This is a genomic window from Escherichia sp. B1147 (assembly GCF_001660175.1).
Lineage (GTDB): Bacteria > Pseudomonadota > Gammaproteobacteria > Enterobacterales > Enterobacteriaceae > Escherichia > Escherichia whittamii.
Window position 1 is genome coordinate 57,672 of the sequence record NZ_LFHY01000010.1, and the last position, 57,671, is coordinate 115,342.

Sequence of the window (57,671 nt, forward strand, 5' to 3'; positions counted from 1 at the left end):
GGAACTTATGCAGCGCGACGGCTTCTTCCGGCGGTTCCCCTTCCCCTTGTGTTGAAGTCACCACGATAAGCAGTTTTTCACTGGCGATTTGTTTGAATTTATAGTCGCCCGCGTTCACCAGCTTAACGTTCAGTTTTACCGCTAATAAGTCATCGCGTAATGCTTCAGCGATCCGACGCGCATTGCCGGTTTGCGAAGCAGAGATAATAGTTATACCCGGCATTTCTGCACCAGAAGCTGGCGTCGCCGCAAGTGCAGCAGGTTGCTGGTTGAGCACTCCCCAGAAATAGCCAGATACCCAGGCAAGCTGGGTGGGCGTTAAATCGGTAGTGGCCGCCTGGAGGCGTGCCAGTTGCTCCGGGTTCAGCGGAAGCAAAGCGGAAGGTGAGACCTGTGTCGTCATGCGTCGTTATGTTCCAGTAAGCAAAGCTGTTTATCGGCCCTGTCAGCGCCCATAAAACAGAAGAGAAGGTAAGGTTAACGGCGCGAAGGGGGTGGATTAAAGACGGGATAGCGATAACTAATAACCAAATCGACTAACCTGTTTTAGCAATAGTCTTTAACAACAAAATAGATTTATTAACTCAATGAAAAATAGATAAATGTCGACCGCAATTAAGTTAAATCGGTCATTTTGCGCAACAAACCTGTTTTTAGTAATGCGAAAAAACAGGCTTTCCGGTACTCTACGGCGGTTTTATCGTCCTGTAGAGAAATTATGATGTCCACCACGTTATTTAAAGATTTCACCTTCGAAGCCGCTCACCGTCTGCCGCACGTCCCACAGGGACATAAGTGCGGGCGCTTACACGGGCATTCTTTTATGGTGCGCCTGGAAATTACTGGGGAAGTCGATCCACATACGGGCTGGATTATCGATTTCGCTGAACTGAAAGCGGCGTTTAAACCGACCTACGATCGCCTGGACCACTATTATCTCAATGATATACCCGGTCTGGAAAACCCGACCAGCGAAGTTTTAGCAAAATGGATTTGGGATCAAGTTAAACCTGTTGTGCCGCTATTAAGTGCGGTGATGGTGAAAGAAACCTGCACTGCGGGCTGTATCTATCGCGGCGAATGATAAGAGTGTGTCGGCGGTCAATTTCCCTTAAGTAACGCCATGTTAGGGTGTTGCGTTCAGGATATCTGGAGCACACCATGGAAGATGACTGCGACATTATTATTATCGGTGCCGGCATTGCGGGCACCGCTTGTGCATTACGCTGCGCGCGAGCGGGTTTGTCTGTTCTGTTACTGGAACGAGCTGAAATTCCCGGCAGTAAAAATCTTTCCGGCGGACGGCTATATACCCATGCACTCGCGGAACTCCTCCCCCAATTTCATCTGACCGCGCCCCTTGAGCGTCGCATCACTCACGAAAGCCTTTCCCTGTTAACGCCGGATGGCGCAACGACATTTTCCAGCTTACTGCCCAGCGGCGAATCATGGAGCGTGTTACGCGCGCGGTTCGATCCGTGGCTGGTTGCAGAAGCCGAAAAAGAAGGTGTCGAGTGTATCCCTGGTGCGACGGTAGATGCGCTGTATGAAGAAAACGGCAGAGTGTGTGGCGTTATCTGTGGCGATGATATTCTCCGCGCCCGTTATATCGTCCTGGCAGAAGGTGCCAATAGCCTCCTGGCGGAACGACACGGATTAGTTACCCGCCCTGCTGGCGAATCTATGGCGTTGGGTATCAAAGAAGTGCTGGCACTGGAGAGGTCCGTTATCGAAGAGCGTTTTCATCTGGAAAGCAACGAAGGTGCGGCAATGCTGTTCAGCGGCGAAATCTGTGATGACCTGCCCGGCGGTGCATTTCTTTATACCAATCAACAAACGCTTTCGTTAGGGGTTGTTTGCCCGCTTCCTTCCCTCACGCAAAGTCGTGTCCCGGCGAGCGAACTGCTGGCCCGCTTTAAAACACATCCGGCAGTGCGCCCGCTTATCAAAAACACGCAATCTCTGGAGTATGGCGCGCATCTGGTGCCGGAAGGTGGTCTGCACAGTATGCCGGTACAATACGCTGGTAACGGCTGGCTGCTGGTGGGTGATGCATTGCGCAGTTGCGTCAATACCGGAATTTCCGTGCGCGGTATGGATATGGCGTTGACTGGCGCACATGCGGCGGCACAAACCCTGATAAGCGCCTGTCAGCAACGCGAGCCGCAGAGTCTGTTTCCGCTTTATCATCAAAACATAGAGTGCAGCCTACTGTGGGATGTTCTACAGCGTTATCAGCATGTTCCTGCGCTTTTGCAACGCCCAGGCTGGTATCGGATGTGGCCTGCGTTAATGCAGGATATTTCCCGTGATTTATGGGATCAGGGGGATAAACCTGTTCCGCCGCTGCGCCAGTTACTCTGGCGCCATTTACGTCGTCATGGCCTGTGGCATCTGGCGGGCGATGTTATCAGGAGTATCCGATGTCTGTAGCCCGTAATTTCTGGCGCGCTGCTGATGCGCCGCATATTGTTCCCGCTAAATACGTTGAGCGCCAAACGGCAGAACGATTGATTAACGCCTGTCCGGCAGGGCTTTTTGCACTCACGCCGGAAGGGGACTTGCGCGTTGATTATCGCGGTTGCCTTGAGTGCGGAACCTGCCGTTTGCTGTGCGACGAAAAAACACTACAACAGTGGCGCTATCCGCCTTCCGGATTCGGCATCACCTACCGCTTTGGATAAATAATAAGGATAATTTATGCCCCTCTTACACCTGCTCCGTCAGAATCCGGTGATTGCTGCCGTTAAAGACAATGCCAGCCTGCAACTGGCAATCGACTCTGAATGCCGGTTTATTTCCGTGTTGTACGGCAATATCTGCACCATCAGTCATATCGTTAAAAAGATTAAAAATGCCGGGAAATATGCCTTTATCCATGTCGATTTGCTGGAAGGCGCATCGAACAAGGAAGTGGTGATTCAGTTTCTGAAACTGGTGACCGAAGCGGACGGTATAATCAGTACCAAAGCCTCAATGTTGAAAGCCGCCAGAGCAGAAGGTTTTTTCTGTATTCATCGCTTGTTTATTGTCGATTCGATTTCGTTTCACAACATTGATAAACAAGTTGCGCAATCGAATCCGGATTGTATTGAGATCCTGCCAGGCTGTATGCCCAAAGTGCTGGGCTGGGTGACGGAGAAAATCCGCCAGCCGCTGATTGCAGGCGGGCTGGTGTGCGATGAAGAAGATGCGCGTAATGCAATTAACGCGGGTGTCGTGGCGCTTTCCACCACGAATACCGGGGTCTGGACGTTAGCGAAAAAATTGCTTTGACGGGATAATCGTAACGAATTGAATTTGTGTTATTTATAGGCCGCACGCAACATCCGACATTCAGCGCCTGATGCGACGCTAACGCGTCTTATCAGGCCTACCTGTCCCGAGCTCACAACCGTTGGTCGGATAAGGCGTCCACGCCGCATCCGGCTGTATGTTATTGGCAATCTGAGTGAATATTTGCCACCAATGCCTCCAGCACGGCTTTCCAGTCATCCACCACACCAACATCTGCCTGTGAAAATACCGCCGCGCTGACGTCATGATTAATAGCCACCACAAACTTGCTATTGCGTACTCCCGCCATTAACGCTGCCGCACCGGATGCGCCCGCCACAATGCAAACATCTGGCACCAGCAGATGCCCGGAAATACCAATGACCTTTTCGGCATCAAAACCACCGTTCATCACTCGCGCCCGACTGTAGCCCACTTCTGCTCCCAGCTTTTCAGCCAGCATAGCGATTTCCTGGCTATCTGCCTCGCCGCCCTGCCCCACCACCAGTACTCGTCTGGCCTCAGCTAATGGGTCACGGGTAACATTTTTCAGGTTTTCTATACCCACCAGCCAGTCGGGAAGCGCTCCGGGAACAATATTCAGTTGTTGCATACCTGATGGCAACGCGACGTTTTTCGCCGCGCCAACCTGGCGCGACAGGGAAAGGCATAGCGGGCGTTTTTCTGTTTGCAGCGTCGCCGTTAGCGCATTTCCCCAGTGGGATTTGCGCACGCTTGCGGTCGGTATATCTAATGAAACCGCCTGGCAGACACTGGCCCCATGTAAACGCCAGGCCAGCCGGGTCGACAGTTCATCACCAAACGATCCCGGAGGAAAGAGGACAACTTCAGCAGGCGTTCGCTGCCACTGTTCCACCAGCGCATCCAGCACCTGTTCCGCAACCATCGGCTGCGGCTCGATTTGCCAGTGGATTAGTGTGCTGTCGCTGAAATCCTGCTCCGCCAGCCAGCCCACCATTGCGGCATAATCCTGATTTATGGTCACTATTGCGATATTCATGGCTGCATCCTCTGGCACAAATAATCCCGCCATAGTTTTTGCGCTTTTTCTGCTACCGTTTGCCCATCAAGAAGCGTTGCACCGCGTCGTTGTTCTGGCCTTTCCAGTTGCAGGCACTGCATCGCTGGCGATTCAGCAGCAACAGTTTTGCGGATAATTTCCGCTTTCCCCGCAGCCATTCGCTGTCGCATTCCCGGTACTGGCAAGGCCACTTCACCGCACTGACGTACAGCAATCACCGCAGGTAAGCGGACACGGCAACAGCGCAGCCCGTTTTCAGTACGCTGTTCGAGGGTGATAAACGGTGCGTCGAGTGTAAAACGCTCCACCTGGGTGAAACAGGGCCAGCCCAGTATTTCCGCCAACAAAAACGGCGTTTGCCCGTTCTGCCCTTCGCTGCTTTGACAGCCGGTAATGATCAGATCCAGCGGATTCTGGCGCTGCCATTCGGCAATATGCCGGGCGACATATTCCGGCGCAAAACGCAGATCTGCCGCCGTCTCCAGCAATACAGCTTCCTCAAACCCAAGAGCCGTAAGATAACGCAGCCAGTGCAACGCCCGTTCATCGCCTATGCTTAACGCGGTTAAAGACATTGGCGTACCGTTTTTTCTCTGCGCTAACAGCAGCGCGGCAGCGGCCTGTTCATCAGCACCGAGTAAACTTCGCAGCAGCGAAACATCCGGTCCGCTATTCCCCTGAGCCGCCGTCTGCCACTCTTTTTCCGCCAACATCCCGGCATCCGGTTCGGCTTTAAACGCTAACAGAATGTTCATTTACACCTCCCTGTCGTTGCTCTACATTTCCCGCCGCCACCAGCGGGAGAGCTTTAGTTTCTGGCGCCCATAGCCAGGTCACAACAAAACCAACCAACAACACTGCCGCCAGGAGCAATAAGGTGACTTGCATTCCCCACTGCGCCAGCACCCACGGCAGCAGGCCAGTACTTACCGCCGCCCCCAACCGACTCATGGCGGTGGCAAAACCTACGCCTAACGAGCGAATGTCTGTAGGAAAACTCTCCGCAGGCAAAATGCCCACCAGATTACTGACCGCCGAAATGGTGGTACTGAAGAGAACAAAGAGCAGCAATGTTACCGAACTGCCGGAAGGCAAACAGGCCATCACCATCAGCGTTGCCGCCAGTAGCAAAAAACTTCCCAGCAAAAATTTGCGATGGGCCAGCAGGTGCGTCAGAACTAACCCCAGTAGCGCGCCAACAATCAACAACGCATTAAGCATCAGGCTGGCAGTCAGCGCATCATCCAGACCAATAGTCTGGGCGATGGTCGGCAGCCAGGTATAAATAACAAACCACGGGATCACCAGGCAGACAAAGAACACGCTGTTAAACGCCGTGCGTCGCCAGTAGCGCGAAGAGAACAAAGTTTTGATGTGTTTATGGGTCGCCGTTGCGACTTCATCGCCCAATAAAACATGGGGACCAAAATAGCGATGCACGATAGCGTGAGCTTCTGCAAAACGTCCCTGGCGTAGCAGCCAGCGTGGCGATTCTGGCGTTCCCCAGCGTAATAACGTAATCAACAATGCGGGCAGAGCTGCCGATGCCAGCAGCCAGCGCCAGGCCTCCGGGTTTTCGGAAATAAAGTGATGTCCGGCAATACTTGCCAGCACATAGCCTACGGTCCACACCACGCTGAATGCACCCAGCAAAATACCGCGATGGCGGCGCGGGGAAAATTCAGCCAGCAAGGTGTGACCTACTGAGTAATCGCCTCCCAGACCAATACCGATCAAAATGCGCAGCACAATCAGCTGTTCTGGCGTAGTGGCGAAATATTGCAAAAACGAGGCGAGCGTAATCAGCATAAAGCTGAAGGTGAAGATTTTTTGCCGACCAATATGGTCGGAGATCCATCCCAGAACCAGGCTGCCGATAAACAGGCCAAGGAGCGCCGAGCCCCCTATCATTCCCGCCATAAACGGCGTCAGTTGCATGGCTGGAGTAAGCTGAATAATGGCGTAACCAATGACGCCAAGAACATAACCGTCTGTCAGGTGCGCGCCGAAAGTGAGCGCAGCAATTCGACAGTGAAAACGGTTAAGCGGTAAATCATCCATTCGCACCGGTGAAGTGTTCATCTTTACCCCTTCATTGTCCGGTAATAAGAACGGCTTCCCGGTTGAGAAGCCGAAAAGGCAACGCCCCGTCATCGCGGGACACTGCCTGGCACATTATTTTTCAATCGGATAGATAGTACCCGTGTTCATAATGCCGTTAGGATCAAACTGTTTTTTCAGCCCTTCCAGCAACGCCCATGCGCTACCATGTTCCAGCTTGCTCCAGTGAACGCGATGTTTACCAATGCCGTGGTGGTGCACCATCGAACCGCCGAGGCGAATGGTTTCTTCGCAGATAATTTTGTTGAGCGGATTGTGGTACTTGTCGATTTCCTCTTCCGGCTTGCAGTCAACAACGTTGTAGTCGTAGACGAAATACATGTTGGTGCCGTTCTGGTAGCTGTGAGAGGAGTGACCGCCCAACATAGTGATGTCGTCGGCGTGGGGGAATTCAGTACGAATACGGTTTATAACGCTTTCGTAGATTTCGTGGATGCAGCTCCAGCAGCCGGAGACTTCGGTGGTAAAGCCCATGTTGCCGGTTTTGAGGATCTGCACACGTTCGGCAGCCACTTTATCTGGTCCCCAGTTCAGATGATTAAACCAGGTTTCGATAAGTTTGCTGTCCACGCGCTGGCATTGCGGGTAGCGGGCAACGATTTCTGCAATCCCTTCGCCCGTGGCCTGTGCGATGCGCGGATTGCCTTCAGCCATAAAGATCAGCACGCATTTACCATCGGCAAAATGGGTGAAGTGTTGTGTGCCATCTTCAGCGTCATACAAACGGGCAATCGACGGACGATACCCTTCCACCATGATTTCACGCAGGATGTTGAAGCCGGTTTTCATGTCTTCCAGGATATAGCCGTAGAAGAGGTTGTTTTCCGGGGTGAATTTAAAGATTTTCACTGTTACTTCAGTGATATAGCACAGTGCGCCTTCATTGCCGATGATGATGTGACGAATGTCGGGGCCAGCCGCGCGACGCGGCACGTTTTTAATGCGTGTTACGGTGCCATCTGCCAGTACCGCTTCCAGGCCAACGACCATATCCTCAATTGCGCCGTAGAGTGTGGAGAATTGCCCGATACTGCGGGTCGCCACCAGACCGCCCATCTGCGCCAGCGGTTTTGACTGCGGAGAATGCCCCGTGGTGTAGCCTTTTTCACGCAACGCGTTTTCCAGCACTTCCAACGGAACACCGCATTGCGCCGTGGCCTGCATATTCTCAATATCAATATTAATGATTTGATTCATTGCAGAGCCGTCAAGCACTACCGAGTTTTCCACGACGGTTTCCAGCCCACCTTCGGTCGCGGAAGCGCCGGTACGCGGCACACCGTTAATCTTGTGCGCATTCATAAAATTCAGCACACGGGACACTTGCTCTGTAGAGCCGAGTTTTACGACTGCTGCCGGAATAGGCAAAGTATAAATGCCATGAATATCCGGAAATTTGCGAAAGCGGTCAATACTGTTTTTCTTTAATACCGTTTCATCGGTAATTACGCGATCTGCACCAACAATTTCCTTTAGCTGGTCGACAATCGCTGCACGAGATAAAGACATAGTAATTCCTTCCTGATAATAAAAATGGAATAGTCATTAATAAAAGAAAGCAGAAACCACCGTTATGGATTAGCGCACTAAATAACCGCCATCAACTACTAACAAATGTCCGTTGACATAATTCGATGCCGGACTTGCGAGAAACACGGCTGCGCCCATTAAATCCTGAGTATCACCCCAACGGTTTGCCGGAATATGATCAAGAACGCGCTGATTGGTTTCTGGATTACTGCGTGTCGCCAGCGTAATATCTGTTGCATAATAGCCCGGGGCAATACCATTCACCTGAATATTATATTGGCCTAATTCATCGCAATAGGCTTTGGTGAATCCAGCAAGGGCGTGTTTAGTTGCAGAATATGCAGGTGACCATTGTCCACCTAAGTAAGAGAACAATGAACAGATATTAATGATTTTACTGCTTTTTTGCGGGATCATAATTTTTGCCGCTTCATAACTCAGCTCAAAAGCGGCGGTCAGATTCACATCAATCATTGGATCCCAGTCGGCACGACCGAAGTCCAGCACCTTATTCAGCTTACAAATACCGGCATTGTTAACCAGAATATCGACTGTACCAAAACGCTCACAGCAGGCAGCGATAATCTTCTGCGGTGCGCCTTCTGCAGTGATATCCACCTGCATGAAGTCCACTTCAACACCCTGTTTTTCAATCATTTCCTTTGTTTCTCCGTTATCTTTGACGAAACTTGGAATAAAAATATTTGCACCAGCTTTAGCCAGCGCCATTGCAAATGCCTGGCCTAAACCGCTATTCCCGCCGGTAACAATTGCTGTTTTACCTTTCAGGGAGAAAAAATCCATTGAGAACGCATTGAGAGATTCGATTGACATAGTTAGCTCCAATTTCCGTAAGGCAAAAAAAAAGAAAGGTAACTTCCCCCGCGAGAGGGAAGTTACCTTTCTCATTATCTCTGGTAACTGGAGATAATTTTTAGCATAAGGGCATAACTGCTAATGTGATCGTAATCACAGAGTGTTGTTCGTATTATCAAATAGTTTTAAAAAGCAGAAGCGTGATTACTCTCACACAACACCTTTTCTTTCCATGTTATTTCTTATTGCAATTACTAGAGAGCTGAGAAAAGTAATCCACCTGAAAGGGCGGCTTACTTTTCTCTTTTTTTTGTCTATTATAAATGGGAATACGATATGCAACACAACTCATATCGCCGTTGGATAACCCTCGCGATAATTAGTTTTAGCGGCGGAGTTAGTTTTGACCTGGCTTATTTACGTTATATTTATCAAATTCCCATGGCGAAATTTATGGGATTCAGCAATACCGAGATAGGTTTAATAATGAGTACCTTTGGTATTGCGGCTATTATTCTTTATGCCCCCAGCGGGGTTATTGCCGATAAATTTTCACACCGCAAAATGATTACTTCCGCGATGATCATTACCGGATTGCTGGGTCTGCTAATGGCAACGTATCCACCACTATGGGTAATGCTCTGTATTCAAGTCGCCTTTGCGATAACGACGATTTTAATGCTGTGGTCGGTGTCGATAAAAGCCGCCTCATTGCTGGGCGATCATAGCGAGCAAGGGAAGATCATGGGCTGGATGGAAGGGCTACGTGGCGTTGGTGTAATGTCGCTGGCGGTGTTTACCATGTGGGTCTTTTCTCGCTTCGCTCCGGATGACAGCGCCAGCCTGAAAACGGTCATCATCATCTACAGTGTGGTATACATGCTGCTGGGGGTTTTGTGCTGGTTTTTTGTGAGCGATAACAACCAGTTGCGCAATACCAACAACGAAGATAAACAGTCATTCCAACTTAGCGACATCCTGGCCGTGTTGCGTATCAGCACCACCTGGTATTGCAGTATGGTCATTTTTGGCGTCTTCACTATCTACGCCATCCTGAGTTACTCCACTAACTATCTCACCGAGATGTACGGCATGTCGCTGGTGGCGGCAAGCTATATGGGGATTGTGATCAACAAAATCTTCCGCGCCCTGTGCGGCCCACTTGGCGGCATCATCACCACCTACAGCAAAGTGAAATCCCCTACCCGTGTGATCCAAATCCTTTCCGTGGTCGGTTTGCTGGCATTGATTGCCCTGCTGGCGACTAACTCTAATCCGCAATCTGTCGCGATGGGGATTGGCCTGATTTTACTGCTGGGATTCACCTGCTACGCCTCACGCGGGCTTTACTGGGCCTGCCCCGGCGAAGCGAGGACACCGTCTTACATTATGGGAACCACTGTGGGAATTTGTTCGGTGATTGGTTTCCTGCCAGATGTCTTCGTTTACCCGATTATCGGCCACTGGCAGGACACCCTGCCCGCAGCAGAAGCCTACCGTAACATGTGGCTGATGGGCATGGTGGCGCTCGGCATGGTGATCGTCTTTACCTTTTTGCTGTTCCAAAAAATTCGTACTGCTGATAGCGCCCCCGCAATGGCTAACAGCAAGTAAGCCCCAAAAATTACAGGAGAAAAATCATGTCGAAAAAATACATCATAGGGATTGATGGCGGAAGTCAGAGCACAAAAGTGGTGATGTACGATCTGGAAGGTAACGTGGTTTGCGAAGGCAAAGGCTTATTACAACCGATGCACACGCCAGATGCCGATACCGCAGAGCATCCTGACGACGATTTGTGGGCATCATTATGTTTTGCCGGTCACGATTTAATGAGCCAGTTTGCCGGGAATAAAGAAGATATTGTCGGCATCGGACTGGGATCAATCCGTTGCTGCCGCGCGTTATTGAAAGCCGATGGCACGCCTGCCGCACCGTTGATTAGCTGGCAGGATGCTCGTGTCACCCGCCCTTACGAACATACTAATCCTGACGTGGCGTATGTCACCTCTTTTTCAGGTTACCTGACGCATCGCTTAACGGGCGAATTTAAGGACAATATCGCTAACTATTTTGGCCAGTGGCCGGTGGATTATAAGACCTGGGCATGGAGTGAAGATGCTGCGGTAATGGAGAAGTTTAATATCCCCCGCCAGATGCTTTTTGATGTGCAAATGCCTGGCACCGTCCTTGGGCATATCACACCGCAAGCCGCGCTCGCGACGCATTTCCCGGCTGGACTGCCCGTAGTTTGTACCACCAGCGATAAACCAGTAGAAGCACTGGGAGCCGGGTTACTGGATGATGAAACGGCGGTGATTTCTCTTGGCACCTACATCGCGCTGATGATGAACGGTAAAGCACTGCCGAAAGATCCGCTGGCGTACTGGCCGATTATGTCTTCTATTCCGCAAACGTTGCTGTATGAAGGTTATGGTATCCGCAAAGGCATGTGGACAGTGAGTTGGCTGCGCGACATGTTGGGCGAGTCGTTAATTCAGGATGCCAAAGCCCAGGATCTTTCACCGGAAGATTTACTCAACAACAAGGCATCTTACGTGCCACCAGGTTGTAATGGGCTGATGACGGTGCTGGACTGGCTGACCAATCCGTGGGAACCGTATAAACGCGGGATTATGATCGGTTTTGATTCCAGCATGGATTACGCATGGATTTATCGTTCGATTCTGGAAAGCGTGGCGCTGACGCTGAAGAACAACTACGACAATATGTGTCATGAAATGAATCACTTTGCGAAGCATGTGATCATTACTGGCGGCGGTTCGAACAGCGATCTGTTTATGCAAATTTTTGCCGATGTGTTCAACCTTCCTGCACGACGTAATGCTATTAACGGCTGTGCAAGCCTGGGAGCAGCGATCAACACGGCTGTAGGGCTTGGTCTGTATCCGGATTACGCAACGGCTGTCGACAAAATGGTTCGCGTGAAAGATATCTTTATGCCGATTGAGAGCAATGCCAAACGCTACGATGCGATGAATAAAGGCATTTTCAAAGAGTTAACCAAACACACTGATGTGATCCTGAAAAAATCGTATGAAGTGATGCATGGTGAGCTGGGGAAAACGGACGCTATTCAAAGCTGGTCGAATGCATAAGTGGAGAGAACGGGCGGGAAACTGCCCTGAACATACCTGAATGGTTATCCCCGCTGACGCGGGGAACTCTCTAAACATAATCTATTATTAATTAATGATTTTTTAAGCCAGTCACAATCAACCAAACTCCAACGTAATAATTTTCACTCCTACGAAAATTAACGCCACAGAATTTGTAGAGAATGACAATGATTAGTCCAGGATGGGCAAAATGGATGAGTTTTTAGAGGTGACAAACAATATAAATGAGTGGAGTTCTTTACAGGTTCCACCCATTTATAACGCTTATAAATGTTTAATCAGGCAATATTTAAATATTTATGCGTTTGCATAGACAAACGCCAGTTGCGCGCAATGCAGGTATCGATACATAAACGCGTAGCATCTTCCTTCTGGCTAATTGGCTGAAGTGCAATGACTCGCGGTTTATCATCGGTCAGCGTCGCCAGCAATTCATCCAGTGCTTCGATATCACGTACGCGTCCAACGGGGTGTTTGATTTCGTTAGCTCGCTCCAGTGCTTGCGATAACACCTCATAGCCGCCACGCATGTTCAGCTTTGGCGACACGGTGACCCAGGTATTCGGCGTACAACGCACTTCATGAGTACCGCTGGTTTCTATCTGGCAACTAAAACCGTTCTTTTCGAGCAGGTCTGTCAGTGGCAGCAAATCATGAATACAAGGTTCACCCCCCGTAATCACCACGTGACGCGCGGTGTATCCCTGACGACCAATGACTGCGAGCAAGTCTTCACTGCTTGCTGCTCCCCACTTATCACTCTCTTTCGTTTTACCCAGAATGCTGAAAAGTGAGACTTCCCGATCCTCAAGCTTTTCCCATGTGTGTTTGGTGTCGCACCAGGCACAGCCGACCGGGCATCCCTGTAAACGAATAAAAATAGCGGGGACGCCGGTAAAGTAACCCTCACCTTGCAGGGTCTGGAACATCTCGTTAATCGGGTACTGCATAGCATTCTCTGTAAAGTGGATAATTGTTAATTATTGCAGATCTCGCCGCAATATTCATGCTTTATTAACATTCTGTTACAGGCAGGTTTAACGTAAAAAGTGGCTCAGATCATTAAGAATAAAGTGAAACGGCGTATTATGTTTTAAAGGATTAAATAAAAGGAATTTAAACATGTTTAGAATATTCATCGTATTTATATTTATTTTCAATTTATCAGGTTGCGGTTATAACGATATTCAAACCTATGATGAACAGGTCAATGCCTCCTGGTCAGAAGTATTGAATCAGTATCAACGCCGTGCCGATCTTATTCCTAATCTTGTCGCCAGCATTAAAGGTTATTCCAGCCATGAAAAAGAGGTGCTGGAGGCCGTTACGTTAGCTCGTAGTCAGGCTAATCGTGCCAGCAGCGATCTTCAACAAACGCCAGAAGATGAGCAAAAATTACAAGCCTGGCAACAAGCTCAGGCCCAGGTGACTCGCACTCTCGGGCAGTTAACGATTATTAGTGAGCGTTATCCAGAATTAAAGGCCCAGGAACTCTATCAAAATTTAATGGTACAACTCGAAGGAAGCGAAAATAGAATTGCTGTCGCGCGAGGAAGATATATTAAAGCCATTGAACAATATAATGTCACCATCCGCAAATTTCCCGCTGTATTAACGGCAAAGGTCATGGATTACACACCAAAGAAAAATTATTTGCCGGATGATGTCGCCGCAGTAAGTAAAGCCCCGACAATAGATTTTAGCCAGAATACTAATACTCATTAAGCAGAGAAGTCATATGCGATATTTTATCTTTCTTATGGCTTTCTTCTGTTCATCTGCGTTTGCCACGCAAATTCCAGTACCTGAAATACCCAAGTATGTGAATGACTTAACTGGCACATTGACGAACAACGAAGCAAACACCCTGACCAACCAGATTAAAGCCCTTACGCAAAAAAGCCAGGCGCAACTGGTCGTGTTAGTGGTTGAAACAACAGGTGATGAAACCATTGAACAGTACGCAACGCGGGTATTCGATAGCTGGAAACCGGGTGATAAAGACCGCGATGATGGCGTACTGCTGTTAGTCGCCTGGCAGGATCATACCGTGCGTATTGAAATCGGTTACGGGCTGGAAGGCGTTATTACAGATGCGCAGTCCGGGAAAATTATTCGCAACAGTATTATTCCGGCATTTAAAAATGGCGACCTGGCTGGCGGCTTGCAAAAGGGGATCAGCGATATTGAAAGTCGTCTGACGGGGAATGATTTAGCAACGATAACACCGACCGATCACCCTTTGCCCTTTAGCGGTTGGTGGGCTTTGTTGGCCTGGGCGATAGTACTGACCTTTATTTCCGCCAGGGGATATATCAAAACGCTGGGATTGATTTGCTTCGCAGCTGTTGTACTAGCCTTTGTTTTACCTATTGCCGGTTTCAGCGGAAGCTGGGGAGTGCTCGCAACATTACTCTGCTTCGCCACACCATTTCTGGTTGTCGCCATCGCCTTTACCCCTTTCGGCAGAAAAGTGCGTGATTCAATGCGTAATGCCAACCAGCCATCACGTCATACCAGAAGCAATTCTAACTACAGAGATTCGTCGTCATCATCCTCTTCTTTCGACAATGACAATTTCAGCGGTGGCGGCGGTTCATCTGGTGGCGGTGGCGCTTCCGGGCGCTGGTAACGAAAGGAATTGCTATGCGTATTTTTATCCTGATTCTGGCGCTATTCGGTTTTCCTGTATTCGCTGAACAAGTGCCATATGTAACGGACTTGACCGGGACGTTAACGCCAGAGGAACAAACTGCTTTAACTCAACAATTACAGACTCTTGAGCAGCAAAACCACTTCCAGGTAGCAGTGTTGGTTGTGCCGACCACAGGGGGCAAAAACATTAAACTTGCAGCCTCGCAGAGCTACGGGGTATATCACTGGAAACCCGCTGGAGAGAAGCGGTACGGCGAAGGTATCCTAATTCTCGTCGTTTGGCCGGAAGGGCAGTCGTCAATGAAGATTGGACATGGACTGGAAGAAATGTTGCCACCGGAACAAGCTTCGCAAATTGTTCGTTACCGTATGCAATCAGGGTTTGAAAAAAACAATCTCTTTGCTGGATTAACGGGCGGAATTGAAAGCATCGCACAGTTTACCCATATCAAAGCGAACCTTAGCCCTTTGGATGCTTTAGCCAATCATCTGTTTGCTAATCCGCAACGTTCGCTGCCATGTCTTGCCTGGACACTGCTGATGATCGTTGCCATCGTTGTCCTCTGGCGATTTGCCAGCCGCCCAGGGCGTGGCATATGGATGATATCGATGATTACCCCTATGGTCTGGTTTTTCTCCTTTCAGGACGATGTCATCATTCGGCGGGTATCGGTCGTTTGTTTTAGTTTATTGTTAGCAGCAACCTGCAAGCAGCGTCTCGCGGTAGTTTTTAATATGTGCCGCGTATTTCCTATGATGCTGGCCCCAAAAAATAAAAACGCTAAAGTGAAAAAACAAAAGAAGACTCCGCAGGTTCGTGAATCAGGACGAAATTCATTGTTTGTCGTGATGCTGATAATTATTGTGGGATGGTGCCTGGTGTTCGCCAGTAATAAAGATATTGCATTCATCTCAACAATTATTGGGCTAATTGATCATTTTATCGGCCCAATAACCATTGCTGGCATCGTTCTGCTGATCATTGTGGCCAAATTTACTGGCAATCTTAAACTGGGGGCAGGAGAAAAAAGCAACAGGAAAACGGGGAATCGTAATGCTCATTCTCGCTCTTCGTCGAGAAATTCTTTCCGCGGTGGTGGTGGTTCTTCAGGAGGCGGCGGTTCATCCGGCCGTTGGTGATCGTAATGCGCTTAATCTTTATTCTACTTGCTTTGTGGAGCCTTCCCGGGCTTGCCCAGCAAATTGCTGTGCCGGAGCTGCGCCAACAGGTGACCGATATTACTGGTACGTTAAGCACGTCTGAACAGCAATCGCTAACACAGCAGCTGCAGGATATTACACAGAAAACACGGGCGCAGGTCGCTGTATTAATAGTGCCATCCACCGAAGATGATACCATTGAACAGTATGCAACGCGCGTTTTTGATAGCTGGAAGTTGGGCGATGCACAGCGTAACGATGGTATTTTACTCCTGGTCGCCTGGGAAGATCATACTGTTCGTATTGAAGTGGGCTACGGGCTGGAGGGCGTTGTTACTGACCTACAAGCTGCGAAGATTATCAGTGATATATTGATCCCCGCGTTCAAAAACAATGATCTTATGGGAGGGTTAACACTGGCCAGCGAAAATATCGGCGCGCTTCTGTCGAACGGAGAATTACCGGAAGGCAGGGGAAATCATTACAGTATCAAAACACCAATTCCATTATCGGTCGCTGTAATTATTTTACTGGCTGTACTTTCGTATTTTATTATTTTTACCGAACCATCAAATTTACCGTGGATTGCACTCACCGGCGCAATTTATGGGATGGTATTCCTCTATGTTGCAGAGCCAGGGCCATGGACATTTTTAATCGTTGCCTGCGGTATGTTAACGCCTTTTGCGATCGTACCACTGCTTATCTTCTGGCTTCTGGTGAATAAAAAGTTACGCGCCAAATACAAGAAACTCGGTAAAGAAAGAGCTTCAAGAAAAGGTTCTTCTTCATCCTCTTCCGGTGGAGGCTCAAGTGGCGGCGGATTTAGCGGCGGTGGCGGTTCTTCTGGCGGGGGCGGCGCGTCCGGTCGCTGGTAGCTCAACCATAAAAAATGCCAGCCCGAAGGCTGGCATTTTTAAATCAGATAAAGTCAGACTTATGCCTGGCCTTTGATCTCTTTACGACCGTTGTACGGAGCTTTTTCGCCCAGAGCTTCTTCGATACGAATCAGCTGGTTGTATTTAGCAACGCGGTCAGAACGGCTCATAGAACCAGTTTTGATCTGGCCTGCAGCAGTACCAACAGCCAGGTCAGCGATGGTAGCGTCTTCAGTTTCGCCAGAACGGTGAGAGATTACTGCAGTGTAGCCAGCGTCTTTCGCCATCTTGATTGCAGCCAGAGTTTCGGTCAGAGAACCGATCTGGTTGAATTTGATCAGGATGGAGTTAGCGATACCTTTTTCGATACCTTCTTTCAGGATCTTGGTGTTGGTTACGAACAGGTCGTCACCAACCAGCTGGATTTTGTCGCCCAGTACTTTGGTCTGGTATGCGAAACCGTCCCAGTCAGACTCGTCCAGACCGTCTTCGATAGAAACGATCGGGTACTGTTTGGTCAGTTCTTCCAGGAAGTGAGTGAATTCTTCAGAGGTGAAAGCTTTGTTGCCTTCGCCAGCCAGAACGTATTTACCGTCTTTGTAGAATTCAGAAGCTGCGCAGTCCATCGCCAGAGTGATGTCTTTGCCCAGTTCATAGCCAGCAGCTTTAACAGCTTCAGCGATAACAGCCAGAGCTTCAGCGTTGGAACCCAGGTTCGGCGCATAGCCACCTTCGTCACCAACAGCAGTGTTCATGCCTTTCGCTTTCAGAACTTTAGCCAGGTGATGGAAAACTTCAGAACCCATGCGGATGGCTTCTTTTACAGTTTTCGCGCCAACCGGCTGAATCATGAATTCCTGGATATCAACGTTGTTGTCAGCGTGCTCACCACCGTTGATGATGTTCATCATCGGAACCGGCATGGAGTATTTGCCCGGAGTACCGTTCAGTTCAGCGATGTGCTCGTACAGCGGCATACCTTTAGCAGCTGCGGCAGCTTTGGCGTTAGCCAGAGATACAGCCAGGATTGCGTTCGCGCCGAAGTTAGATTTATTTTCGGTGCCGTCCAGGTCGATCATGATCTTGTCAATGCCAGCCTGATCTTTGGCATCTTTGCCAATCAGTGCCTGAGCGATCGGGCCGTTAACCGCAGCAACAGCTTTGGTTACGCCTTTGCCCAGGAAACGGGATTTGTCACCATCGCGCAGTTCCAGTGCTTCACGGGAACCAGTAGAAGCACCTGACGGAGCAGCTGCCATACCGACGAAACCGCCCTCCAGATGTACTTCGGCTTCAACAGTCGGGTTACCACGGGAGTCGATGATTTCACGACCGATGATTTTTACGATTTTGGACATTAGGTTTTCCTCAAGTCACTAGTTAAACTGAAACTCCAGACAAACAACGCGTACCCAGGGTACGCGTTGCCGTTCTAACTTTTTTACTTACTTCGCCTGACGTTTCTGGAACTCGCTGGCGGCTTTTACAAAGCCAGCAAACAGCGGGTGGCCATCACGTGGAGTAGAAGTAAACTCCGGATGGAACTGACAAGCCACGAACCACGGGTGATTCGGAACTTCGATGATCTCGACCAACTGATCATCCCCGGAACGGCCCGCAACGCGCAGACCTGCATCTTCAATCTGTTTCAGCAGCATGTTGTTGACTTCGTAGCGGTGACGATGACGCTCAACAATTGTCGGCGCATTGTACAGCTGGCGAACCAGGCTATCGTCAACCAACTGGCACTGCTGCGCGCCAAGACGCATAGTGCCACCGAGATCGCTCTTCTCGCTACGAACTTCAACGTTGCCGTTTTCATCGCGCCACTCGGTAATCAGCGCCACAACCGGGTACTTACAGTCTGGCACAAATTCCGTAGAGTTGGCGTTCTCCATATTGGCAACATGGCGAGCGTAATCAATTAACGCCACCTGCATACCCAGGCAAATGCCCAGATAAGGAATATTGTTCTCACGCGCAAAGCGCGCGGTAGTAATCATGCCTTCTACGCCACGATAGCCGAATCCGCCAGGTACGAGGATCGCGTCCAGACCTTTGAGGATTTCAACACCACGCGTTTCAACATCTTGTGAGTCGATCAGTTTGATGTTGACGCTGACACGATTTTTCAGCCCGCCGTGTTTCAGTGCTTCAATCACTGATTTATAAGCGTCCGGCAGTTCAATGTACTTGCCGACCATACCGATAGTGACTTCACTCACCGGATTCGCTTCTTCAAAGATAACCTGTTCCCATTCAGACAGATTCGCTTCCGGGCAGTTCAAGCTGAATCGTTTACAAATATAATCGTCCAGCCCCTGAGATTTCAACAGGCCCGGAATTTTATAGATGGAATCGACGTCTTTCAGAGAAATAACCGCTTTTTCCGGAACATTACAGAACAATGCAATCTTCGCACGTTCGTTCGCCGGAACGGCGCGGTCAGAGCGGCAAATCAGGATGTCAGGCTGAATACCGATGGAGAGCAGCTCTTTTACAGAGTGCTGAGTCGGTTTAGTTTTGACTTCACCAGATGCTGCCATATACGGCACCAGCGTCAGGTGCATAAACAGTGTGTGTTCGCGGCCAATTTCAACAGCCAGCTGGCGAATCGCTTCGAGGAACGGCAGGGATTCAATGTCACCTACAGTACCGCCGATTTCGACCAGAACCACGTCGTGGCCTTCGCCACCCGCAAGAACGCGTTCTTTGATAGCGTTAGTGATGTGCGGAATAACCTGTACGGTTGCGCCAAGATAGTCGCCACGGCGTTCTTTACGCAGAACGTCAGAATAGATACGGCCTGTGGTGAAGTTGTTGCGGCGGCTCATTTTGGTACGAATGAAACGCTCGTAGTGCCCCAGGTCCAGGTCGGTTTCAGCGCCGTCTTCAGTAACGAACACTTCCCCGTGTTGGATTGGGCTCATAGTACCTGGATCGACGTTGATGTACGGATCCAGTTTCATGATGGTCACATTGAGGCCACGGGCTTCAAGAATGGCTGCGAGGGAGGCTGCGGCAATGCCTTTACCCAGAGAGGATACGACCCCGCCGGTCACAAAAATATAGTTCGTTGTCATGCTGAACCTGAGAAGTTAGGTTGAAAAGACGATGGAATAACCAGGACGGGAAAGCAGTATACCCGAACATGACCTGTGCCACAAACTTTCATTATCCCTCCTCTTCGCCAGCGCACAATTGAAATCAGGAGTGAGAAAATAGCCCCTTTGGGGTAAATGTTTTTGACGCAAATCAAGCGCTTGTCATTTAAAAAATGACACAAAAGGCGCTTGACCGCGTAAATTCCTTAGAGATCAATTTCCTGTCGTTTTACCTGCTGCCAGACTTCTTCCATTGTTTCGAGATCAACGCCTGTCATTTCCAGGCCTCGCGCGGCAACAATCCTTTCCACTTCGCGAAAACGACGCTCGAATTTTTCGTTCGCTTTTTGCAATGCGATTTCTGCTTTCGTCCCTAAATGGCGAGCCAGATTAACCGTTGCAAACAGCAGATCGCCCATTTCCTCCTCCAGTTTAGCCTGGTCGACAACAGCCTGCCGCGCCTCGTACATCACCTCGTCGATCTCTTCGTAGACTTTATCGACCACCGGGCCAAGTGTCGTCCAGTCGAAGCCAACGTTGGCGCAACGTTTCTGGATTTTTTGTGCACGCATTAAGGCTGGTAAACTGCGAGGAATGTCGTCCAGTGCCGAATGCTGCGCTTTCTGTGCGCGTTCTTCGGTTTTAATCTGCTCCCAACGGGCGAGAACTTCACTGCTATTATCGGCAGAACTGTCAGCAAAAACATGCGGATGGCGGCGTTCTAGCTTATCGCTAATCGCGGCGCAGATATCATTAAAATCAAAGCGCCCTTCTTCCTGGGCCATTTGCGCGTAAAACACCACCTGGAACAGCAGATCGCCGAGCTCACCGCGCAGATCGTCAAAATCTTCGCGTGCGATGGCATCCAGCACTTCGTAGGTTTCTTCAAGGGTATAAGGTGCAATAGAGGCGAATGTCTGCTCTTTATCCCACGGGCAGCCGTTTTCCGGATCGCGCAGGCGCTGCATAATAGTGAGCAAACGGTCGATTTGATTCATTGGAATGTCCTGAAAATTGCGGGTCTGTCAGGTGTAACACCCTCGAGCAAAGATATCGCCGGATGCGGCTGACGCCGTATCCGGCTACGTAAGATTAATTCCCGTGCAGTCGACGCGCGTCGATAACATCCGGCACCTGATTGAGTTTACCCAGCACGCGTCCCAGCACCTGCAGGTTATAAATCTCAATGGTCATGTCGATAGTTGCCAATTGCTGTTTGGTATCGCTACGGCTGGCAACGCCAAGCACGTTCACCTTCTCATTGGCGAGAATTGTAGTGATATCACGCAACAACCCACTACGATCATTCGCCAACACGCGAACCACCAGCGAATATCCGGCGGAGTAGCTCTCGCCCCATACGGCGTCAACAATGCGTTCTGGCGCATGGGAGCGCAGTTCCACCAGTTGTTCACAATCGGCGCGGTGCACAGAAATACCGCGTCCCTGGGTAATGAAGCCAACAATCTCATCACCCGGAATCGGCTGGCAGCAGCGCGCGATGTGGTGCATCAAGTTGCCGACGCCTTCAACCACTACGCGACCGTTATCTTTACTGCGGTTTTGCGGCGTGTAACTTTTTTGCTGAAGCTGCTTCAGCGCGGCAGCATCCTGCTCTTCCGCGCTCGGCTTATTAAATTGCGATTGCAGGAAATTCACCATCTGATTGAGCCGGATATCCCCGCCCCCAATCGCCGCCAGCAACTCGTCGACATCATTGAAGTTGTAACGCGGCAGCAGGTGTTTTTCTGCTTCCTTCAGGCTGATCCCCAGATGTTCCAGTTCGTCGTCAAGGATTTGTCGTCCAGCCAGAATGTTTTTGTCACGATCCTGTTTACGGAACCAGGCGTGAATTTTCGAACGCCCACGGCTGGTTGTGACATAGCCCAGGTTTGGGTTTAACCAGTCACGGCTGGGGTTGGGCTGTTTCTGGGTGATAATTTCAATCTGGTCACCCATCTGCAACTGGTAAGTGAACGGCACGATACGCCCGCCAATCTTGGCGCCAATGCAGCGGTGCCCGACATCGCTGTGGATGTGATAAGCGAAATCCAGCGGCGTTGATCCCGCTGGCAAATCAACGACATCACCTTTCGGCGTAAAGACGTACACCCGGTCGTCAAAGACCTGGCTGCGGACTTCGTCGAGCATTTCGCCGGAGTCGGCCATCTCTTCCTGCCACGCAATCAGTTTACGCAGCCAGGCAATCCGGTCTTCGTGTCCCGAACGCGCCCCGCCAGCAGCCGCACCTTCTTTGTATTTCCAGTGCGCAGCAACGCCCAGCTCTGCATCTTCATGCATCTGTTTGGTGCGGATTTGGATCTCAACGGTTTTGCCACCCGGCCCCAGTACCACAGTATGAATAGACTGATAGCCGTTTGGTTTCGGGTTTGCGACGTAATCATCAAACTCATCCGGCAAGTGACGATAGTGAGTGTGCACTATCCCCAGCGCGGCGTAGCAGTCCTGTAAACGCTCGGCAACAATACGTACTGCGCGGACATCAAACAGTTCGTCAAAGGCGAGATTTTTTTTCTGCATTTTGCGCCAGATGCTGTAGATGTGTTTTGGGCGTCCATACACCTCAGCTTTAACGCCTTCAGCTTTCATCTCTGCACGCAGATGACCAACAAACTCTTCAATGTAGTGTTCACGATCGAGACGGCGCTCATGCAGCAGTTTGGCGATGCGCTTGTATTCGGTCGGGTGGAGATAACGGAAGCAGTAATCTTCCAGTTCCCATTTCAGTTGCCCAATCCCAAGACGGTTTGCCAGCGGCGCGTAGATATTGGTGCACTCTTTTGCTGCAAGTACGCGTTCATCTTCCGGCGCGTCTTTTACTTCGCGCAGATGGGCAATTCGCTCCGCCAGTTTGATGACCACGCAACGGAAATCATCGACCATCGCCAGCAACATCCGGCGAACATTATCGACCTGTTCGGAGGAAACAGAATCGGTGTGCGTAGCTTTAAGCTGGCGGATTGCCGCCATATCGCGCACACCGTGAATAAGATTAACGACCGACTTACCGACGCTCTCGCGCAGTACATCTTCGCTGACTACGTTGGCATCGGCCAGAGGGAACAGCAGCGCCGCTCGCAGCGTGTCTATGTCCATACTTAATGTCGAGAGGATCTCCACCATCTCGACACCACGCCACAACAGCAAACTGGCATCCGGATGCCCCTGCGTCTGCTGCAGACAATACGCCCAGGTTTCGGCTAAGCACTCACACGACTTCTGGCTGGCAATCCCCAGACTTGCGATCCATTTGTCCGGATCAAATTCACCAGCCTTATTGATATGTGCACTTCTTACCGCAACCATTGTCCTCTCCTTTAGGGACCTGACCTGCCGAAATCAGCAAATCGGAACTATTTAACGCGCGAAAAAAGCACCATCGACTCCAGATGCCCCGTGTGTGGGAACATATCCAGCATCGCCAGTCGCGCAATGGTATATCCTGCTTTTAATAACGCCTCGCTATCCCGAGCCAGCGTCGCAGGGTTACAGGATACATAAACTATACGAATGGGTTCCAGTTTTATAATTTGCTGCATGACGCCAGCAGCCCCTGCTCGCGCTGGATCCAGTAACACTTTGTCAAAGCCGTTTTTAGCCCACGGCTGCTTTGTGACATCATCTTCAAGATTTTCATGATAAAACGTCACATTTTGTAAACCATTAAGTCGCGCATTTTCCTGACCTTTTTCCACCAGCGCCGCAACACCTTCTACACCCACCACGTTAGCCGCTCGTGTCGCTAATGGCAGTGTAAAGTTACCCATGCCACAGAACAGATCCAGCACGCGATCGTCAGGTTGCACGTCCAGCCATTCCAACGCACGCGCTACCATTTTCTGGTTCACGCCAGCGTTGACCTGAATAAAATCACGCGGGCTAAAAGTTAAACGCAACCCGTTTGAATCATACCAGGGCATCTCGCCAGAGACGGTTTCGAGTATCTCACTATCAGGGGCGAGAAACAGATCCAGGCCTTCAGAATGCGAAAAGCGTTCCAGTTTTTCACGATCTGCCGAACTTAGCGGTGCGGTATGGCGTAAAATCATCAGCGTGCCGCTGGTTGCCTGCACCAGTTCAACGTGGCCAAGATGGCGCATGGCTTGTAAGCTGGTCAGGCATGCCCTGACCTTGGGCAGCAATGCTTCAAGTTGGGGCACTAAAATAGGGCATTGCTTAACATCGACAATGTCACTGGAACCCGCTTTGCGAAATCCCATCTGTAATTGTTGTGTTTTCGGCTGATAGTTCAGGCTTAAGCGCGCGCGACGGCGATAGCCCCAGGGAACATCGGCGATTACTTCAGAGACATCGTGCTTCATTAACCGGGCGAGTGCCGCACTTTTGCTTCGCTGCTGGAGTTCGATGCTGGCGTGTTGTTGCTGACAGCCACCGCATACGCCAAAATGAGGGCAGCGTGGCGTTTCGCGTTCAGGGCTATCGCTTAACCGGCGTACGACTTTAGCGCGAGCATACTGTTTTTTATCTTCAGTAACAGTCACTTCCGCGTTTTCCTGCGGCAATAATCCAGGAATAAATAACGCTTTGCCGTTATGTCGCGCCACGCCCTGACCAAAAGAGTCGAGGTCATTGACTGAAACGGTTATGATCTGACGCGTCGTCGTGCGTCGTTTTGCAGAGTAGAATTGCGCCATTGGCGAGACTTTCTCAATTTAACAGTGTGACCTTAATTGTCCCATAACGGAACTCCATGACCAACTACAGCCTGCGCGCACGCATGATGATTCTGATCCTGGCACCGACCGTCCTTATTGGTTTATTGCTGAGTATCTTTTTCGTCGTGCATCGCTATAACGACTTGCAGCGTCAACTGGAAGATGCCGGTGCCAGCATTATTGAGCCGCTTGCAGTTTCTACTGAATATGGCATGAGCCTGCAAAATCGCGAATCTATCGGTCAGTTGATAAGCGTTTTGCATCGTCGCCATTCTGATATTGTTCGCGCCATTTCAGTTTACGATGAGAATAACCGACTCTTTGTCACCTCCAATTTTCATCTCGACCCTTCATCAATGCAGCTCGGTAGTAACGTGCCATTTCCGCGCCAGCTCACTGTCACACGTGATGGCGATCTTATGATTTTGCGTACGCCGATTATCTCCGAAAGTTATTCTCCCGACGAATCGCCCATTAGCGATGCCAAAAATAGTCAGAATATGCTGGGGTATATTGCCCTTGAGCTGGACCTTAAATCGGTGCGCTTGCAGCAATATAAAGAGATTTTTATTTCCAGCGTGATGATGCTGTTTTGTATTGGTATTGCACTTATTTTTGGCTGGCGACTCATGCGCGATGTAACCGGCCCGATTCGCAACATGGTGAATACTGTCGACCGCATCCGCCGAGGGCAACTCGACAGTCGGGTGGAAGGTTTTATGCTCGGCGAGTTGGATATGCTGAAAAACGGCATCAACTCGATGGCAATGTCTCTGGCGGCTTATCACGAAGAGATGCAGCACAATATCGACCAGGCGACGTCGGATCTGCGTGAAACGCTGGAGCAGATGGAAATTCAGAACGTTGAGTTGGATCTGGCGAAAAAGCGCGCCCAGGAAGCGGCGCGTATTAAGTCCGAGTTTCTGGCGAATATGTCACATGAGCTGCGCACGCCGCTGAATGGGGTTATTGGCTTTACCCGCCTGACGCTGAAAACAGAACTGACGCCGACCCAACGGGATCACCTGAACACGATTGAACGCTCGGCAAATAACTTGCTGGCAATTATTAATGATGTTCTCGACTTCTCGAAACTGGAAGCAGGCAAGCTGATTCTGGAAAGTATTCCGTTCCCGCTGCGCAGCACGCTGGATGAAGTGGTGACGCTACTGGCACATTCTTCTCACGATAAAGGGCTGGAATTGACGCTCAATATAAAGAGCGACGTGCCAGATAACGTGATTGGTGACCCACTGCGTTTACAGCAAATCATCACTAACCTGGTGGGGAATGCGATTAAATTCACCGAGAATGGCAACATCGATATTCTGGTGGAAAAACGTGCGCTGAGTAATACCAAAGTTCAGATTGAAGTGCAGATCCGCGATACCGGTATTGGTATTCCTGAACGCGATCAATCGCGCCTGTTCCAGGCCTTCAGACAGGCAGATGCCAGTATTTCACGCCGTCATGGCGGCACCGGGCTGGGGCTGGTGATTACGCAAAAACTGGTTAATGAGATGGGCGGAGATATCTCGTTCCATAGCCAGCCGAATCGTGGTTCAACCTTCTGGTTCCATGTTAATCTCGATCTGAACCCGAATATTATTATTGAAGGACCATCCACCCAGTGCCTCGCTGGCAAACGCCTGGCTTATGTCGAACCGAACTCGGCTGCCGCGCAGTGCACGCTGGATATTTTAAGCGAAACACCGCTTGAGGTGGTCTACAGTCCAAGCTTCTCGGCACTTCCTCCCGCGCATTACGACATGATGTTGTTAGGGATTGCGGTGACTTTCCGCGAACCGCTAACGATGCAACATGAACGGTTGGCGAAAGCGGTGTCGATGACCGATTTTCTGATGCTCGCCCTTCCTTGCCATGCACAGGTTAATGCCGAAAAGCTCAAGCAAGATGGTATCGGCGCGTGTCTGCTGAAACCCTTAACGCCTACGCGCCTGTTGCCTGCACTGACGGAATTTTGCCATCAAAAGCAAAACACGCTTTTGCCTGTTACTGATGAAAGTAAGCTGGCAATGACGGTTATGGCTGTTGATGATAACCCAGCAAACCTGAAACTTATCGGCGCATTGCTGGAAGATATGGTGCAACATGTGGAGCTTTGCGATAGCGGGCATCAGGCGGTTGAACGAGCGAAACAGATGCCGTTCGATTTGATCTTAATGGATATTCAAATGCCGGATATGGACGGCATTCGGGCGTGTGAACTCATCCACCAGCTTCCGCACCAGCAACAAACGCCAGTCATCGCGGTGACTGCACATGCGATGGCTGGGCAAAAAGAGAAATTACTTGGCGCGGGGATGAGCGATTATCTGGCGAAACCGATAGAAGAAGAGCGATTGCATAATTTGCTGCTGCGCTACAAACCCGGCAGCGGCATTTCTTCCCGCGTTGTGACACCTGAAGTGAACGAAATTGTGGTGAACCAGAATGCGACTCTGGACTGGCAACTGGCGCTACGCCAGGCAGCTGGCAAAACCGATCTGGCGCGCGATATGCTGCAAATGTTGCTCGATTTCCTGCCAGAAGTTCGCAACAAAGTTGAGGAACAACTGGTTGGGGAAAATCCGGAAGGCCTGGTTGATTTGATTCATAAACTGCATGGCAGTTGCGGTTATAGCGGTGTGCCGCGTATGAAGAATCTCTGTCAACTGATCGAACAACAGCTACGAAGCGGTACTAAAGAAGAAGATTTGGAGCCGGAGCTTCTGGAACTGTTGGACGAGATGGATAATGTGGCGCGCGAAGCCAGCAAAATTCTCGGGTAATAAATATTCTACCGAGTAAAAACCGGCTTCTTATGAAGTCGGTTTCAGATTGGTGATAAAGTGCCTGTATTTATGCCGGATGCGGCGTTAACGCCTTACCCGGCCTACAAAACCATTCAAATTCAATGAATTAAAAAAGAATTTAGGCCAGATAAGCGTAGCGCATCAGGCAATTTTGCGTTTGTCATCAGTCTCAAACCAGCTCCTGGCAGAGCCGGTTTTTGTTTTCTGCCTTAACGCACCATGCACGGACGCTTGTTATCGAACGTCCAGCCAGGGATCAGGTACTGCATTCCTATCGCATCGTCACGCGCACCAAGCCCGTATTTCTGATACAACTCGTGCGCTTTCATCACCTGATCCATATCGATTTCTACGCCCAACCCCGGTTTTTCAGGCACCTGTACCAGACCGCCTTTAATCTCAAACGGTTCTTTGGTCAGGCGCTGATTTCCTTCCTGCCAAATCCAGTGCGTATCAATAGCAGTAATTTTACCCGGTGCAGCAGCGGCAACATGGGTAAACATCGCCAGAGAAATATCGAAGTGGTTGTTAGAGTGTGAACCCCAGGTCAGTCCAAATTCATGGCACATTTGCGCCACGCGCACTGAACCTTGCATCGTCCAGAAATGCGGGTCCGCCAGCGGAATATCGACTGATTGCAGAGAGAGAGTATGGCCCATCTGCCGCCAGTCGGTGGCGATCATGTTGGTTGCGGTCGGCAGACCTGTCGCGCGACGGAACTCTGCCATCACTTCACGTCCGGAGAAACCCTGCTCCGCACCGCACGGGTCTTCTGCATAAGCCAGCGAACCTTTCAGGTACTTACCAATTTTAATCGCTTCATTCAGCGACCAGGCACCGTTAGGATCGAGTGTAATACGCGCCTGTGGGAAGCGTTTCGCCAGCGCTACGATAGACTCAGCTTCCTCTTCACCAGCCAGTACCCCGCCCTTCAGTTTGAAATCGTTAAAGCCATATTTTTCATACGCCGCTTCAGCCAGGCGCACCACCGCTTCCGGCGTCATGGCTTCTTCGTGGCGCAGGCGATACCAGTCGCATTTGTCATCCGGCTGGCTTTGATACGGTAACGGTGTGGCTTTGCGATTACCGACAAAGAACAGATACCCCAGCATTTCCACTTCGCTACGCTGTTGACCATCGCCCAGCAGCGACGCCACGTTAACCCCAAGGTGTTGTCCAAGCAAATCCAGCATTGCCGCTTCGATCCCGGTTACCACGTGGATAGTGGTACGCAGGTCAAAAGTCTGTAAACCGCGCCCGCCAGCATCACGATCGGCAAAAGTGTTACGTACCAGCGTCAGAACGTTTTTGTATTCACCCAGCGTTTTCCCCACCACCAGCGGAATCGCATCTTCCAGCGTTTTACGAATTTTCTCGCCGCCGGGGATTTCTCCTACGCCGGTATGACCGGAGTTATCTTTAATAATCACAATGTTACGCGTGAAGAATGGTGCGTGTGCGCCACTCAGGTTCATCAGCATACTGTCGTGACCCGCCACCGGGATGATCTGCATTTCAGTAACAACAGGCGTCGTAAATTGAGAACTCATATTTATGTCCTTATTCAAAATCAATGACGGCCGAAAACGGGACGTTTACGGTCAAAGGTCCAGCCAGGGATCAAGTATTGCATCGGCCCCGCGTCATTACGCGCGCCGCCAGGCAGACGTTTATAGGCTTCATGCGCCTTCTGCACCTGTTCCCAGTCCAGTTCCACGCCCAGGCCGGGCGCATCAGGAACGACTATTTTTCCGTTTTTAATCTCCAGCGGATTTTTGGTCAGGCGGCAATCGCCCTCTTGCCAAATCCAGTGGGTATCGATAGCAGTAGGAGTACCCGGCGCTGCCGCCCCCACATGGGTAAACATCGCCAGAGAGATATCGAAATGGTTGTTGGAATGGCAGCCCCAGGTCAGCCCCCAGTCGTCGCAAAGCTGCGCCACGCGAACTGCACCGGAAAGCGTCCAGAAATGCGGGTCGGCAAGCGGAATATCTACAGCATTGAGCATCACCGCATGACCCATTTCGCGCCAGTTGGTGGCGATCATGTTGGTCGCGACGGGCAAGCCGGTCGCTCGCCGAAACTCCGCCATCACTTCACGCCCGGAGAAGCCCTGCTCTGCGCCGCACGGATCTTCGGCGTAGGTAAGAACATCATTCAGCCCTTTGCACAGAGAAATGGCTTCATCAAGCAGCCATGCACCGTTGGGATCAACGGTTATCCGCGCATCCGGGAAGCGTTTCTTCAGGGCGCGAACGGTGTCGATTTCCTGCTCGCCGGGTAATACGCCACCTTTGAGTTTGAAATCTCTAAAACCGTAGCGATCCTGCGAGGCTTCCGCCAGACGCACAACGGCTTCGCTGTTCATCGCTTTCTGGTGACGCAACTGATACCACTCGTGGTTGCCAGGTGTACTGTCCAGATAAGGAAGATCGGTTTTAGTCCGATCACCGATATAAAACAGATAACCGAGGACAGTAATAGCGTCGCGTTGCTTGCCAGGGCCTAGCAGTTCACAGACGGGAACATTCAGCGCCTTACCTAACAGGTCGAGCAAAGCGGCTTCCAGCGCCGCCACGGCGTTAACGCGCAATTCAAAGGTCCAGGCCCCTTTGCCGAAGGTATCAAAATCGGCGGCCTGATTACCTTTATGCACCTGCTGGACCACTTTATTCAGTCGCGCGACTTCCTGGCCCAGAACCATCGGAATAGCATCGACAAGCGTCTGATAAATCACCTCTCCGCCCGGCGCTTCACCAATGCCGGTATTTCCGGCATTATCGGTGAGCACCACGATATTGCGAGTGAAGTATGCGTTATGCGCACCACCAATATTAAGCAACATGCTGTCATGTCCAGCGACCGGAATGACTTTCATATCAGTAATGACTGGACTGGATTGTGTCGTCATCTTATTGCCCCGCGACAGGTTTCAACTCGATACGCTTAATATCGCCCACCAGCACCAGATAGCTCAGAACCGCGATTAAGGCATGAACCCCGACGTAAATCAGCGCCCCATTAAAGGAGCCAGTAGTGCCAACGATATAACCAATTGCGATTGGCGTGACGATACCGGAAATGTTACCGAACATATTGAACAGGCCGCCGGAAAGACCGCTAATCTCTTTCGGCGCAGTATCTGCCATTACCGCCCACCCCAGCGCCCCGATGCCTTTACCAAAGAAGGCCAACGCCATAAAACCGATGATCATCCACTCAACGTCGACGTAGTTACAGAACACCATCACCATCGACAACAACATGCCCATCACGATCGGTGTTTTACGCGCAATGTTCAGTGAACCAGTGCGACGCATCAACCAGTCGGAAATAATTCCCCCCAGCACACCGCCGATAAAACCGCAAACCGCCGGTACTGACGCGACGAATCCCGCTTTCAGAATCGACATCCCGCGCGCCTGCACCAGATAAACCGGGAACCAGGTAATAAAGAAGTAAGTCAGGGCGTTGATACAATACTGGCCGATATAAACACCGATCATCATCCGCGAACCGAGCAACTGTTTGATCTGCCCCCACTTCACGCTGAACGGTACTTTAACTTTGGTGTTTTGCTGATCCATATTGATCAGCGCTCCGCCCGCGGCGATGTACTCCAGCTCTTTCTGATTTACTCCCGGATGTTGATTTGGTTCGTGGATAACTTTCAGCCAGACAAAACTGATAACTACGCCCAGGCCTCCCATAAAGAAGAAGACGTGTGACCAGCCCACTTCATGAGTCAACCAGCCCATAATCGGCGCGAAGATAACCGTCGCAAAGTATTGTGCGGAGTTAAAAATCGATACCGCCGTTCCCCTTTCCTGCGCCGGAAACCAGGCTGCCACGATTCGGCTGTTGCCGGGAAAAGAAGGTGCTTCGGCAAGCCCTACCAGGAAGCGGAGAGTAAACAGGGCAACGATAATGCCGAATCCACTAAAGATATCGACGAAACCTTGCAGCAAGGTAAACATCGACCAGATAAAGATCGACCAGAAGTAGACGCGTTTTGAACCAAAGCGGTCCAGCAACCAGCCGCCAGGGATCTGTCCGATAACATAAGCCCATGAGAAAGCAGAGAACACATAGCCCATTCCCACCGGATCAAGGCCGATATCTTTGGCCATTTCTGAACCGGCAATGGAAAGCGTAGCGCGGTCACCGTAGTTGAAGGATGTGACGATAAACAACATCACCACTATCCAGTAGCGGGCATTCGTGCGTTTTTCCACACTGCTCGCAGCCTGACTTAAAGAACTCATTGTTGCACTCCTGAAAATTCGCGTTAGCCACGCTCACTCTGGACTGCGACATCGCCAGGAAATCAGAGGTGACGTAGGGTATTTTTTGCCGTTTTTATAGGTCGTTCGCCGAATACGGCGCGTGTTTATATCTGGCTGTAGCAGTATAAAAAGCACGCCATAGCGGCTCACCGTGCAACAACACAACATTAATGCGTTCAATGAGGCTCGATTTTGGCATTAGCCCTGGACGGTGGAATCCACTTCACGGAAATGAAAACAAGAACAAGAAAGGAAGGGTTAAAACAGAGAAATAAAGAAGAGTATGAAATAGATCGCTTGACTCCAGGCAAACGCCAATAAAAATCCGCGCTAATAAGCAGTTTTTACTGGCATTTGCCTGAAAAGACTCGATTCAGCGCCGCTAAAACGACATTTTTCTGATCGCAGGACATTACAACAAATCAGGACAACAGCGTACCCCACTGTTCAACCCACGGATTGGATTCCGTTTCTGGTTCTGGGGTTTCACTGGCATCAATCAGTAGCATTTCCCCTACCCGCTGCGCGCTCTGTTCCTGTAACAAAGCATCGAACTGTTTACCACCGTTGCAAAAATTCACATAACTGCTGTCGCCGAGCGCAATCACGCCGTAACGCAGATTCGGCTGGAAGCCCAGGCTATCCTTGATTCCCAGAAAGAGCGGCACAATGCTGTCAGGAAGGTCGCCCTGCCCGGTCGTGGACGTAACTACCAGAACATACTTGTCCTGATAGGGTAACCAGTCGCTCAATTCTGGGTCTTCAAACACCGTTGCTTTGTGGCCCTGTGCGGTCAGAATCGCTTCCGCTTCTTCGGCCACTAGCAGTGAATTCCCGTACATGGTGCCCACAAAAATACCAATTTCCGCCATACCGTTTTCTCCCTGGATTAGGAACTTATCTCACCATCCTGACCCGATGGCGCGCTGAACTCAACCCTTTCATTTTCAGGAAGCTGACCGCGCCAGCCAAATTGTGATAATGCCTGCATCCAGGTGTCGTCCAAACCGGCGTGAATAGTCAGCGGCTCGCCAGTAAAAGGATGCGTCAATGACAACTTGCTGGCGTGCAACATTAACCGCCGGAGGCCAAAATGTTCAGCCGCGCTGCGATTCTGGCGTAAATCACCATGTTTGCTGTCGCCAATAATCGGATGGCGCAAATGGGCGAGGTGGCGACGAAGCTGGTGTTTTCGTCCGGTTTTCGGCTCCAGCTCCACCAGACCGTAGCGTGTCGTCGGGTAACGCCCGGTCGCGACGGGCATTTCTACGCTCGCCAGTCCGCGATAATGCGTTACCGCCGGCTGCGGGCCTTTATCTTCGCGGGCGAATTTATCAGCAATTTTATCCAGTTCCTCCACCAGCGGATAATCCAGTTCCGCCTCTTCCATCAGCCAGCCGCGCACAATCGCATGGTAGCGTTTCTGTATTTGGTGCTGTTCAAACTGTTGCGCTAACAGCCGCCCGGCCTCGCTGGATAATCCCATCAGCAATACACCGGAAGTCGGTCGGTCCAGACGATGTGCGGTAAAAACGTGCTGACCAATCTGGTCACGCACGGTTTGCATGACCACCACTTTCTCGTCGCGATCCAGCCAGCTTCGGTGGACCAGCCAGCCAGACGGTTTGTTAACCGCAACCAGCCATTCATCCAGGTAGAGTATTTCCAGCATCAGTTTGTATCATCCGCAAAAAGCGCATCCAGTTTTTCCAGCTCCGCCAGAATAAGCGCGCGCTGGGGATGGTCCGTCGCCAGCGCCATTTCATAATACGGCGCCACGGCAAAAGCCCCCGGCAATGGCTGATTATTATCTAAGAGATCGAGCATTCGCGGAATCAGTACCCATTGCAACCACTCCAGTGGCTCCATGGTGTCCATAAAGAAAGGTTGGGTACTGTTGAATTGATGCGGCTGCGGTTCATCGCTCCGCCAGTGCTGATGTTCACGCAGTAATGTTTCAAGCGCCTGCAACTGAAGACGAACGCGGTCATGAGTGGTCATAAAGCAACCTCAAGAAGAAAAAACTGCCGCGAAGGATAGCAGGAATAAAAAAAGGGAGCACTGTATTCACAGTGCTCCCGGTTCGTTTCGCAGCATTCCAGCTACTTTTGTTGCTCCCTGCTCATCCTTGACAACTTTTCCTGTGGCCTTGCGACCAATCGTTCATCCTGAACTAATGCTTCCTGCTCACACCACCCCGATGTGATACTTCATCCTGAAGTGTCCCTGGCCATCCTGACCCACCGAATCATCCTGACCGGTTCTCATTCTCCATCCTGGAGGTGTCCTTTAACGCATCCCGCGTTTTCCTCTTCGCTTCATCCAGAAGCCTTTCCCTGAAACACCATCCTGGCGTGTCCTTTAGAAGTGTCATCATCCTGATGTTCACTTCGTTGTCTGACTCCCTGTCGACGAAGATAGAATCGTCTTTTTCGCTGAGTCTTACAAGGCGCTTACAGACAATGCCTTAAGGAAAATTTCATATAAAAGTTAAGAATCTGCCGTCAATACATTGATTTAAAATAGAAATATCGATTCTTATCTTTTTAAGTATTCACTTACTTCCTGGCGATCTCTTACAGGGTCTGTAAGAGATCTCTCACAGCCAGACGGGGTATTTGGATTACAGAAGAGGCTTAAGCTGCGTAAGGAATTCCGCAAGATTTGAGGCTAATTGCGTACGATTCCGCGTACCCAGCGTCTCTTTGCATACTTCGCCAGAGAGATTACACACCGAAATCACTTCCAACTCTTCTTCCAGTGTGGCGATAAATAACGTGGGGGACAGTTTTAGACGTTTCTGGGTAACCAGATGTCCAATCAGGTTTTCCTGCACCCGGTGGAAGTCATCTTCGCTCCAGGTTTGCAGTAATGTCAGTTTGATATCGCCAAACTGCGCATACATATCCCCGGCAAACTGGGTCGTATAGAAGGCATGAATTGCGGGTTGTATCACAATGTCAAACGCACGTTCAACCGCGTTTACATTTTGCTCACCGCTAAACGGCTGCGGTTGCCAGAACACAGCATCATTAGTGGTTGAAATAATGCATGGTGAAGGAACACCATACAACTCCTCGCTTAACGGCCAACTATTGTGCTGTTCGTGCCAGGCATCGCAGTAACGCATGGTAAAATCTTTCAAGGCTTGTGCGGTCAATTCGTCCACTAATTTCTCTCTTCACTTAAACCGGATACACTTGTCGTTTAGTTTATCTGGTTTATGACGGTGAAACATGTCTTCTTATGCAAACCATCAGGCACTTGCGGGCCTGACTCTTGGAAAATCAACCGATTACCGGGATACCTATGACGCCAGCCTGCTACAAGGTGTTCCACGTAGTTTGAATCGTGATCCGCTGGGCCTGAAAGCAGATAATCTGCCTTTTCACGGTACGGATATCTGGACGCTGTATGAACTTTCCTGGCTGAATGCGAAAGGTTTGCCGCAGGTTGCCGTGGGTCATGTTGAACTTGATTACACCAGCGTAAATCTCATTGAGTCGAAGAGTTTTAAGCTCTATCTCAACAGCTTTAACCAGACTCGCTTTAACAACTGGGAGGAAGTGCGCCAGACGCTGGAGCGCGACTTAAGCACCTGCGCCCAGGGTAACGTTAGCGTGGCGTTATATCGTCTTGATGAACTGGAAGGTCAGCCGGTGGGGCATTTCAATGGCACCTGCATTGATGACCAGGATATCGCTATCGATAACTATGAATTCACCACTGACTATCTTGAGAATGCCACCAGCGGCGAGAAAGTGGTGGAAGAAACTCTCGTTAGCCACCTGCTGAAATCAAACTGCCTGATTACTCATCAGCCAGACTGGGGATCTATCCAAATTCAGTATCGTGGACGCAAGATTGACAGGGAAAAACTGCTGCGTTATCTGGTTTCTTTCCGTCATCATAACGAGTTCCATGAACAGTGCGTAGAACGCATTTTTAATGACCTGTTACGCTTCTGCCAGCCAGAGAAATTAAGCGTTTACGCACGTTATACCCGTCGTGGCGGTCTGGACATTAACCCGTGGCGCAGTAACGGTGATTTTGTCCCATCAACAACCCGTCTGGCACGGCAATAAAATTTTTCTCAATTTTGCGTGCTGGATTCACGCATAAGGTTGTGAAAGGTCATCAGGCAGGGCTATTGTAATCAAAGGGAATGACGATAAACGTCCCATAAGGAGTTTTTCTTGATTACACATATTAGCCCGCTTGGCTCCATGGATATGTTGTCGCAGCTGGAAGTGGACATGCTTAAACGCACCGCCAGCAGCGACCTCTATCAACTATTTCGCAACTGTTCACTCGCTGTTCTGAACTCCGGTAGCCTCACCGATAACAGCAAAGAATTGTTGTCCCGTTTTGAGAATTTCGACATTAACGTGCTACGCCGTGAACGCGGCGTTAAGTTAGAACTGATCAACCCCCCGGAAGAAGCTTTTGTCGATGGGCGTATAATTCGCGCCTTGCAGGCCAACTTGTTCGCTGTCCTGCGCGACATTCTCTTCGTCTATGGGCAAATCCATAACACCGTTCGTTTTCCAAACCTGAATCTCGACAACTCTGTTCACATTACCAACCTGGTCTTTTCTATCTTGCGCAATGCTCGCGCGCTGCATGTGGGCGAAGCGCCAAATATGGTGGTGTGCTGGGGCGGTCACTCGATCAACGAAAACGAGTATTTATATGCCCGTCGCGTTGGTAATCAGTTGGGGCTGCGTGAGTTAAATATCTGCACTGGCTGTGGTCCAGGTGCGATGGAAGCGCCGATGAAAGGCGCGGCAGTTGGACACGCCCAACAGCGTTACAAAGACAGCCGTTTTATTGGTATGACTGAACCATCGATTATCGCCGCTGAACCGCCTAACCCGCTGGTTAACGAACTGATCATCATGCCGGATATCGAAAAACGTCTGGAAGCGTTTGTCCGTATCGCCCACGGCATCATTATCTTCCCTGGCGGTGTGGGTACAGCGGAAGAGTTGCTGTATTTGCTGGGAATTTTAATGAATCCAGCCAACAAAGATCAGGTCTTGCCATTGATCCTCACCGGCCCGAAAGAGAGTGCTGATTACTTCCGCGTACTGGACGAGTTTGTCGTGCATACGTTAGGAGAAAACGCGCGCCGCCATTATCGCATCATCATTGATGACGCTGCAGAAGTAGCCCGTCAGATGAAAAAAGCGATGCCGCAGGTGAAAGAAAACCGTCGCGATACGGGCGATGCCTACAGCTTTAACTGGTCAATGCGTATTGCGCCAGATTTGCAAATGCCGTTTGAGCCGTCTCACGAGAATATGGCGAATCTGAAGCTTTATCCGGATCAGCCAGTTGAAGTGCTGGCCGCCGACCTGCGTCGTGCGTTTTCAGGCATTGTAGCCGGTAACGTAAAAGAAGTCGGCATTCGCGCCATTGAAGAGTTTGGGCCATATAAAATCAACGGTGATAAAGAGATCATGCGCCGTATGGACGACCTGCTTCAGGGGTTTGTTGCCCAACATCGTATGAAGTTGCCTGGCTCTGCTTACATCCCTTGCTACGAAATCTGCACCTAATCTCCCTTCCCCCGGTAACATTCGTTGCCGGGTTTTTCTCTTTTTTAGTCGCTCACTAATCAATCTATTTCATTTGTTATCTGAATGTTTCAGCGCGTCATCAGGTAATTAATATCACCACCTGTAATATGTCATACAATTTATGCTATAACGCAAACGTTTACCTTGATTTGAAGACCGCATTTTATCTCTGCAAAAAAGAAAATCCTGCAATCATTAACTAAAAGTATTGATTTTTGCAGTTCAACCTACATATATTGCGCGCCCCGGAAGAGGCCAGATGTCGTTAATCTGCCAAATATTGCCCTTAAATTCTCTTTTACTTTTGATTTACAGAGTAAAGCGTTGGGATTATCTATCTTCCAAGTAGATTATTGTATTTGAGATCAAGATCACTGATAGATACATAACTTGTGTGTATCTTTCCGCCCTCAAATTATTACGGCGGAAAATGATTAAGCCATCGCCGATAGACAGATTTCATTTTTACGGCCAGGCACCTTCCCGGGCTGAACTGGCTAAAAGCTGAATTATTTGCATTCCTCCAGGAGAAATAGATGGAAACGACTCAAACCAGCACGATTGCGTCGAAAGACTCTCGCAGTGCCTGGCGCAAGACAGACACTATGTGGATGCTGGGCCTTTACGGCACGGCGATCGGCGCGGGTGTGCTGTTCCTGCCAATCAACGCCGGTGTTGGCGGTATGATCCCGCTGATCATCATGGCTATTCTTGCGTTCCCGATGACGTATTTTGCGCACCGTGGCCTGACTCGCTTCGTGCTGTCTGGTAAAAACCCAGGCGAAGACATCACCGAAGTTGTAGAAGAACACTTTGGTATTGGCGCAGGTAAGCTGATTACCCTGCTCTACTTCTTTGCTATCTACCCGATTCTGCTGGTTTACAGCGTGGCAATCACCAACACGGTTGAAAGCTTCATGTCTCACCAGCTGGGTATGACGCCGCCGCCGCGTGCGATTCTGTCGCTGATCCTGATCGTGGGTATGATGACCATCGTTCGCTTCGGTGAGCAGATGATCGTTAAAGCGATGAGTATTCTGGTATTCCCGTTTGTTGGCGTACTGATGCTTCTGGCTCTGTACCTGATCCCGCAGTGGAACGGCGCAGCACTGGAAACTCTGTCTCTGGACACTGCATCTGCAACCGGAAACGGTCTGTGGATGACCCTGTGGCTGGCGATTCCGGTAATGGTGTTCTCGTTCAACCACTCTCCGATCATCTCTTCTTTCGCCGTTGCGAAGCGTGAAGAGTACGGCGATATGGCAGAACAGAAATGCTCGAAGATCCTGGCATTCGCACACATCATGATGGTGCTGACCGTAATGTTCTTCGTATTCAGCTGCGTACTGAGCCTGACTCCGGCAGACCTGGCTGCGGCTAAAGAGCAGAACATCTCGATTCTGTCTTACCTGGCTAACCACTTTAACGCGCCGATCATCGCGTGGATGGCTCCGATTATCGCGATTATCGCTATCACCAAATCCTTCCTGGGCCACTACCTGGGCGCACGTGAAGGCTTCAACGGTATGGTGATCAAATCACTGCGTGGTAAAGGTAAGTCTATCGAAATCAACAAGCTGAACCGTATCACCGCGCTGTTCATGCTGGTAACGACCTGGATTGTTGCCACCCTGAACCCGAGCATCCTGGGTATGATTGAAACCCTGGGCGGCCCAATCATCGCGATGATCCTGTTCCTGATGCCGATGTACGCAATTCAGAAAGTACCGGCAATGCGTAAGTACAGCGGTCACATCAGCAACGTATTCGTTGTCGTGATGGGTCTGATTGCAATCTCCGCAATCTTCTACTCTCTGTTCAGCTAAGTTCTTTCGCGCCGCTTTCGGGCGGCGCTTCCTCCGTTTTAACGCGATGTATTTCCTATGATTAGCGTATTCGATATTTTCAAAATCGGCATTGGCCCTTCCAGTTCTCATACCGTTGGACCAATGAAAGCGGGTAAACAATTTACCGACGATCTGATTGCCCGTAACCTGCTTAAAGACGTAACCCGCGTGGTGGTTGACGTCTATGGTTCGCTCTCTCTGACCGGCAAAGGGCACCACACTGATATCGCCATTATTATGGGCCTGGCGGGAAATCTGCCGGATACCGTGGATATCGACTCCATCCCTGGTTTTATTCAGGATGTAAATACTCACGGTCGCCTGATGCTGGCAAACGGTCAGCACGAAGTCGAGTTCCCGGTTGATGAATGCATGAACTTCCATGCCGATAACCTTTCTCTGCATGAGAACGGCATGCGTATTACCGCACTGGCTGGCGATAAAGTCGTTTACAGCCAGACTTATTACTCCATCGGCGGTGGTTTTATCGTTGATGAAGAGCATTTTGGCCAGCAGGATAGCGCACCGGTTGAAGTTCCGTATCCGTACAAAACCGCTGCGGATCTGCAAAAACATTGTCAGGAAACCGGGCTGTCACTCTCTGGCCTGATGATGAAAAACGAACTGGCGCTGCACAGCAAAGAAGAACTGGAGCAGCATCTGGCCAACGTCTGGGACGTGATGCGCGGCGGTATTGAACGCGGTATCACCACCGAAGGTGTGCTGCCGGGCAAACTGCGTGTTCCACGTCGTGCGGCGGCGCTGCGCCGAATGCTGGTCAGCCAGGATAAAACCACCACTGACCCGATGGCGGTTGTTGACTGGATCAACATGTTCGCACTGGCAGTGAACGAAGAGAACGCGGCAGGTGGTCGTGTGGTGACTGCGCCGACTAACGGTGCGTGCGGGATTATCCCGGCAGTGCTGGCGTACTACGACAAGTTTATCCGCGAAGTGAACGCTAACTCACTGGCTCGCTATCTGCTGGTGGCAAGCGCCATTGGTTCTCTTTATAAGATGAACGCGTCGATTTCTGGTGCCGAAGTAGGTTGCCAGGGTGAAGTTGGCGTGGCGTGCTCAATGGCGGCGGCTGGTCTGGCTGAATTGTTAGGCGCAAGCCCGGCGCAGGTGTGCATCGCGGCGGAAATCGCCATGGAACATAACCTCGGTCTGACTTGTGACCCGGTTGCTGGACAGGTTCAGGTACCGTGCATCGAGCGTAACGCCATTGCGGCAGTGAAAGCGGTGAACGCCGCGCGTATGGCGCTTCGCCGTACCAGCGAACCGCGCGTCTGCCTCGATAAAGTTATCGAAACCATGTACGAAACAGGTAAAGACATGAACGCCAAGTACCGCGAAACCTCTCGCGGCGGCCTGGCGATGAAGATCGTTGCCTGCGATTAATCTCTCTTCTGAGGCCTCGTTTTGCGAGGCCTCACATTGTTGAAAATGTACCTGTTGTTTATGTCGGTTGCGGCGTAAACGCCTTATCAGACCTACAAAACAGCGCTAATTCAATAGATTGCGATTCTTTTGTAGGCATGATAAGCGTAGCGCATCAGGCAATTTGGCGTTGTCGTCAATATCAGACCTCGTTTTGCGAGCCCTCTTCCTGTTTTCTCATCCAGTCGTAGCCTCTTCCGGTATCGAATGTTACCCTTATCGCCTGATCTTTAAGGGGGAATATCGTGGCTGTTCATTTGCTTATCGTCGATGCACTGAATCTTATTCGTCGCATTCATGCCGTGCAGGGTTCACCCTGTGTCGAAACCTGCCAGCACGCCCTTGATCAACTTATTATGCACAGCCAGCCGACCCACGCCGTCGCCGTTTTTGATGATGAAAATCGCAGTAGCGGCTGGCGTCATCAGCGCCTGCCAGATTACAAAGCGGGTCGCCCGCCAATGCCGGAAGAGTTGTACAACGAAATGCCTGCATTACGCGCAGCATTTGAGCAACGCGGCGTCCCGTGCTGGTCAGCCAGCGGCAACGAAGCCGATGACTTAGCCGCCACACTGGCGGTCAAAGTGACCCAGGCAGGGCATCAGGCAACCATTGTTTCGACAGATAAAGGCTACTGTCAGCTACTTTCACCTACATTGCGTATTCGTGATTACTTCCAGAAACGCTGGCTGGATGCGCCATTTATCGATAAAGAATTTGGCGTTCAACCGCAGCAATTGCCCGATTACTGGGGGCTGGCGGGGATCAGTAGTTCAAAGGTGCCAGGCGTTGCGGGGATTGGGCCCAAAAGCGCCACGCAGCTGCTGGTCGAGTTTCAGAGTCTGGAAGGGATCTATGAAAATCTGGACGCGGTTGCCGAAAAGTGGCGCAAGAAATTAGAAGTCCATAAAGAGATGGCGTTCCTTTGCCGTGATATCGCCCGCTTACAGACTGATTTGCATATCGACGGCAATTTACAGCAATTACGGTTGGTACGGTAAAACCGTGCCGGATGCGGCACAAACGTCGCATCCGGCATTATCACATCAGCGCAATTACCAGGCGGTATGGTAAAGCTCTACAATATCCTCAAGCGTTGCTTCACGCGGGTTGCCACCGGTACAAACATCGTCCAGTGCCGCCTGCGCCAGTGCCGGAATGTCTTCCTTGCGTACACCAACATCACGCAAATGTGGCGGAATACCGACATCACGGTTGAGAGCAAACACCGCTTCAACAGCGGCATTACGTGCGTCCTCCAGGCTCAAACCTTCCACTTTTACGCCCATTACACGCGCAATATCGCGGTACTTCTCGCCAGTAAATTCGGCGTTATAACGCATAATATGCGGTAACAAAATGGCGTTAGCGACACCGTGAGGGGTGTTGTAAAACGCGCCCAGCGGATGCGCCATACCGTGCACCAGCCCCAGTCCAACGTTCGAGAAGCCCATACCCGCAACATACTGCCCGAGCGCCATCTCTTCTCCGGCATCCTTATCACCAGCAACCGAACCACGCAGCGCACCGGCAATAATTTCAATGGCTTTAATGTGCAACGCATCGGTCAGCGCCCATGCGCCACGGGTAATATATCCTTCGATAGCATGAGTCAGCGCATCGACACCCGTCGCGGCTTTCAGCGCCAGAGGCATGCCGTCCATCATGTCAGCATCAATAAACGCCACCTGCGGAATATCATGCGGATCAACGCAAACAAACTTACGACGCTTTTCTTCATCAGTGATCACGTAGTTAATGGTCACTTCCGCCGCAGTGCCTGCCGTGGTGGGGATTGCCAGAATCGGCACGCTGGGTTTGTTGGTCGGTGAAAGCCCTTCCAGGCTGCGTACATCGGAAAACTCAGGGTTATTGCTGATGATACCAATTGCTTTACAGGTATCCTGCGGGGAACCACCGCCGATGGCGATTAGATAATCCGCACCACTGTTCTCAAATACGCCAAGCCCTTCTTTTACTACGCTGATTGTCGGATTCGGAACTACACCGTCGTAAATCGCCCACGCCAGCCCTGCGGCGTCCATCTTATCGGTCACTTTCGCGACCACGCCGCATTGCATCAGCGTTTTATCAGTCACGATCAGCGCCTTGTTGTAACCACGGCGTTTTACCTCATCAGTAAGAGCACCAATCGCACCGCGCCCAAACCATGCCGTTTCGTTCAGAATCATTCTGTTAGCCATCGTCCTTCTCCTTGTTGCTTTACGAAATTACTCTTCAATCCGTAATCCATAGGTTTTGAATTTTTCCAGCACCACGGCAATCTCTTCATCGCTCAGTACCGGTACAGGGTCTTTAATCGCCAGAGTACTCAGATAAAGCTGTGCCAGCACTTCAACTTCTTGCGCCAACCATAACGCTTTCTCCAGATTAACCTCACAAGCGATAAGCCCATGATGTTGTAACAAAATTGCTTTACGGTTTTTGAGAGCCAGCGCAACATGTTCGGAAAGTTCGCGAGTCCCAAAGGTCGCATAAGGCGCGCAAGGAATAGAGTTACCGCCAGCGGCCGCAATCATGTAGTGGATAGCGGGGATAGGTCGGTTGAGTATGGAAACAGCCGTGCAGTGGATGGCATGGTTATGGACAACCGCGTTGGCATCCGGTCTGCTTTGATAGGCCGCCATATGGAAACGCCATTCGCTGGACGGAATTTTGCCCTCTTCGTATTTGCCGTTGCTATCAACATAGACAATCATATTTTCCGTCATTCTTTCATAAGGAATACCGCTTGGCGTAATTAACATGCCATTTTCAAAACGCGTACTCACATTTCCAGCGGTACCCTGATTTAACCCGAGACGCGTCATTTCCAGACAAGTTTCAATTATTTCACGGGATAAACGAGTTCTTTCCATCTCTATTCTCCAGATACAGGTTCAGCTCGTCTTATTGCGTAAGACCGCACCGCAAATGAAGACGGGTTATGAGAGTAACCATTGAATATTTTTATCCAATGGCTGATTGTTTTTCCGCGATGATTATTTTTTTCTTCTACGTTTAATTAACTTCATTTCTACTTTAACCGTTTTTTTCACCGGTCTTTCTTCAAGGGCGCTTAACATCATTTCGAATGCTTTTTCAGCCCACGCATTTTCATCCTGCTGCATTGACCAGACATTATTAGCGAGAAATCCCAACATAGGATGTTCATCGAACGTACCTATATTGATTTCTGGTGGTACAGCGCCAAAGCGATCGCGAATCGCACGAACGGCTCCCTCAAGCACAGGTAAAGAAGAGGCGATAAATGCCTGCGGACATCCCTGCTCTTCAATGAGTTTTTCCATAATGACATAGCCGCCTTCAGGAGTATTTACCGGGCCTTCCCGCACCCAATCGCGATGGGTAATCCCTTTTTTTGCCAACGCATTCAAATAACCTGTCAGACGATCGCTAATACTCGGCAAACCGGCATCTCCAAGCAAAAACCATACTGGTGTCTGCCCTGCGTCTAAAATATTTTGTGTCAATCTTTCGCCGCCAGATATATTGTCACTCTCTACCAGTGCGTTATCGGTATATTTAAAATCACGGTCGAGTAACACCATCGGCTTACGAATTTTACGTAAATGATGTTGTTGATTTTCCAGTGTCGAAGGAACAATAAACAGGCCATCGACATTTCGCGCAATAAAAGCTTTTGTTAATTTATTTTCATAGTCAACATCATCATAGGTACAGCTAATAGTGAGTTGATATCCCGAACGTCGACAGCGTTGTTCGAGCTTTTCAGCCAGCGTTGCAAAAAAGACATTGGATATGTTGGGAACAATCAAGCCCAATGTATCTGTTTTGTTAAGTTTAAGGCTGCGGGCAGAATAATTAATGGTATAGCCATAGCGGTCAACATATTCATTGATACGCGTTTGGGTTTTGACGCTGATTCGATATTGTTCCGCTTTTCCATTTAGCACCAGTCGCACGGTCGTAACCGATAACTTCAGGTCACTGGCTATCTGCTCTACTGTTTTAGCCATAGGTATTTCCCAATTAACATCCAGACGTCAAATCACAATCATAAAAGTATTTTTAACTTTTGTCTTATTGCATCAGTTGGTTAACCGCCTGTTGTTGCTCCCAAAGCGTCAGGTAAACCTGGTATTTACGCTCTAAAAATTCACGGCGTTGTGGGTTTGCCCGAATAACCTCTCCGGCTTCAACCATTGCTTTGCACGCAGATGAAAAATCCCCCCATGCTCCGCAGGCCACAGCACCGCTAATTGCTGCGCCCAACGTAACTGCATCTTCTTCTTGTATCAGGTGGATATCGCAGCCTGTCACGTCTGCATATTCGCGTAGCCACAATGGATTGTGTGTTGCACCGCCACATAAGGTTAATCGGGTAATGTTATGGCCATTTTCCCTCAGGGTTTCAATAATATGTCTGGTGCCAAAGGCTATCGCCTGCAAGGTCGCAAGATAGAGTCGCGCGAGCTGATTTTCACCACGCTCCAGCGTTAAGCCATAGACACTTCCTCTGGCATCAGGTTTTGCTCGTGGCGAACGATTACCGTGATGATCGGCAAGCACATGTAGATTTCTCGTGGGTTCAGATTCGTTCTCTTCGAGTGCGGCTACCCATTCATTAATCAGTTGAATCGGATGACACCCGCGTTGCTGCGCCTTGTTAAAGAGATCCGCACTTGCCCCGGACTCCTGAAGCGTCCACTCCACCAGCGCACCGGCAGCGCTTTGCCCACCTTCAGTTAGCCAGTAACCAGGTAGCATGGCCGACCAGTATGGTCCCCAGACGCCAGGTGTGAATATCTTTTTTTCACTGCACAGCATGTGGCAATTCGACGTTCCGCTTATCAATGCCAGCGTTCCTGATGGCTGCGCGCCTGCCAACGCCACACCACCGGCATGGGCATCAATCAGACCGCTCGCCACCACGACATCCGTCGTTAACCCTAGTTCATCCGCAGCATTAGCACTCAATGTCCCTACCGATGTGCCAGGGGGAAGAATGTCAGAAGGAATTTTGTCGAGTAAATCCAGCATGCCTGTAGACTCCAGCAAGCTATGGCTAAAACGTTGCTCATGAGCCAGATAATTCCATTTACACGTTAGCGTGCACAATCCCGCTACGTCTCGCCCTGTCGCCTTCCAGACCAGAAAATCCGCAAGGTCGAAAAAGCGATGAGCGGCCTGCCAGGTTTGCGGTAAATGTGTTTTTAACCAACGTAGCTTTGGTAACTCCATCTCTACGCTCACTTCACCACCAACGTAACGCAGTGCAGAGTCCTTCGTCGCGTTAATCTGCGCCGTCTCGACAGTTGCACGATGATCCATCCACATAATGATGTCGTGTTCCGCAGGTTCCCCGGGGGATACGGCCAGACCTTTACCTTGTGCATCCAGAACGACCAGTGAACAGGTGGCATCAAAACCAAGTGAACGAATCGCCGTCGTCGGAATTTCCGCCAGTGTTATCGCCTCTTTCACCGCTTTACAGACCTGTTGCCAAATCTCAGCCGAAGACTGCTCGACACGCTCGCCGCCAGGACGAAACTGGGAGACGGGTGCAGTAGCGAATGCCAGCCTGCGGCCGCTGTCACTGTAAACACCAGCCCTGACACTGGCCGATCCGACATCGACACCGAGAAAATAACCGTTATGCATAAAGCCTCCCTGACGCTGGAGCTCACGGGGGTGAAAGCTCACCCCCAACATTTTATTTCTTACCGAACGGGTGCAGCAGTTTGTCAATTTCAGGTGTGTTAATGTTTTCAGCATTCACATACTTCACCGGGATATCGATCTCTTTTTCAACGCTTTGCCCTGAAAGCGCAGCATTTAAAGTTTTAATCCCCTGATAGCCAATCTGGTATGCATCCTGAACAACAAAGCCCTGAATGACGCCATTTTTCAGGAAGTTAATAATCGCTTCCGTACTATCGAAACCAATCGCCTTCACCTTACCTTTCAGATTCTGGCTATCAATGGCATTCGCGACTCCGAGCGTTGCACCTTCATTGGTAGCATAGATACCCGCAAGATCGGGGTTTGCCTGAACCAGGTCAATAGTTTTATCCATCGCTTTTTGTGGATCACCATCGCTGTATTGAACAGGTAATACGTTGATGTCCGGGTATTTTTCTTTCATCCGCTCTATAAAACCTTCAGAGCGTTCGATGGCGGAAGAGGTTCCTGCGACATGTGCGATAATTCCCACTTTCCCTTTATTATTCACCTGAGCGGCTAAGGCATCGGCGGCCTGAGCACCGGCTTTACGGTTATTGGTCGCGACAAAACTCACCGGGATGTCCGAATTAACGCCGGAATCAAAGGTCACTACTTTAATCCCACGAGAATTTGCCGTTTCTACCAGTGGAGCGAGCGCGTTCTCGTCGAGGGCTGCCAGTAATAAGCCATTCGGCTTTTGCGCCATTGCGTTTTCAACTAATTGAATCTGCTCGGCAATTTGCGTTTCATCCGCCGGACCGACATAGCTGGTTTTATCCCCCATTTCTTTGGCGGCAGCTTCAGTACCCATTTTTACGGTTTGCCAAAATTCATGCTGGAAACCTTTACTGACGACCGGAAGATTAAAATCCTTTGCCTGTGCGCTGGTAGTCATGCAAGCCAGCAGAGATAACGCATAGACAAAATTCCTGGTTTTCATTGTTGTACTCCGTTTTGAGTGAGTCACCCTTAACGTCAGGGCAGTTATTTCCCGATAAAACAGGGAGCCTTAGTCAACGAATCTTTTTACGTAGGGTATCGAGATAAACGGCTGCCACGACAACGACTCCCATCGCAACCATTTGCCAGAACTGGGAGACGCCCATTAAATTGAGGCCATTTTTCAGGACACTCATAATGAAAGCGCCAATGATGGTGCCGCCAATAGTGCCAATACCGCCCATTAAGCTGGTTCCGCCAATCACCACCGCCGCAATCGCTTCCAGCTCATAACCCACACCTACCGTTGGCTGCCCGGAGTTCAGGCGAGATGCGAGGATGACGCCAGCAATCCCCGTTAATAAGCCACAGAAGGCATAGACGAAAATTTTCACGCGCTGAACTTTAATACCGGAAAGATGGGCGGCAACTTCATTACTGCCAACGGCATAGACGTAGCGACCGATAACGGTTTTCTTCAAAATGTACGCAGCAACAAGCGCTACTATCACGAGGTAGAAGACGGGATAAGGAAGTACATCAAACAAACGCCCCTGGGCGAGCGTTTTGAACGTCGGGTAATCGGCAAAATAGATTGCGCGCCCGTCGGTCATCACCATATTGATGCCCCTGACGGACATCATCAGACCCAACGTGGCGATAAACGGTGGAATGGTCATTTTTGTGACCAACAAACCATTCACATAGCCGCATAATCCACCTGCTAAAACACCGGCAATAATACAAACAGGCAGCGGTAGACCCAGCGTGGCGCAAATACCCACGGCGACACCAGAGAACGCCACCACCGACCCCAGTGAAAGGTCGATTCCGGCAGTAATAATGACGAAAGTTACGCCAATAGCCATGATGCCGATTACCGACGTTTGCAGAGCAATCGTCATGATATTTTCGGTATTAAAGAAAAATGGCGAGCTAAAGCTAAAAAACAGGACAAGAATAATCAGGCTGAAAAGTGGTGCCAGGCGCATCAAGAGTTCTTTATTAATTTTTATTTTCTTATTATTGCTGTCTGAAGAGGTTACAGAGATAGTCATATTTTAATCCTCTAACGTCGCGTATTGCATAATTTTTTCTTGTGTGGCTTCATTCGCGCTAAGTTCACCAGTAATTCGACCACTGCGCATCACTAAAATACGGTCGCACATCCCTAACACTTCCGGTAATTCAGAGGAGATCATGATAATTGATTTCCCCTTAGCCACGAGGCGATTCATTAACTCATAAATTTCCAGCTTGGCGCCAACATCAATGCCGCGAGTAGGCTCATCGAAAATTAAAATATCAGTATCTTTACAGACCCAGCGCGCAATAATAATTTTCTGCTGATTTCCTCCACTTAGATTTAATGCTGCCTGTTCAAGATGTGGTGTTTTAAACCTTAACGCTTTTACCTGTTGCTCACTGGTTTGTTGGCAACGACGCGAATCGACATTACCAAAACGATCGGAATATTCAGGATAATTTCCCAACATAATATTCCGTTCCACAGACAAGTTAAGTGCCAGACCTTCTTTTTTGCGGTCTTCCGTCAGGTAACTGATCCCTTGCTGAATAGCATCCGAAATATCCTTAATAACAGTTTCCTTACCGTTCAATTTTAGCGTTCCGCTGTCAATGGCGTCCGCACCAAAAATCGCGCGCGCAAGCTCAGTACGGCCAGCGCCCATGAGTCCGGCAAAGCCGAGGATCTCGCCACAATAAAGCGTGAAATTAATATCGTTAAGTACGCCTTTGCGCGTCAGTCCATTCGCCTCCAGTACTGGAATCTTCTGCTGCAACGCCTCGCGGCGAGGGTAAATATTCCCTAAATCGCGACCGACCATCATGGCAATCAAATCGCTGATATTTACGCATTCATAATCCACAGTGCTGATGTACTGGCCATCACGCATTACGGTCGCACGATCGGCAATAAGCGCCAGTTCTTCAAGGCGGTGAGAAATATAAACTATTCCAGTGCCCTGCTCTTTCAATAATCGGGTAACGCGAAATAAGCTTTCAATTTCAGTTTCTGTTAACGCCGCGGTGGGTTCATCCATAATTAATATCTTCGCGTTAACAGAAATAGCTTTAGCTATTTCCACCATTTGCTGCTGGGCAACCGTAAGATCGGCAACCAGAGTATCTGGTGAGATTGCCAGATTTAATTTTTGCAAAATCTCAATCGTCGCCTGACGTTGCTGTTTTTCGTCCAGCCGCCAGCGATTCTTTTTACAAAACTCTCTACCAATAAAAATATTTTCTTCTACCGTGAGTTCTGGAAATAAGTTGAACTCCTGATGAATAATTGTAATACCAACGCGCTGTGCACTTAATGGATCCAAGAATGAAACAGGTTGGTCTTCAAAAATCATTTCACCTTCGTCAGGTTGATAAACCCCCGACAAAATTTTCATTAAGGTAGATTTTCCTGCACCATTTTCCCCCAATAATGCATGAACCTCGCCCCGACGTAGGGTAAATTGCACGTCATTAAGCGCCAACACTCCAGGAAAGCGTTTGGTGATATGCTTCATTTGCAAAAATGTTTCGGACATTGCAGCTTTCCTCAATAATCAGAAACTGAAAATGTGAAGTACGGCATAAACGTCGCTACTAAAGCCATCTCCACTGTGATACGAATAACGTTTGAATAGATATTTATCGCATCAATTTATTTTCCGCATTTGCTAACTCGAGTTAGCGTCCACCTTTTAAAGGCTATTTTAGGTCTACAAATTAGCCAAATCATTTGAGGTAAAACTGTGATGCATAACCATTAAAATGTAATAACCACATGATTATTAAAAATATTGTTTTTTATCCTGGTAAATAACAATTTGACAGAGATCGAATTTTAACCACTTCTCGTGAACCCACTCACATTTCAACAACAAAAAAGTTGTGTATAAAAAGCCTACACACCTAAGCTAACTCGAGTTAGCAATTAATGATCAATACTACTGCTTCGGTGGTTTCCTTTCTCCGCCTTAGCAGAGCGCCAATAAAGCGAAATGAGGAATCCTGATGAAAATTAACACGTTACCGAAAGTTGGCATCCGTCCGGTTATCGACGGTCGTCGCATGGGCGTGCGTGAGTCGCTTGAAGAACAAACGATGAATATGGCGAAAGCCACGGCCGCACTACTGACCGAGAAACTGCGCCATGCCTGCGGCACTCCCGTTGAATGCGTGATTTCAGATACCTGCATCGCCGGTATGGCCGAATCTGCTGCCTGCGAAGAAAAATTCAGCCGCCAGAATGTGGGGCTCACTATTACCGTAACGCCTTGCTGGTGCTACGGTAGCGAAACCATTGACATGGATCCAACGCGCCCGAAAGCCATTTGGGGATTTAACGGTACTGAACGTCCTGGCGCCGTTTATCTGGCTGCCGCACTGGCTGCCCATAGTCAGAAAGGTCTGCCCGCGTTTTCTATTTACGGTCATGACGTACAGGATGCCGGAGATACCTTGATTCCTGACGACGTTGAAGAAAAACTGCTGCGCTTTGCCCGCGCAGGCCTGGCGGTTGCCAGTATGAAGGGCAAAAGCTACCTGTCGCTGGGCGGCATTTCAATGGGTATCGCCGGATCCATTGTTGATCATAACTTCTTTGAATCCTGGCTAGGAATGAAAGTCCAGGCGGTGGATATGACCGAACTGCGTCGCCGCATCGATCAGAAAATTTATGATGAAGCAGAACTGGAACTGGCGCTGGCCTGGGCCGATAAAAACTTTCGCTTTGGCGAAGACAAAAATGCCAAACAATATCAGCGTAATGATGAGCAAAACCGCCAGATTTTACGCGAAAGCCTGCTGATGGCGATGTGTATTCGCGACATGATGCAGGGCAACAGCAAACTGGCTGATATTGGTCGTGTTGAAGAATCACTTGGCTATAACGCCATTGCCGCTGGCTTCCAGGGCCAACGTCACTGGACCGATCAATACCCAAATGGCGACACCGCAGAAGCAATTCTTAACAGCTCTTTTGACTGGCATGGCGTGCGTCAGCCGTATGTCGTCGCGACAGAAAACGACAGCCTGAACGGCGTGGCAATGTTAATGGGTCATCAGCTTACCGGTAGCGCCCAGGTTTTCGCCGATGTTCGCACCTACTGGTCACCGGAAGCAGTAGAACGCGTCACAGGCCAAAAACTGAGTGGTCTGGCGGAACATGGCATCATCCACTTGATTAACTCGGGCTCCGCTGCACTGGATGGCTCCTGTAATCAGCGTGACAGTGAAGGTAAACCGACCATGAAGCCGCACTGGGAAATCACCCAGCAAGAGGCAGATGCTTGCCTGGCCGCCACTGAATGGTGCCCGGCAATCCATGAGTATTTCCGTGGCGGCGGCTATTCGTCGCGTTTCCTTACCGAAGGCGGCGTTCCGTTCACCATGACCCGCGTCAACATCATCAAAGGGCTTGGGCCAGTACTACAAATTGCTGAAGGCTGGAGCGTTGAGTTGCCGCAGGAAGTGCACGAAATTCTCAATAAACGTACTGATTCCACCTGGCCGACCACGTGGTTTGCACCGCGCCTCACCGGCAAAGGACCATTTAGCGACGTCTACTCGGTGATGGCTAACTGGGGGGCTAATCATGGCGTGTTAACTGTCGGTCATGTTGGCGCGGACTTTATCACCCTCGCCTCAATGCTACGTATTCCCGTTTGCATGCATAACGTCGAAGAAACCAAAGTGTATCGCCCTTCAGCCTGGGCCGCACACGGTATGGATATTGAAGGGCAGGATTATCGCGCTTGCCAGAACTACGGCCCGCTATATAAACGTTAATTGCTGGCGCCCGGTGGCGTAACGTCTACCGGGTTTATCCAAGCAGGAGCGACTATGAAACAAGACGTTATCCTGGTGCTCGACTGCGGGGCGACCAATGTCAGGGCGATCGCAGTTGATCGGCAGGGAAGAATTGTTGCCCGCGCCTCAACACCTAATGCCAGCGATTTAGCAACGGAAAACAGTGTCTGGCACCAGTGGTCTATAGATGCCATTTTGCAGCGTTTTGCTGATTGTTGTCAGCAAATCAGCAGTGAACTGGATACTTACCAGATTCGCGGGATAACCGTAACCACCTTTGGCGTGGATGGTGCGCTGGTCGACAGGCAAGGAAATTTGCTCTATCCGATCATTAGCTGGAAATGTCCGCGCACTGCGGCGGTAATGGAAAACATTGGACGATTCATTTCTGCGCAACAGTTACAGACCATTTCTGGCGTCGGCGCTTTCAGTTTCAACACGTTATACAAACTCGTATGGTTAAAAGAAAACCATCCACAGCTATTGCAGCAAGCGCATGCCTGGTTATTTATTTCGTCCCTGATAAATCAGCGTTTAACGGGAGCATTTACCACTGATATCACCATGGCCGGAACCAGTCAGTTGCTGGATATTCAACAGCGTCATTTCAGTCCACAAATCTTACACGCTACCGGCATTCCACATCATCTCTTCCCGCGCCTGGTTGAAGCGGGTGAACAAATTGGCACACTACAAAACAGCGCCGCAACACAACTTGGTTTACCAACAGGTATCCCTGTGATCTCCGCAGGCCACGATACCCAGTTTGCACTTTTTGGCGCCGGTGCCGGGCAAGACGAACCCGTGCTTTCCTCCGGCACCTGGGAAATTTTGATGGTCCGTAGCGCACAGGTTGATACGTCACTGCTTAGTCAGTATGTCGGTTCTACCTGTGAACTCGATAGCCGGGCTGGCCTGTACAATCCGGGCATGCAGTGGCTGGCTTCGGGAGTGCTGGAATGGGTCAGAAAGCTGCTCTGGAATACAGATACTCCCTGGCAAATGCTAATTGAGGAAGCGCGCCTTATTCCACCGGGAGCGGATGGTGTGAGCATGCGGTGTGATTTGTTATCGAGCCAGAACGCCGGCTGGCAAGGCGTCACTCTCAATACGACGCGTGGGCATTTGTATCGCGCAGCACTGGAAGGATTAACAGCACAGTTACTGCGTAATCTGGAGATGCTGGAAAAGATTGGCCACTTCAAAGCCACTGAATTGCTGCTGGTAGGCGGCGGAAGTCGTAACACGTTGTGGAACCAGATTAAAGCCACGGTACTAAATATTCCGCTAAAAGTGCTCGATGACGCTGAAACGACCGTCATAGGTGCAGCCCTGTTCGGCTGGTACGGTGTCGGAGAATTTAGCAGCCCGGAAGAGGCACGCGCGCAGATCCAGTATCAGTACCGCTACTTCTATCCACAAACGGAAGCCGAATTGATAAAGGAAGCATGAAATGTTGAAAACGATTTCGCCGTTAATTTCTCCCGACTTGTTAAAGGTGTTGGCAGAAATGGGGCATGGTGATGAGATTATTTTTTCCGACGCCCACTTTCCTGCCCATTCTATGGGACCACAAGTCATTCGCGCCGACGGCCTGCTGGTGAGCGACTTGCTACGGGCGATTATCCCGTTATTTGAACTGGATAGCTACGCACCGCCGCTGGTGATGATGGCGGCGGTAGACGGCGATGTTCTTGATCCAGAAGTCGAGCAACGTTATCGCGATGCGCTGTCGCTGCAAACACCCTGCCCGGAAATCACGCGTATTGACCGTTTCGCTTTTTATGAACGATCACAAAAAGCCTTTGCGATCGTAATTACAGGTGAACGTGCGAAATACGGGAATATATTGTTAAAAAAAGGGGTTACGCCCTCATCGTAAAAATTATGGCCGGAGCAGACGCCCCGGCTATGTCTTTTATCGTTCGTCGCGACGGCCACCCACAGCAGCCCAGATACGGCGGACGTGCACCGTCACTTCTTCGCGATCGTGATACAACTGACGCGCCTGAATCTGAGCATTGATGCCATGTTCATCAAGCTGTGCCTGAATGTACGCCAGATTGTGTGATACTTCTTCGTAGCGTTTTTTCATTGGCAGTTTGAGGTTGAAGATAGTTTCACGACACCAGCCATTAACCAGCCACTGCGCCATCAAAGCCGCGACCTTCGCCGGTTTCTCTACCATATCGCATACCATCCAGGAAATATTGCTGCGTGTCGGACGGAATTTGAAACCGTCTTCCCGCAACCACGTCACCTGCCCGGTATCCATCAGACTTTGCGCCATCGGGCCGTTGTCGACAGAGTAAACCCACATGTTGCGCTTCACCAGTTGGTAGGTCCAGCCGCCCGGACAAGCGCCTAAATCCACCGCCCACATCCCGTTCGCCAGGCGTTCATCCCATTCATCCGCAGGAATAAACACATGAAATGCCTCTTCCAGTTTGAGCGTGGAACGACTTGGTGCCTCTGCCGGAAACTTCAGGCGCGGAATGCCCATATAGAACGGCGAGTTATTATTGCTCCAGGAGTAGCCGGTATAACAGCAGCCTGGTGCGATAAAGAACACATGCACAACCGGACGCTTCGGCGTTTCATAATTCGCCAGCACACCCGCCTCGCGCAAGGCAGCCCGTAGCGGTACGGTAAATTTACGGCAGAATTTCAGTAACTCTTTGCTTTCGTTGGTATCAGCGACTTCAACGCGCAACTCTCCGCCCTTCTCTACCACACCCTGCAACATGCCAACTATTGGCGTAATACGGTCTTCCGGCGGCAAATGCTGGAGCAGTTCCCCCACCACAAACCACTGGCGGGCAAAAATTAATGAACTAAATGGCAGTTCACGAATTAACTTATCGCCATCTTCCGCTTGATAACATTCATAAATCACATAACCCGCATTCTCTTTTACACGGGCAAAACCGAATATTTCCCGCTGACCGGCCTTATCGGTAATTTCTGCGGCGCACTCTTTTTCAAAGCCCGGACGGCACAACAATACAACCTTATTCATGACTTACGCCCTTGCGCTTTAAACGGATAGCCCCAACTAACATTAATGCCCAGCCCGCGAGAAAACTCACACCGCCGACCGGAGTGACAAACGCCCACAAACGCAGATGAGACAGCGCCAGGCAATAAAGGCTGCCGCTGAACAGCACCGTACCTAGCGCCAGAAAGACGCTACTCCAGTAAAACCAGATACTGATGCGACGTTGCATCGCCACCGCCAGACCTAAAATCGCCAGCGTATGGAACGCCTGGTATTCGAGGCCGGTCTGGATCCAGCCCATTTCAACAGCGCCCATGGTTTTACTTAAAACATGCGCACCAAAAGCACCCAGAGCGACAAAAATGAAGCCGCTAATGGCGGCGAAAATCAGCATAAAACGGCTGGTCATGGTCGTACCCTACATAAATTATTGTTCATAACGAAAGCGAAATTTTTCTTGTTCAGCAGCGGCTTTCGCCAGGATCCATTGGCGAAAGGCGGCTATTTTACCCAGTTCTGCCTGGCTGTCATGACATACCAGATAAAAAGCATTTTTACTGACCAGTACATCATTAAACGGGCAAACAAGGCGTCCGGCCTCGATTTCAGATTGCGCCATCACGTTATTTGCCAGCGCCACTCCCTGCCCGTGAATGGCTGCTTGTAGCACCATGGCGCTATGGCTGAAGATAGGCCCTTGCTGAACGTTGATATGAGCTAGCCCCAACTGGCGGGTATATGTCTGCCAATCTCGCCGGGACGCATCGTGTAATAAAGTATGTTTAGCCAGATCTTCCGGCGTCTTCAAGGATTTCTCACCGGTTAATAGTAAAGGCGAACACACTGGCAACAGGTATTCGGCGTAAAGCTTTTCCACCCGAAGTCCCGGCCAGTTGCCCCGGCCATAAAATATCGCCACATCGACATCATCCGCCAGTTTATCTTCCTGGCGATCGACCGCCTGGATTCGAACGTCGATTCCCGGATAAGCTGAGTTAAAGCTGGAAAGTCGCGGCACCAGCCAGTGGATGGCAAAACTGGGGAGTAAACTGACCGTCAACGCCCCCTTGGCGCTACGGGCCTGGAGTTTACGCGTCGCTTCGGTTAATTGCGAAAATATCTCTTTGATATCGAGAAAATAGCTTTGCCCTTCCTCGGTCAACAGAAGTGAACGATTACGGCGGCGGAACAGTTTTAGCCCCAGAAAATCCTCAAGGGACTTGATTTGATGACTTACTGCGGCCTGGGTCACAAAAAGCTCTTCTGCTGCGCGCGTGAAGCTTAAATGGCGTGCGGCGGCATCAAAAACTCGTAAGGCATTTAGCGGTGGTAATCGTTTTGACATGGCTTTTAAACTTTGATGTTAAATGAATTTAACAATTAGATCACGGTATGTAACCTATTAGTTTTTTTTATCTGAGCCATTATAAATTGTCCGTTGAGCTTCTACCAGCAAATACCTATAGTGGCGGCACTTCCTGAGCCGGAACGAAAAGTTTTATCGGAATGCGTGTTCTGGTGAACTTTTGGCTTACGGTTGTGATGTTGTGTTGTTGTGTTTGCAATTGGTCTGCGATTCAGACCATGGTAGCAAAGCTACCTTTTTTCACTTCCTGTACATTTACCCTGTCTGTCCATAGTGATTAATGTAGCACCGCCTAATTGCGGTGCTTTTTTTTACCCTGCGATCGTGAATTACTGATCCAGCTCGACCATCTCTTTCACGTCGGTACGGTTGATCTGCTGTTTGTTGCCATTAGCGTCTTTATAAGAAATCATACCGGTTTCATCATCCGTCATCGGCTTGCCATCGGCAACAATAGTGCGTCCATCGTTGGTGTGCATCACATAGTTCGAACCGGAACAGGCGCTCAGGGCAAAAGTCAGCATACAGGCAGAGATAATTGCGGCAGTCTTTTTCATCTTCTTCTCCTTAAAGCGATTACTAAATCTTAACAAGATTGATTAACAGGCTAAAATTAACGCCTAACACTATTCAGCATATGTTACTGACGCGGCTTCGACAGGATATCCAGACGATTCCGAGGGTTAGCACTCACCTTGTATCAAAGTGAATTTTGCGTCACGATCGGCGAATCAAGCCGAGGAGTCTCATGAACGTTTTTAATCCCGCGCAATTTCGCGCCCAGTTTCCCGCGCTACAGGATGCGGGCGTTTATCTCGATAGTGCTGCGACCGCACTCAAACCTGAAGCTGTGGTTGAAGCTACCCGGCAGTTCTATAGCCTGAGCGCCGGAAACGTTCATCGCAGCCAGTTTGCCGAAGCCCAACGCCTGACCGCGCGTTATGAGGCCGCACGGGAGAAAGTGGCGCAATTACTCAATGCACCGGATGATAAAACTATCGTCTGGACGCGCGGCACCACCGAATCCATCAACATGGTGGCGCAATGTTATGCCCGCCCGCACTTGCAACCGGGTGATGAAATTATTGTCAGCGTGGCAGAGCATCACGCTAATCTCGTTCCCTGGCTAATGGTCGCCCAACAAACCGGTGCTAAAGTGGTGAAATTGCCGCTTAATGCGCAGTGGTTGCCGGATGTCGATTTATTGCCGGAATTAATTACTCCCCGTAGTCGAATTCTGGCATTGGGCCAGATGTCGAACGTCACTGGCGGTTGCCCGGATCTGGCGCGAGCGATTACCTTTGCTCATTCAGCCGGGATGGTGGTGATGGTTGATGGTGCTCAGGGCGCAGTGCATTTCCCTGCCGATGTTCAGCAACTGGATATTGATTTCTATGCTTTCTCTGGTCACAAACTGTATGGCCCGACGGGTATCGGC

General features: G+C 50.1%; 49 protein-coding genes and 1 pseudogene (2 of these 50 cut by a window edge). 20 read left to right on the plus strand and 30 right to left on the minus strand.

The annotated features are described in order from the left end of the window. On the minus strand, positions 1-403 hold the start of the coding sequence (gene cysJ, locus A9180_RS09250) for an NADPH-dependent assimilatory sulfite reductase flavoprotein subunit (protein ID WP_064528133.1). The gene continues 1,397 nt to the left of window position 1, outside the view; 403 of the gene's 1,800 nt are visible here — the first part of the coding sequence; its start codon is at positions 401-403; the stop codon falls past the left edge of the window. A gap of 315 nt (positions 404-718) precedes the next feature. Here cysJ and queD point away from each other — a divergent pair, with 315 nt between their 5' ends. From queD to A9180_RS09270, 4 genes are all read left to right on the plus strand, one after another. Beyond that, positions 719-1,084, plus strand: coding sequence for a 6-carboxytetrahydropterin synthase QueD (gene queD, locus A9180_RS09255; RefSeq protein WP_016159619.1), 366 nt, complete (start codon positions 719-721; stop codon positions 1,082-1,084). Between the two features lie 77 nt (positions 1,085-1,161). Further along, positions 1,162-2,433, plus strand: coding sequence for an FAD-dependent oxidoreductase (locus tag A9180_RS09260; RefSeq protein WP_064528136.1), 1,272 nt, complete (start codon positions 1,162-1,164; stop codon positions 2,431-2,433). Continuing rightward, a complete protein-coding gene (locus A9180_RS09265; protein ID WP_064528139.1) occupies positions 2,424-2,684 on the plus strand; it encodes a ferredoxin family protein in 261 nt (86 codons plus the stop codon). Before A9180_RS09260 ends, A9180_RS09265 begins: the two co-directional genes overlap by 10 nt. Positions 2,685-2,700: 16 nt before the next feature. Continuing rightward, complete coding sequence (locus tag A9180_RS09270; protein ID WP_064528142.1) at positions 2,701-3,276, plus strand: glycerol-3-phosphate responsive antiterminator; 576 nt, start codon at positions 2,701-2,703, stop codon at positions 3,274-3,276. A 160-nt stretch (positions 3,277-3,436) separates the two neighbouring features. On the opposite strand, the gene A9180_RS09275 is transcribed toward A9180_RS09270, so the two are convergent. The 5 genes from A9180_RS09275 to A9180_RS09295 all read right to left on the minus strand — a co-directional run bounded on the left by A9180_RS09275 (position 3,437) and on the right by A9180_RS09295 (position 8,803). Further along, positions 3,437-4,297: an electron transfer flavoprotein subunit alpha/FixB family protein gene (locus tag A9180_RS09275; protein WP_064528145.1), complete on the minus strand. Its 861-nt coding sequence runs from the start codon at positions 4,295-4,297 to the stop codon at positions 3,437-3,439. After that, complete coding sequence (locus A9180_RS09280) at positions 4,294-5,073, minus strand: electron transfer flavoprotein subunit beta/FixA family protein (RefSeq protein ID WP_064528148.1); 780 nt, start codon at positions 5,071-5,073, stop codon at positions 4,294-4,296. Before A9180_RS09280 ends, A9180_RS09275 begins: the two co-directional genes overlap by 4 nt. Continuing rightward, positions 5,051-6,472, minus strand: coding sequence for an MFS transporter (locus A9180_RS09285; RefSeq protein ID WP_074399507.1), 1,422 nt, complete (start codon positions 6,470-6,472; stop codon positions 5,051-5,053). Before A9180_RS09285 ends, A9180_RS09280 begins: the two co-directional genes overlap by 23 nt. A 21-nt stretch (positions 6,473-6,493) precedes the next feature. Then, complete coding sequence (locus tag A9180_RS09290) at positions 6,494-7,948, minus strand: FAD-binding oxidoreductase (protein ID WP_064528154.1); 1,455 nt, start codon at positions 7,946-7,948, stop codon at positions 6,494-6,496. A gap of 69 nt (positions 7,949-8,017) precedes the next feature. Continuing rightward, positions 8,018-8,803, minus strand: a complete 786-nt coding sequence (locus A9180_RS09295) for an SDR family oxidoreductase (protein ID WP_064528157.1) — start codon at positions 8,801-8,803, stop codon at positions 8,018-8,020. Positions 8,804-9,121: 318 nt separating this feature from the next. On the opposite strand from A9180_RS09295, the gene A9180_RS09300 reads away from it, so the two are divergent. Together A9180_RS09300 and A9180_RS09305 are read left to right on the plus strand one after the other, a co-directional pair. Next, positions 9,122-10,399 (plus strand): MFS transporter, encoded by a 1,278-nt coding sequence (locus tag A9180_RS09300; protein WP_064528160.1) that lies wholly within the window; start codon positions 9,122-9,124, stop codon positions 10,397-10,399. A gap of 26 nt (positions 10,400-10,425) precedes the next feature. Further along, the gene (locus A9180_RS09305; RefSeq protein ID WP_064528163.1) at positions 10,426-11,904 is read left to right on the plus strand and encodes an FGGY-family carbohydrate kinase; all 1,479 of its coding nucleotides are present in this window, start codon (positions 10,426-10,428) and stop codon (positions 11,902-11,904) included. 299 nt (positions 11,905-12,203) lie between these two features. On the opposite strand, the gene queE is transcribed toward A9180_RS09305, so the two are convergent. After that, the gene (gene queE, locus A9180_RS09310; protein ID WP_064528168.1) at positions 12,204-12,875 is read right to left on the minus strand and encodes a 7-carboxy-7-deazaguanine synthase QueE; all 672 of its coding nucleotides are present in this window, start codon (positions 12,873-12,875) and stop codon (positions 12,204-12,206) included. A gap of 172 nt (positions 12,876-13,047) precedes the next feature. On the opposite strand from queE, the gene A9180_RS09315 reads away from it, so the two are divergent. The 4 genes and pseudogenes from A9180_RS09315 (at position 13,048) to A9180_RS09330 (ending at position 16,619) form a co-directional block, all read left to right on the plus strand. Next, the gene (locus A9180_RS09315) at positions 13,048-13,650 is read left to right on the plus strand and encodes a LemA family protein (protein ID WP_064528171.1); all 603 of its coding nucleotides are present in this window, start codon (positions 13,048-13,050) and stop codon (positions 13,648-13,650) included. A 13-nt stretch (positions 13,651-13,663) separates the two neighbouring features. Continuing rightward, positions 13,664-14,335 (plus strand): annotated as a pseudogene (locus A9180_RS09320) (TPM domain-containing protein); the annotation flags it as partial. 236 nt (positions 14,336-14,571) lie between these two features. Continuing rightward, complete coding sequence (locus tag A9180_RS09325; RefSeq protein WP_064528177.1) at positions 14,572-15,720, plus strand: TPM domain-containing protein; 1,149 nt, start codon at positions 14,572-14,574, stop codon at positions 15,718-15,720. Continuing rightward, a complete protein-coding gene (locus tag A9180_RS09330) occupies positions 15,717-16,619 on the plus strand; it encodes a TPM domain-containing protein (protein WP_123057964.1) in 903 nt (300 codons plus the stop codon). The genes A9180_RS09325 and A9180_RS09330 overlap by 4 nt, the downstream gene beginning before the upstream one ends. Before the next feature lie 59 nt (positions 16,620-16,678). Here the strand turns inward: A9180_RS09330 and eno are convergent, their stop codons facing one another. From eno to rlmD, 5 genes are all read right to left on the minus strand, one after another. Continuing rightward, complete coding sequence (gene eno / locus A9180_RS09335) at positions 16,679-17,977, minus strand: phosphopyruvate hydratase (protein WP_064528183.1); 1,299 nt, start codon at positions 17,975-17,977, stop codon at positions 16,679-16,681. Between the two features lie 87 nt (positions 17,978-18,064). Beyond that, positions 18,065-19,702 carry a glutamine hydrolyzing CTP synthase gene (gene pyrG, locus A9180_RS09340; protein WP_064528186.1) on the minus strand — a complete coding sequence of 546 codons (1,638 nt, stop codon included), beginning with the start codon at positions 19,700-19,702 and terminating at the stop codon, positions 18,065-18,067. A 227-nt stretch (positions 19,703-19,929) separates the two neighbouring features. Then, positions 19,930-20,721 carry a nucleoside triphosphate pyrophosphohydrolase gene (gene mazG / locus A9180_RS09345; protein WP_001071626.1) on the minus strand — a complete coding sequence of 264 codons (792 nt, stop codon included), beginning with the start codon at positions 20,719-20,721 and terminating at the stop codon, positions 19,930-19,932. Between the two features lie 94 nt (positions 20,722-20,815). Continuing rightward, on the minus strand, positions 20,816-23,050 hold the full coding sequence (relA, locus tag A9180_RS09350) for a GTP diphosphokinase (RefSeq protein WP_064528189.1): 2,235 nt from the start codon (positions 23,048-23,050) through the stop codon (positions 20,816-20,818). A 47-nt stretch (positions 23,051-23,097) separates the two neighbouring features. After that, positions 23,098-24,399, minus strand: a complete 1,302-nt coding sequence (gene rlmD / locus A9180_RS09355) for a 23S rRNA (uracil(1939)-C(5))-methyltransferase RlmD (RefSeq protein ID WP_064528192.1) — start codon at positions 24,397-24,399, stop codon at positions 23,098-23,100. A 56-nt stretch (positions 24,400-24,455) separates the two neighbouring features. On the opposite strand from rlmD, the gene barA reads away from it, so the two are divergent. After that, positions 24,456-27,212 carry a two-component sensor histidine kinase BarA gene (gene barA / locus A9180_RS09360; protein WP_064528194.1) on the plus strand — a complete coding sequence of 919 codons (2,757 nt, stop codon included), beginning with the start codon at positions 24,456-24,458 and terminating at the stop codon, positions 27,210-27,212. Between the two features lie 233 nt (positions 27,213-27,445). Here barA and gudD read toward each other — a convergent pair whose 3' ends face one another. The 7 genes from gudD to syd form a co-directional block, all read right to left on the minus strand. Beyond that, the gene (gudD, locus tag A9180_RS09365) at positions 27,446-28,786 is read right to left on the minus strand and encodes a glucarate dehydratase (RefSeq protein WP_064528197.1); all 1,341 of its coding nucleotides are present in this window, start codon (positions 28,784-28,786) and stop codon (positions 27,446-27,448) included. A gap of 20 nt (positions 28,787-28,806) precedes the next feature. After that, on the minus strand, positions 28,807-30,147 hold the full coding sequence (locus tag A9180_RS09370; RefSeq protein WP_064528199.1) for an enolase C-terminal domain-like protein: 1,341 nt from the start codon (positions 30,145-30,147) through the stop codon (positions 28,807-28,809). 1 nt (position 30,148) lies between these two features. Next, positions 30,149-31,501 carry a galactarate/glucarate/glycerate transporter GudP gene (gudP, locus tag A9180_RS09375; protein ID WP_064528202.1) on the minus strand — a complete coding sequence of 451 codons (1,353 nt, stop codon included), beginning with the start codon at positions 31,499-31,501 and terminating at the stop codon, positions 30,149-30,151. Between the two features lie 443 nt (positions 31,502-31,944). Further along, the gene (locus A9180_RS09380; RefSeq protein ID WP_064528205.1) at positions 31,945-32,394 is read right to left on the minus strand and encodes a flavodoxin; all 450 of its coding nucleotides are present in this window, start codon (positions 32,392-32,394) and stop codon (positions 31,945-31,947) included. Between the two features lie 17 nt (positions 32,395-32,411). After that, complete coding sequence (gene truC, locus A9180_RS09385; RefSeq protein WP_064528208.1) at positions 32,412-33,194, minus strand: tRNA pseudouridine(65) synthase TruC; 783 nt, start codon at positions 33,192-33,194, stop codon at positions 32,412-32,414. Continuing rightward, positions 33,194-33,523 carry a YqcC family protein gene (locus A9180_RS09390; RefSeq protein ID WP_064528212.1) on the minus strand — a complete coding sequence of 110 codons (330 nt, stop codon included), beginning with the start codon at positions 33,521-33,523 and terminating at the stop codon, positions 33,194-33,196. Before A9180_RS09390 ends, truC begins: the two co-directional genes overlap by 1 nt. Before the next feature lie 622 nt (positions 33,524-34,145). Next, positions 34,146-34,691, minus strand: a complete 546-nt coding sequence (gene syd, locus A9180_RS09400; RefSeq protein ID WP_064528218.1) for a SecY-interacting protein — start codon at positions 34,689-34,691, stop codon at positions 34,146-34,148. A gap of 67 nt (positions 34,692-34,758) precedes the next feature. Between syd and queF the strand changes: the two genes are divergently transcribed. The 5 genes from queF (at position 34,759) to xni (ending at position 41,395) form a co-directional block, all read left to right on the plus strand. Continuing rightward, complete coding sequence (gene queF / locus A9180_RS09405; protein WP_064528222.1) at positions 34,759-35,607, plus strand: NADPH-dependent 7-cyano-7-deazaguanine reductase QueF; 849 nt, start codon at positions 34,759-34,761, stop codon at positions 35,605-35,607. 111 nt (positions 35,608-35,718) lie between these two features. Next, positions 35,719-37,083 carry a nucleotide 5'-monophosphate nucleosidase PpnN gene (gene ppnN, locus A9180_RS09410; protein ID WP_064528225.1) on the plus strand — a complete coding sequence of 455 codons (1,365 nt, stop codon included), beginning with the start codon at positions 35,719-35,721 and terminating at the stop codon, positions 37,081-37,083. Between the two features lie 557 nt (positions 37,084-37,640). Then, complete coding sequence (gene sdaC, locus A9180_RS09415) at positions 37,641-38,930, plus strand: HAAAP family serine/threonine permease SdaC (RefSeq protein ID WP_064528228.1); 1,290 nt, start codon at positions 37,641-37,643, stop codon at positions 38,928-38,930. A 57-nt stretch (positions 38,931-38,987) separates the two neighbouring features. Next, complete coding sequence (sdaB, locus tag A9180_RS09420; protein WP_064528231.1) at positions 38,988-40,355, plus strand: L-serine ammonia-lyase II; 1,368 nt, start codon at positions 38,988-38,990, stop codon at positions 40,353-40,355. A 284-nt stretch (positions 40,356-40,639) separates the two neighbouring features. Then, complete coding sequence (gene xni, locus A9180_RS09425; protein ID WP_064528235.1) at positions 40,640-41,395, plus strand: flap endonuclease Xni; 756 nt, start codon at positions 40,640-40,642, stop codon at positions 41,393-41,395. 54 nt (positions 41,396-41,449) lie between these two features. Here the strand turns inward: xni and fucO are convergent, their stop codons facing one another. From fucO to A9180_RS09460, 7 genes are all read right to left on the minus strand, one after another. After that, a complete protein-coding gene (fucO, locus tag A9180_RS09430; protein WP_064528238.1) occupies positions 41,450-42,598 on the minus strand; it encodes a lactaldehyde reductase in 1,149 nt (382 codons plus the stop codon). A 27-nt stretch (positions 42,599-42,625) separates the two neighbouring features. Then, the gene (fucA, locus tag A9180_RS09435) at positions 42,626-43,273 is read right to left on the minus strand and encodes an L-fuculose-phosphate aldolase (RefSeq protein ID WP_064528241.1); all 648 of its coding nucleotides are present in this window, start codon (positions 43,271-43,273) and stop codon (positions 42,626-42,628) included. Between the two features lie 123 nt (positions 43,274-43,396). Next, the gene (locus A9180_RS09440; RefSeq protein ID WP_064528243.1) at positions 43,397-44,395 is read right to left on the minus strand and encodes a LacI family DNA-binding transcriptional regulator; all 999 of its coding nucleotides are present in this window, start codon (positions 44,393-44,395) and stop codon (positions 43,397-43,399) included. 64 nt (positions 44,396-44,459) lie between these two features. Then, on the minus strand, positions 44,460-46,040 hold the full coding sequence (locus tag A9180_RS09445) for an FGGY-family carbohydrate kinase (protein WP_064528245.1): 1,581 nt from the start codon (positions 46,038-46,040) through the stop codon (positions 44,460-44,462). A 52-nt stretch (positions 46,041-46,092) separates the two neighbouring features. Beyond that, a complete protein-coding gene (locus tag A9180_RS09450; protein ID WP_064528248.1) occupies positions 46,093-47,043 on the minus strand; it encodes an ABC transporter substrate-binding protein in 951 nt (316 codons plus the stop codon). Positions 47,044-47,116: 73 nt separating this feature from the next. Beyond that, complete coding sequence (locus A9180_RS09455; RefSeq protein WP_064528251.1) at positions 47,117-48,100, minus strand: ABC transporter permease; 984 nt, start codon at positions 48,098-48,100, stop codon at positions 47,117-47,119. Positions 48,101-48,103: 3 nt separating this feature from the next. Beyond that, on the minus strand, positions 48,104-49,603 hold the full coding sequence (locus A9180_RS09460; protein ID WP_064528253.1) for a sugar ABC transporter ATP-binding protein: 1,500 nt from the start codon (positions 49,601-49,603) through the stop codon (positions 48,104-48,106). A 469-nt stretch (positions 49,604-50,072) separates the two neighbouring features. Between A9180_RS09460 and fucI the strand changes: the two genes are divergently transcribed. Genes fucI through fucU form a run of 3 tightly spaced genes read left to right on the plus strand, consistent with a single transcriptional unit; the run spans position 50,073 to position 53,751 of the window. Next, positions 50,073-51,848, plus strand: a complete 1,776-nt coding sequence (fucI, locus tag A9180_RS09465) for an L-fucose isomerase (RefSeq protein ID WP_064528256.1) — start codon at positions 50,073-50,075, stop codon at positions 51,846-51,848. A gap of 54 nt (positions 51,849-51,902) precedes the next feature. After that, entirely contained in the window at positions 51,903-53,321 is a 1,419-nt protein-coding gene (gene fucK, locus A9180_RS09470) for an L-fuculokinase (RefSeq protein WP_064528259.1), read from the plus strand. A gap of 1 nt (position 53,322) precedes the next feature. Continuing rightward, entirely contained in the window at positions 53,323-53,751 is a 429-nt protein-coding gene (gene fucU, locus A9180_RS09475; protein ID WP_064528261.1) for an L-fucose mutarotase, read from the plus strand. Between the two features lie 36 nt (positions 53,752-53,787). On the opposite strand, the gene rlmM is transcribed toward fucU, so the two are convergent. From rlmM to A9180_RS09495, 4 genes are all read right to left on the minus strand, one after another. Then, the gene (gene rlmM, locus A9180_RS09480) at positions 53,788-54,888 is read right to left on the minus strand and encodes a 23S rRNA (cytidine(2498)-2'-O)-methyltransferase RlmM (RefSeq protein WP_064528264.1); all 1,101 of its coding nucleotides are present in this window, start codon (positions 54,886-54,888) and stop codon (positions 53,788-53,790) included. Continuing rightward, complete coding sequence (locus tag A9180_RS09485; protein ID WP_000203905.1) at positions 54,881-55,276, minus strand: DUF423 domain-containing protein; 396 nt, start codon at positions 55,274-55,276, stop codon at positions 54,881-54,883. Before A9180_RS09485 ends, rlmM begins: the two co-directional genes overlap by 8 nt. Before the next feature lie 18 nt (positions 55,277-55,294). Then, positions 55,295-56,212, minus strand: a complete 918-nt coding sequence (gene gcvA, locus A9180_RS09490) for a glycine cleavage system transcriptional regulator GcvA (protein ID WP_064528267.1) — start codon at positions 56,210-56,212, stop codon at positions 55,295-55,297. A gap of 350 nt (positions 56,213-56,562) precedes the next feature. Further along, positions 56,563-56,790, minus strand: coding sequence for a YgdI/YgdR family lipoprotein (locus tag A9180_RS09495; protein WP_000750396.1), 228 nt, complete (start codon positions 56,788-56,790; stop codon positions 56,563-56,565). 191 nt (positions 56,791-56,981) lie between these two features. On the opposite strand from A9180_RS09495, the gene csdA reads away from it, so the two are divergent. Further along, on the plus strand, positions 56,982-57,671 hold the 5' portion of the coding sequence (gene csdA / locus A9180_RS09500) for a cysteine desulfurase CsdA (RefSeq protein ID WP_064528270.1). The gene runs 516 nt beyond the window's last position; 690 of the gene's 1,206 nt are visible here — the first part of the coding sequence; the start codon lies at positions 56,982-56,984; the stop codon falls past the right edge of the window.

Bases quoted from the DNA above. Each gene is read 5' to 3' on its own strand.
- queD (WP_016159619.1), top strand. From the start codon at position 719: ATGATGTCCACCACGTTATTTAAAGATTTCACCTTCGAAGCCGCTCAC.
- A9180_RS09260 (WP_064528136.1), top strand. From the start codon at position 1,162: ATGGAAGATGACTGCGACATTATTATTATCGGTGCCGGCATTGCGGGC.
- A9180_RS09265 (WP_064528139.1), top strand. From the start codon at position 2,424: ATGTCTGTAGCCCGTAATTTCTGGCGCGCTGCTGATGCGCCGCATATT.
- A9180_RS09270 (WP_064528142.1), top strand. From the start codon at position 2,701: ATGCCCCTCTTACACCTGCTCCGTCAGAATCCGGTGATTGCTGCCGTT.
- A9180_RS09275 (WP_064528145.1), bottom strand. From the start codon at position 4,297: ATGAATATCGCAATAGTGACCATAAATCAGGATTATGCCGCAATGGTG.
- A9180_RS09280 (WP_064528148.1), bottom strand. From the start codon at position 5,073: ATGAACATTCTGTTAGCGTTTAAAGCCGAACCGGATGCCGGGATGTTG.
- A9180_RS09285 (WP_074399507.1), bottom strand. From the start codon at position 6,472: ATGACGGGGCGTTGCCTTTTCGGCTTCTCAACCGGGAAGCCGTTCTTA.
- A9180_RS09290 (WP_064528154.1), bottom strand. From the start codon at position 7,948: ATGTCTTTATCTCGTGCAGCGATTGTCGACCAGCTAAAGGAAATTGTT.
- A9180_RS09295 (WP_064528157.1), bottom strand. From the start codon at position 8,803: ATGTCAATCGAATCTCTCAATGCGTTCTCAATGGATTTTTTCTCCCTG.
- A9180_RS09300 (WP_064528160.1), top strand. From the start codon at position 9,122: ATGCAACACAACTCATATCGCCGTTGGATAACCCTCGCGATAATTAGT.
- A9180_RS09305 (WP_064528163.1), top strand. From the start codon at position 10,426: ATGTCGAAAAAATACATCATAGGGATTGATGGCGGAAGTCAGAGCACA.
- queE (WP_064528168.1), bottom strand. From the start codon at position 12,875: ATGCAGTACCCGATTAACGAGATGTTCCAGACCCTGCAAGGTGAGGGT.
- A9180_RS09315 (WP_064528171.1), top strand. From the start codon at position 13,048: ATGTTTAGAATATTCATCGTATTTATATTTATTTTCAATTTATCAGGT.
- A9180_RS09325 (WP_064528177.1), top strand. From the start codon at position 14,572: ATGCGTATTTTTATCCTGATTCTGGCGCTATTCGGTTTTCCTGTATTC.
- eno (WP_064528183.1), bottom strand. From the start codon at position 17,977: ATGTCCAAAATCGTAAAAATCATCGGTCGTGAAATCATCGACTCCCGT.
- pyrG (WP_064528186.1), bottom strand. From the start codon at position 19,702: ATGACAACGAACTATATTTTTGTGACCGGCGGGGTCGTATCCTCTCTG.
- mazG (WP_001071626.1), bottom strand. From the start codon at position 20,721: ATGAATCAAATCGACCGTTTGCTCACTATTATGCAGCGCCTGCGCGAT.
- relA (WP_064528189.1), bottom strand. From the start codon at position 23,050: ATGGTTGCGGTAAGAAGTGCACATATCAATAAGGCTGGTGAATTTGAT.
- rlmD (WP_064528192.1), bottom strand. From the start codon at position 24,399: ATGGCGCAATTCTACTCTGCAAAACGACGCACGACGACGCGTCAGATC.
- barA (WP_064528194.1), top strand. From the start codon at position 24,456: ATGACCAACTACAGCCTGCGCGCACGCATGATGATTCTGATCCTGGCA.
- gudD (WP_064528197.1), bottom strand. From the start codon at position 28,786: ATGAGTTCTCAATTTACGACGCCTGTTGTTACTGAAATGCAGATCATC.
- A9180_RS09370 (WP_064528199.1), bottom strand. From the start codon at position 30,147: ATGACGACACAATCCAGTCCAGTCATTACTGATATGAAAGTCATTCCG.
- gudP (WP_064528202.1), bottom strand. From the start codon at position 31,501: ATGAGTTCTTTAAGTCAGGCTGCGAGCAGTGTGGAAAAACGCACGAAT.
- A9180_RS09380 (WP_064528205.1), bottom strand. From the start codon at position 32,394: ATGGCGGAAATTGGTATTTTTGTGGGCACCATGTACGGGAATTCACTG.
- truC (WP_064528208.1), bottom strand. From the start codon at position 33,194: ATGCTGGAAATACTCTACCTGGATGAATGGCTGGTTGCGGTTAACAAA.
- A9180_RS09390 (WP_064528212.1), bottom strand. From the start codon at position 33,523: ATGACCACTCATGACCGCGTTCGTCTTCAGTTGCAGGCGCTTGAAACA.
- queF (WP_064528222.1), top strand. From the start codon at position 34,759: ATGTCTTCTTATGCAAACCATCAGGCACTTGCGGGCCTGACTCTTGGA.
- sdaC (WP_064528228.1), top strand. From the start codon at position 37,641: ATGGAAACGACTCAAACCAGCACGATTGCGTCGAAAGACTCTCGCAGT.
- sdaB (WP_064528231.1), top strand. From the start codon at position 38,988: ATGATTAGCGTATTCGATATTTTCAAAATCGGCATTGGCCCTTCCAGT.
- fucO (WP_064528238.1), bottom strand. From the start codon at position 42,598: ATGGCTAACAGAATGATTCTGAACGAAACGGCATGGTTTGGGCGCGGT.
- fucA (WP_064528241.1), bottom strand. From the start codon at position 43,273: ATGGAAAGAACTCGTTTATCCCGTGAAATAATTGAAACTTGTCTGGAA.
- A9180_RS09440 (WP_064528243.1), bottom strand. From the start codon at position 44,395: ATGGCTAAAACAGTAGAGCAGATAGCCAGTGACCTGAAGTTATCGGTT.
- A9180_RS09445 (WP_064528245.1), bottom strand. From the start codon at position 46,040: ATGCATAACGGTTATTTTCTCGGTGTCGATGTCGGATCGGCCAGTGTC.
- A9180_RS09450 (WP_064528248.1), bottom strand. From the start codon at position 47,043: ATGAAAACCAGGAATTTTGTCTATGCGTTATCTCTGCTGGCTTGCATG.
- A9180_RS09455 (WP_064528251.1), bottom strand. From the start codon at position 48,100: ATGACTATCTCTGTAACCTCTTCAGACAGCAATAATAAGAAAATAAAA.
- A9180_RS09460 (WP_064528253.1), bottom strand. From the start codon at position 49,603: ATGTCCGAAACATTTTTGCAAATGAAGCATATCACCAAACGCTTTCCT.
- fucI (WP_064528256.1), top strand. From the start codon at position 50,073: ATGAAAATTAACACGTTACCGAAAGTTGGCATCCGTCCGGTTATCGAC.
- fucK (WP_064528259.1), top strand. From the start codon at position 51,903: ATGAAACAAGACGTTATCCTGGTGCTCGACTGCGGGGCGACCAATGTC.
- fucU (WP_064528261.1), top strand. From the start codon at position 53,323: ATGTTGAAAACGATTTCGCCGTTAATTTCTCCCGACTTGTTAAAGGTG.
- rlmM (WP_064528264.1), bottom strand. From the start codon at position 54,888: ATGAATAAGGTTGTATTGTTGTGCCGTCCGGGCTTTGAAAAAGAGTGC.
- A9180_RS09485 (WP_000203905.1), bottom strand. From the start codon at position 55,276: ATGACCAGCCGTTTTATGCTGATTTTCGCCGCCATTAGCGGCTTCATT.
- gcvA (WP_064528267.1), bottom strand. From the start codon at position 56,212: ATGTCAAAACGATTACCACCGCTAAATGCCTTACGAGTTTTTGATGCC.
- A9180_RS09495 (WP_000750396.1), bottom strand. From the start codon at position 56,790: ATGAAAAAGACTGCCGCAATTATCTCTGCCTGTATGCTGACTTTTGCC.